Source organism: Cupriavidus sp. 86D6 (genome assembly GCF_057815095.1).
In genome coordinates, this window is sequence record NZ_JBYPSB010000021.1 from 1 (window position 1) to 56,001 (window position 56,001).

The 56,001-nt window shown below is 67.2% G+C and carries 54 protein-coding genes (1 of these 54 only partly in view); 34 read left to right on the forward strand and 20 right to left on the reverse strand.

What is annotated here, in order from left to right:
* Nucleotides 1–362: 362 nt before the first annotated feature.
* The 3 genes from AC3G88_RS27205 to AC3G88_RS27215 all read left to right on the forward strand — a co-directional run bounded on the left by AC3G88_RS27205 (nucleotide 363) and on the right by AC3G88_RS27215 (nucleotide 3,276).
* Entirely contained in the window at nucleotides 363–1,544 is a 1,182-nt protein-coding gene (locus AC3G88_RS27205; RefSeq protein WP_488773603.1) for an ABC transporter substrate-binding protein, read from the forward strand.
* Between the two features lie 152 nt (nucleotides 1,545–1,696).
* Complete coding sequence (locus tag AC3G88_RS27210; protein WP_488773604.1) at nucleotides 1,697–2,956, forward strand: PQQ-dependent sugar dehydrogenase; 1,260 nt, start codon at nucleotides 1,697–1,699, stop codon at nucleotides 2,954–2,956.
* Complete coding sequence (locus tag AC3G88_RS27215) at nucleotides 2,953–3,276, forward strand: c-type cytochrome (protein ID WP_488773606.1); 324 nt, start codon at nucleotides 2,953–2,955, stop codon at nucleotides 3,274–3,276. Before AC3G88_RS27210 ends, AC3G88_RS27215 begins: the two co-directional genes overlap by 4 nt.
* A 41-nt stretch (nucleotides 3,277–3,317) precedes the next feature.
* Here the strand turns inward: AC3G88_RS27215 and AC3G88_RS27220 are convergent, their stop codons facing one another.
* The 5 genes from AC3G88_RS27220 to AC3G88_RS27240 form a co-directional block, all read right to left on the reverse strand.
* Nucleotides 3,318–3,818, reverse strand: a complete 501-nt coding sequence (locus AC3G88_RS27220; RefSeq protein ID WP_488773607.1) for a GNAT family N-acetyltransferase — start codon at nucleotides 3,816–3,818, stop codon at nucleotides 3,318–3,320.
* Nucleotides 3,819–3,933: 115 nt separating this feature from the next.
* Nucleotides 3,934–4,653, reverse strand: coding sequence for an ABC transporter ATP-binding protein (locus tag AC3G88_RS27225; RefSeq protein WP_488773608.1), 720 nt, complete (start codon nucleotides 4,651–4,653; stop codon nucleotides 3,934–3,936).
* Nucleotides 4,646–5,398, reverse strand: coding sequence for an ABC transporter ATP-binding protein (locus AC3G88_RS27230; protein ID WP_488773609.1), 753 nt, complete (start codon nucleotides 5,396–5,398; stop codon nucleotides 4,646–4,648). The genes AC3G88_RS27225 and AC3G88_RS27230 overlap by 8 nt, the downstream gene beginning before the upstream one ends.
* Nucleotides 5,395–6,384: a branched-chain amino acid ABC transporter permease gene (locus tag AC3G88_RS27235; protein ID WP_488773610.1), complete on the reverse strand. Its 990-nt coding sequence runs from the start codon at nucleotides 6,382–6,384 to the stop codon at nucleotides 5,395–5,397. The genes AC3G88_RS27230 and AC3G88_RS27235 overlap by 4 nt, the downstream gene beginning before the upstream one ends.
* Nucleotides 6,381–7,247 (reverse strand): branched-chain amino acid ABC transporter permease, encoded by an 867-nt coding sequence (locus AC3G88_RS27240; protein WP_488773743.1) that lies wholly within the window; start codon nucleotides 7,245–7,247, stop codon nucleotides 6,381–6,383. The genes AC3G88_RS27235 and AC3G88_RS27240 overlap by 4 nt, the downstream gene beginning before the upstream one ends.
* A gap of 252 nt (nucleotides 7,248–7,499) precedes the next feature.
* Here AC3G88_RS27240 and AC3G88_RS27245 point away from each other — a divergent pair, with 252 nt between their 5' ends.
* From AC3G88_RS27245 to AC3G88_RS27265, 5 genes are all read left to right on the forward strand, one after another.
* The gene (locus AC3G88_RS27245) at nucleotides 7,500–8,423 is read left to right on the forward strand and encodes an aldo/keto reductase (protein ID WP_488894334.1); all 924 of its coding nucleotides are present in this window, start codon (nucleotides 7,500–7,502) and stop codon (nucleotides 8,421–8,423) included.
* Nucleotides 8,424–8,450: 27 nt separating this feature from the next.
* Nucleotides 8,451–9,830, forward strand: coding sequence for an NTP/NDP exchange transporter (locus AC3G88_RS27250; RefSeq protein ID WP_488773612.1), 1,380 nt, complete (start codon nucleotides 8,451–8,453; stop codon nucleotides 9,828–9,830).
* A 124-nt stretch (nucleotides 9,831–9,954) separates the two neighbouring features.
* A complete protein-coding gene (locus tag AC3G88_RS27255; protein ID WP_488773613.1) occupies nucleotides 9,955–11,061 on the forward strand; it encodes an S-(hydroxymethyl)glutathione dehydrogenase/class III alcohol dehydrogenase in 1,107 nt (368 codons plus the stop codon).
* 11 nt (nucleotides 11,062–11,072) lie between these two features.
* Entirely contained in the window at nucleotides 11,073–11,921 is an 849-nt protein-coding gene (gene fghA, locus AC3G88_RS27260) for an S-formylglutathione hydrolase (RefSeq protein ID WP_488773614.1), read from the forward strand.
* Nucleotides 11,922–12,086: 165 nt separating this feature from the next.
* Complete coding sequence (locus AC3G88_RS27265) at nucleotides 12,087–13,562, forward strand: amidase (protein ID WP_488773615.1); 1,476 nt, start codon at nucleotides 12,087–12,089, stop codon at nucleotides 13,560–13,562.
* A gap of 12 nt (nucleotides 13,563–13,574) precedes the next feature.
* Here AC3G88_RS27265 and msuE read toward each other — a convergent pair whose 3' ends face one another.
* From msuE to AC3G88_RS27300, 7 genes are all read right to left on the reverse strand, one after another.
* Nucleotides 13,575–14,138, reverse strand: a complete 564-nt coding sequence (gene msuE / locus AC3G88_RS27270) for an FMN reductase (protein WP_488773616.1) — start codon at nucleotides 14,136–14,138, stop codon at nucleotides 13,575–13,577.
* A 196-nt stretch (nucleotides 14,139–14,334) separates the two neighbouring features.
* Nucleotides 14,335–15,093: a MetQ/NlpA family ABC transporter substrate-binding protein gene (locus AC3G88_RS27275; RefSeq protein WP_228770933.1), complete on the reverse strand. Its 759-nt coding sequence runs from the start codon at nucleotides 15,091–15,093 to the stop codon at nucleotides 14,335–14,337.
* Between the two features lie 122 nt (nucleotides 15,094–15,215).
* Nucleotides 15,216–16,709 (reverse strand): efflux transporter outer membrane subunit, encoded by a 1,494-nt coding sequence (locus AC3G88_RS27280; protein ID WP_488773617.1) that lies wholly within the window; start codon nucleotides 16,707–16,709, stop codon nucleotides 15,216–15,218.
* On the reverse strand, nucleotides 16,706–17,680 hold the full coding sequence (locus AC3G88_RS27285; RefSeq protein WP_488773618.1) for an efflux RND transporter periplasmic adaptor subunit: 975 nt from the start codon (nucleotides 17,678–17,680) through the stop codon (nucleotides 16,706–16,708). The genes AC3G88_RS27280 and AC3G88_RS27285 overlap by 4 nt, the downstream gene beginning before the upstream one ends.
* The gene (locus tag AC3G88_RS27290; protein WP_066740578.1) at nucleotides 17,677–17,886 is read right to left on the reverse strand and encodes a DUF1656 domain-containing protein; all 210 of its coding nucleotides are present in this window, start codon (nucleotides 17,884–17,886) and stop codon (nucleotides 17,677–17,679) included. Before AC3G88_RS27290 ends, AC3G88_RS27285 begins: the two co-directional genes overlap by 4 nt.
* Complete coding sequence (locus AC3G88_RS27295) at nucleotides 17,886–19,862, reverse strand: FUSC family protein (protein ID WP_488773619.1); 1,977 nt, start codon at nucleotides 19,860–19,862, stop codon at nucleotides 17,886–17,888. Before AC3G88_RS27295 ends, AC3G88_RS27290 begins: the two co-directional genes overlap by 1 nt.
* Before the next feature lie 5 nt (nucleotides 19,863–19,867).
* Nucleotides 19,868–20,332, reverse strand: coding sequence for a MarR family winged helix-turn-helix transcriptional regulator (locus AC3G88_RS27300; protein WP_153948012.1), 465 nt, complete (start codon nucleotides 20,330–20,332; stop codon nucleotides 19,868–19,870).
* A gap of 267 nt (nucleotides 20,333–20,599) precedes the next feature.
* On the opposite strand from AC3G88_RS27300, the gene AC3G88_RS27305 reads away from it, so the two are divergent.
* The 12 genes from AC3G88_RS27305 to AC3G88_RS27360 all read left to right on the forward strand — a co-directional run bounded on the left by AC3G88_RS27305 (nucleotide 20,600) and on the right by AC3G88_RS27360 (nucleotide 32,319).
* A complete protein-coding gene (locus AC3G88_RS27305) occupies nucleotides 20,600–23,350 on the forward strand; it encodes a glycoside hydrolase family 18 protein (RefSeq protein ID WP_488773620.1) in 2,751 nt (916 codons plus the stop codon).
* Nucleotides 23,351–23,457: 107 nt separating this feature from the next.
* Nucleotides 23,458–23,898 (forward strand): type II secretion system major pseudopilin GspG, encoded by a 441-nt coding sequence (gene gspG / locus AC3G88_RS27310; RefSeq protein ID WP_488773621.1) that lies wholly within the window; start codon nucleotides 23,458–23,460, stop codon nucleotides 23,896–23,898.
* 9 nt (nucleotides 23,899–23,907) lie between these two features.
* Complete coding sequence (locus AC3G88_RS27315; protein ID WP_488773622.1) at nucleotides 23,908–25,086, forward strand: type II secretion system F family protein; 1,179 nt, start codon at nucleotides 23,908–23,910, stop codon at nucleotides 25,084–25,086.
* Nucleotides 25,083–26,780 (forward strand): GspE/PulE family protein, encoded by a 1,698-nt coding sequence (locus tag AC3G88_RS27320; protein WP_488773623.1) that lies wholly within the window; start codon nucleotides 25,083–25,085, stop codon nucleotides 26,778–26,780. Before AC3G88_RS27315 ends, AC3G88_RS27320 begins: the two co-directional genes overlap by 4 nt.
* Nucleotides 26,761–27,531: a hypothetical protein gene (locus AC3G88_RS27325; protein ID WP_488773624.1), complete on the forward strand. Its 771-nt coding sequence runs from the start codon at nucleotides 26,761–26,763 to the stop codon at nucleotides 27,529–27,531. Before AC3G88_RS27320 ends, AC3G88_RS27325 begins: the two co-directional genes overlap by 20 nt.
* Complete coding sequence (locus AC3G88_RS27330) at nucleotides 27,528–28,046, forward strand: hypothetical protein (RefSeq protein ID WP_488773625.1); 519 nt, start codon at nucleotides 27,528–27,530, stop codon at nucleotides 28,044–28,046. Before AC3G88_RS27325 ends, AC3G88_RS27330 begins: the two co-directional genes overlap by 4 nt.
* Complete coding sequence (locus AC3G88_RS27335; RefSeq protein ID WP_488773626.1) at nucleotides 28,043–28,564, forward strand: hypothetical protein; 522 nt, start codon at nucleotides 28,043–28,045, stop codon at nucleotides 28,562–28,564. The genes AC3G88_RS27330 and AC3G88_RS27335 overlap by 4 nt, the downstream gene beginning before the upstream one ends.
* Entirely contained in the window at nucleotides 28,561–29,088 is a 528-nt protein-coding gene (locus tag AC3G88_RS27340; RefSeq protein ID WP_488773627.1) for a hypothetical protein, read from the forward strand. Before AC3G88_RS27335 ends, AC3G88_RS27340 begins: the two co-directional genes overlap by 4 nt.
* 27 nt (nucleotides 29,089–29,115) lie before the next feature.
* On the forward strand, nucleotides 29,116–30,936 hold the full coding sequence (locus AC3G88_RS27345) for a secretin N-terminal domain-containing protein (protein ID WP_488773628.1): 1,821 nt from the start codon (nucleotides 29,116–29,118) through the stop codon (nucleotides 30,934–30,936).
* A complete protein-coding gene (locus AC3G88_RS27350) occupies nucleotides 30,933–31,439 on the forward strand; it encodes a type II secretion system protein (RefSeq protein WP_488773629.1) in 507 nt (168 codons plus the stop codon). The genes AC3G88_RS27345 and AC3G88_RS27350 overlap by 4 nt, the downstream gene beginning before the upstream one ends.
* Nucleotides 31,440–31,859 (forward strand): type II secretion system protein, encoded by a 420-nt coding sequence (locus AC3G88_RS27355; protein WP_488773630.1) that lies wholly within the window; start codon nucleotides 31,440–31,442, stop codon nucleotides 31,857–31,859.
* Complete coding sequence (locus tag AC3G88_RS27360) at nucleotides 31,834–32,319, forward strand: type II secretion system protein (protein WP_488773631.1); 486 nt, start codon at nucleotides 31,834–31,836, stop codon at nucleotides 32,317–32,319. The genes AC3G88_RS27355 and AC3G88_RS27360 overlap by 26 nt, the downstream gene beginning before the upstream one ends.
* A 13-nt stretch (nucleotides 32,320–32,332) precedes the next feature.
* Here AC3G88_RS27360 and AC3G88_RS27365 read toward each other — a convergent pair whose 3' ends face one another.
* Nucleotides 32,333–33,334: an L-threonine 3-dehydrogenase gene (locus AC3G88_RS27365; protein WP_488773632.1), complete on the reverse strand. Its 1,002-nt coding sequence runs from the start codon at nucleotides 33,332–33,334 to the stop codon at nucleotides 32,333–32,335.
* Nucleotides 33,331–34,533 carry a glycine C-acetyltransferase gene (kbl, locus tag AC3G88_RS27370; protein ID WP_488773633.1) on the reverse strand — a complete coding sequence of 401 codons (1,203 nt, stop codon included), beginning with the start codon at nucleotides 34,531–34,533 and terminating at the stop codon, nucleotides 33,331–33,333. Before kbl ends, AC3G88_RS27365 begins: the two co-directional genes overlap by 4 nt.
* Before the next feature lie 98 nt (nucleotides 34,534–34,631).
* Between kbl and AC3G88_RS27375 the strand changes: the two genes are divergently transcribed.
* Entirely contained in the window at nucleotides 34,632–35,234 is a 603-nt protein-coding gene (locus AC3G88_RS27375; RefSeq protein ID WP_488773634.1) for a helix-turn-helix domain-containing protein, read from the forward strand.
* Between the two features lie 43 nt (nucleotides 35,235–35,277).
* Here AC3G88_RS27375 and AC3G88_RS27380 read toward each other — a convergent pair whose 3' ends face one another.
* Genes AC3G88_RS27380 through AC3G88_RS27390 form a run of 3 tightly spaced genes read right to left on the reverse strand, consistent with a single transcriptional unit; the run spans nucleotide 35,278 to nucleotide 37,714 of the window.
* Nucleotides 35,278–35,913: a flavin reductase family protein gene (locus AC3G88_RS27380; protein WP_488773635.1), complete on the reverse strand. Its 636-nt coding sequence runs from the start codon at nucleotides 35,911–35,913 to the stop codon at nucleotides 35,278–35,280.
* A 21-nt stretch (nucleotides 35,914–35,934) separates the two neighbouring features.
* Nucleotides 35,935–36,699, reverse strand: a complete 765-nt coding sequence (locus AC3G88_RS27385) for a GntR family transcriptional regulator (RefSeq protein ID WP_488894335.1) — start codon at nucleotides 36,697–36,699, stop codon at nucleotides 35,935–35,937.
* 31 nt (nucleotides 36,700–36,730) lie between these two features.
* The gene (locus AC3G88_RS27390) at nucleotides 36,731–37,714 is read right to left on the reverse strand and encodes a polysaccharide deacetylase family protein (RefSeq protein ID WP_488894336.1); all 984 of its coding nucleotides are present in this window, start codon (nucleotides 37,712–37,714) and stop codon (nucleotides 36,731–36,733) included.
* 235 nt (nucleotides 37,715–37,949) lie between these two features.
* Here AC3G88_RS27390 and AC3G88_RS27395 point away from each other — a divergent pair, with 235 nt between their 5' ends.
* From AC3G88_RS27395 to AC3G88_RS27415, 5 genes are all read left to right on the forward strand, one after another.
* Entirely contained in the window at nucleotides 37,950–39,125 is a 1,176-nt protein-coding gene (locus AC3G88_RS27395; protein ID WP_488773639.1) for an ABC transporter substrate-binding protein, read from the forward strand.
* Between the two features lie 80 nt (nucleotides 39,126–39,205).
* Entirely contained in the window at nucleotides 39,206–40,084 is an 879-nt protein-coding gene (locus AC3G88_RS27400) for a branched-chain amino acid ABC transporter permease (RefSeq protein ID WP_153948031.1), read from the forward strand.
* Nucleotides 40,081–42,693 (forward strand): branched-chain amino acid ABC transporter ATP-binding protein/permease, encoded by a 2,613-nt coding sequence (locus tag AC3G88_RS27405; protein WP_488773640.1) that lies wholly within the window; start codon nucleotides 40,081–40,083, stop codon nucleotides 42,691–42,693. The genes AC3G88_RS27400 and AC3G88_RS27405 overlap by 4 nt, the downstream gene beginning before the upstream one ends.
* Nucleotides 42,690–44,279 carry a gamma-glutamyltransferase gene (ggt, locus tag AC3G88_RS27410; RefSeq protein WP_488894337.1) on the forward strand — a complete coding sequence of 530 codons (1,590 nt, stop codon included), beginning with the start codon at nucleotides 42,690–42,692 and terminating at the stop codon, nucleotides 44,277–44,279. The genes AC3G88_RS27405 and ggt overlap by 4 nt, the downstream gene beginning before the upstream one ends.
* A 292-nt stretch (nucleotides 44,280–44,571) precedes the next feature.
* Nucleotides 44,572–44,796, forward strand: coding sequence for a hypothetical protein (locus AC3G88_RS27415; RefSeq protein ID WP_249641007.1), 225 nt, complete (start codon nucleotides 44,572–44,574; stop codon nucleotides 44,794–44,796).
* A gap of 67 nt (nucleotides 44,797–44,863) precedes the next feature.
* Here AC3G88_RS27415 and AC3G88_RS27420 read toward each other — a convergent pair whose 3' ends face one another.
* Nucleotides 44,864–46,219 (reverse strand): cytochrome-c peroxidase, encoded by a 1,356-nt coding sequence (locus tag AC3G88_RS27420; RefSeq protein WP_488894338.1) that lies wholly within the window; start codon nucleotides 46,217–46,219, stop codon nucleotides 44,864–44,866.
* A gap of 252 nt (nucleotides 46,220–46,471) precedes the next feature.
* Here AC3G88_RS27420 and acpA point away from each other — a divergent pair, with 252 nt between their 5' ends.
* The 6 genes from acpA to AC3G88_RS27450 all read left to right on the forward strand — a co-directional run bounded on the left by acpA (nucleotide 46,472) and on the right by AC3G88_RS27450 (nucleotide 53,048).
* Nucleotides 46,472–48,595 carry an acid phosphatase gene (acpA, locus tag AC3G88_RS27425; RefSeq protein WP_488773643.1) on the forward strand — a complete coding sequence of 708 codons (2,124 nt, stop codon included), beginning with the start codon at nucleotides 46,472–46,474 and terminating at the stop codon, nucleotides 48,593–48,595.
* A gap of 160 nt (nucleotides 48,596–48,755) precedes the next feature.
* Complete coding sequence (locus AC3G88_RS27430; protein ID WP_488773744.1) at nucleotides 48,756–50,186, forward strand: MFS transporter; 1,431 nt, start codon at nucleotides 48,756–48,758, stop codon at nucleotides 50,184–50,186.
* A 311-nt stretch (nucleotides 50,187–50,497) separates the two neighbouring features.
* Nucleotides 50,498–50,791, forward strand: a complete 294-nt coding sequence (locus AC3G88_RS27435; RefSeq protein WP_488773644.1) for a helix-turn-helix domain-containing protein — start codon at nucleotides 50,498–50,500, stop codon at nucleotides 50,789–50,791.
* Nucleotides 50,788–52,095, forward strand: a complete 1,308-nt coding sequence (locus AC3G88_RS27440) for a type II toxin-antitoxin system HipA family toxin (protein WP_488773645.1) — start codon at nucleotides 50,788–50,790, stop codon at nucleotides 52,093–52,095. Before AC3G88_RS27435 ends, AC3G88_RS27440 begins: the two co-directional genes overlap by 4 nt.
* Nucleotides 52,096–52,221: 126 nt before the next feature.
* A complete protein-coding gene (locus AC3G88_RS27445; protein ID WP_488773646.1) occupies nucleotides 52,222–52,656 on the forward strand; it encodes a hypothetical protein in 435 nt (144 codons plus the stop codon).
* A complete protein-coding gene (locus AC3G88_RS27450) occupies nucleotides 52,653–53,048 on the forward strand; it encodes a type II toxin-antitoxin system VapC family toxin (protein WP_488773647.1) in 396 nt (131 codons plus the stop codon). Before AC3G88_RS27445 ends, AC3G88_RS27450 begins: the two co-directional genes overlap by 4 nt.
* Before the next feature lie 14 nt (nucleotides 53,049–53,062).
* On the opposite strand, the gene AC3G88_RS27455 is transcribed toward AC3G88_RS27450, so the two are convergent.
* A complete protein-coding gene (locus tag AC3G88_RS27455) occupies nucleotides 53,063–53,782 on the reverse strand; it encodes an SDR family NAD(P)-dependent oxidoreductase (protein ID WP_488894339.1) in 720 nt (239 codons plus the stop codon).
* A 205-nt stretch (nucleotides 53,783–53,987) separates the two neighbouring features.
* On the opposite strand from AC3G88_RS27455, the gene AC3G88_RS27460 reads away from it, so the two are divergent.
* Entirely contained in the window at nucleotides 53,988–54,854 is an 867-nt protein-coding gene (locus AC3G88_RS27460) for an EamA family transporter (RefSeq protein ID WP_488773649.1), read from the forward strand.
* A 35-nt stretch (nucleotides 54,855–54,889) separates the two neighbouring features.
* Here the strand turns inward: AC3G88_RS27460 and AC3G88_RS27465 are convergent, their stop codons facing one another.
* The gene (locus AC3G88_RS27465; RefSeq protein WP_488773650.1) at nucleotides 54,890–55,513 is read right to left on the reverse strand and encodes a GNAT family N-acetyltransferase; all 624 of its coding nucleotides are present in this window, start codon (nucleotides 55,511–55,513) and stop codon (nucleotides 54,890–54,892) included.
* A gap of 88 nt (nucleotides 55,514–55,601) precedes the next feature.
* Between AC3G88_RS27465 and AC3G88_RS27470 the strand changes: the two genes are divergently transcribed.
* Nucleotides 55,602–56,001, forward strand: partial view of a winged helix-turn-helix transcriptional regulator gene (locus AC3G88_RS27470; RefSeq protein WP_488773651.1) — the 5' portion only. 86 nt of this gene lie beyond the right edge of the window; 400 of the gene's 486 nt are visible here — the first part of the coding sequence; it begins with the start codon at nucleotides 55,602–55,604; its stop codon lies beyond the right edge, outside the window.

Here is a 56,001-nt window from a genome sequence, read left to right on the forward strand (position 1 = left end):
GCGACAGCGCAATCGGGGTCGTGATGGGATTCCGACTCATGCTGGCGGCTCCTTGTCGGTGAGAGGCTGGGACGCGAGGCACCCTACACCGACTACGCCTCGGGAAGTTGCTGACAAAGCCAGGAATTAACTCGACGCAATGGCCGACGCTTTTCGTCGAAATACGATTGATGAAACTGAGGCGATCGACCCCGGACAAGACTACTTGCCACGGCTCTCGGACAAATCGGAAGGGGAGATCACGTTGAATGCGCGGAAGCGGAGGGAGGGGGGAGAAAAAACCCGGGTAGCACAATCCCCGCGCCCCTCCTACACTCCCTGATCGATGCAGCCGTCCGATGCTGCACTTTCGGGAGACCTCCATGACGTTCAGTCTGCTGCGCCGCGCCATGATGGCGTGCGGCGCCGTTGCCGTCCTTATGCATTCCCCGCTGTCCCACGCCGCCGAGCCGGTAAAGATCGGGCTGATTGCGCCGTTCTCGGGCAGCTTTGCCGACTATGGCAAGCAGATGGAAGGCGGCATCAAGGCCTGGCAGAAGCTGAACGGCGACACCGTGGCGGGCCGCAAGGTCCAGATCATCGTGAAGGACACCTCCGGCCCGGTCCCCGAGGTGGCCAAGCGGCTGGCTCAGGAACTGGTGGTACGCGACAAGGTGGACATCCTGGCCGGCTTCGGCCTGACGCCGGAGGCGCTGGCCGTGGCGCCGATCGCCGAGCAGGCCAAAAAGCCGATGGTGATCTTCAACGCGGCCTCGTCAGTCATCACCACCAAGTCGAACTACATCGCGCGCGTGTCGATGACGCTGCCGCAGATTTCCGCCCCCATGGCCACCTGGGCGGTGCGCAACAACGTCAGGAAGGTGGTGACGCTGGTGGCCGACTACGCGCCCGGCATCGACGCCGAGACCGCGTTCAAGACCAATTTCCTGGGCGGTGGCGGCCAGATCGTCGAATCGATCCGCGTGCCGCTGCGCAACCCCGAGTTCGCGCCATTCATCCAGCGCATCAAAGACGCCCGCCCAGAAGCGGTGTTTCTGTTTCTGCCGGCCGGCGAACAGGGCGTGGCGTTCATGAAGGGCTTCCGCGAGCGGGGGCTGGCCGATGCCGGCATCCGCGTGATCGCCACCGGCGACCTGACCGACGACCACGTGCTGCCGGCCATGGGCGACGCCACGCTGGGCGTGATCACGTCGTTCCATTACTCGGCGGCGCACGATTCGAAGGAAAACAAGGCCTTCCTGAAGGCCTTCGCCGATGCCAACCCAGGCGCCGGCCGTCCGAATTTCATGGCCGTGGCCGCGTACGACGGCATGGCCGCCATCTACGACGCACTCAGGAAGACCGGCGGCGCCACCCACGGCGACAAGTTCCTGGCGGCCCTGAAGGGCATGAAGATCCAGAGCCCGCGCGGCGCGATCATGATCGACCCGGCCACGCGCGATGTGATCCAGACCGTCTATATCCGCAAGGTGGAAAAAGTCGGCGGCGAGCTTTACAACGTCGAATTCGACAAGTTCGAGGGCGTCAAGGACTCGGGCAAATAGGCAGGCAGCGCAGGCCGGGGACGCCCGCCCCTGTCGAAATCTTTCATCGCGAAGACAGGATTGTGCAATTCCCTTGCGGGAAAAGCTGACCTAACCTTGTCTGGCGGCGCCTGCCCATGCCGTCACATAACAAGGACTCTGGAGACATCCCGATGAAGAGCTCAGCCGTTGCCCTGGCCGCGTCGCTGGTCGTGGCCGCTTCACCCTTGCTCGCAGCGCCCGCCGACAACCTGCAGAAGCTTCAGGATTTCAAGCAGACCGGGGCCGCGCCCGCCGAGAAAATCGCCCAGGACGGCAAGCATGCCGACGCGCTGCGCGAGAACCTGAAGGCCATCAAGCTGCCGCCGGGCTTCAAGATCGAGTTATATGCCGTCGTGCCCGAGGCGCGCCACATGGCCATCGAGCCGTCCACGGGCGTGGTGTTCGTCGGCACGCGCAAGAACCGCGTCTGGCAGGTGACCGACCGCACCAAGCGCCGCGTGGCCGACGACGTGGTCCAGTTCGCCAGCGCCATCAGCTTCAAGGTGCCCAATGGCGTGTGCTTCTCGCCGGACGGCGTACTCTATGTGGCCGAGCAGAACCGCGTGCTGGCCTTCCCGGCCGCCCAGTTCTTTGGCGAAGGCGGGCCCGACGTGGCCGCTGCCGTGGTGGTGCCCCAGGGCAAGCTGATCCCGACCGAATTCGAGAGCTTCAACCACGGCGCGCGGGCGTGCCGGGTGGGCCCCGACGGCAAGGTCTATATTGCGCTGGGCCAGCCGTGGAACGTACCGCCCAAGGACAAGCTGGCCGCGATGGACAAGAACGGCCTGGCCGGCATCATCCGCATCGGCCAGGACGGCAAGAACCGCGAGGTCTATGCCCACGGCGTGCGCAACTCGGTCGGGCTCGACTTCAATCCGGCCGACAAGACGCTCTGGTTCACCGACAACCAGGTGGACGGCATGGGCGACGACCAGCCGCCCGGCGAGCTGAACCGCGCCACCAAGGCGGGCCAGAACTTTGGCTTTCCGTGGTATGGCGGCGGCAAGGTGCGCACCGTGGAGTACAAGGACCAGCAGCCACCCAAGGACGTGGTCTTCCCGGTGGTGGAATACGCGCCCCATGCGGCCGACCTGGGCATGTCGTTCTACACCGGCAAGATGTTCCCGGCCAAGTACCACGGCGGCGTCTTCGCGGCCGAGCATGGCTCCTGGAATCGCACCAAGCCCATCGGCGCGCGGATCGTCTACACCTCGGTGAAGTCGGACGGCACCGTTGGCGAGACCGAGATCTTTGCCGAAGGCTGGCTCACGCCGAATGGCGAGTACATGGGCCGCCCGGTAGACGTGCAGCAACTGCAGGACGGCTCGCTGCTGGTCTCGGACGACTTCGCCGGCGCGATCTACCGGATCTCGTACTCGGGCACGAAATGACCGGCAGACTCCGTATTGGCACGCTGGTGCTGCTGTCGGGCTGGCTTCTGGTGTCGGCCAGCATCCCCGCGCTGGCCGCCGACGCCCAGGCCGGCCGGACCAAGGCCATGCAGTGCCAGGCCTGCCACGGGCTCGACGGCAAGTCGAAACTGCCCGAGGCACCCCACCTGGCCGGCCAGGTCGAGCAGTACCTGGTCAAGGCGCTCAAGGACTACAAGACCGGCGCCCGCAAGGACGAGATGATGACAATGATGGCCAAGCCGCTCAGCGACGCGGACATCGCCAACCTGGCAGCCTTCTACAGCGGTCTCAAGCCGTAGCGGCCTTCGCCCTGTCGTATTCCGGCGGCCTTCGGGCACGATCAGGTGCCGGAAGGCGCGCGCCCGCCCGCTGGCGGCGGCACGGTGCCGGCGATGACCTTCGACATTTCGGACGTCTGGCGCCAGCCCTCCTGCTGGTACAGCGGCCGGCCCGCCTCCGTGGCATGCAGGATCGTGAAGGTGGCACCGCGCCGCGCCAGTTCGTCCTCGCCCAGCGACATCAGTTGCCGGGCCAGTCCGCGCTTGCGGTGGGTCGGCTCCACATAGACATTCAAGACATAGCCGCGCTTGTCCTGATCCGGATGCGCGGGATGGGGTGGCCAGTCGATCAGCATCAGCCCGACGCCGGCCACCGGCCTGCCGCCGTCCAGCGCCAGCAGGCCAAAATACGTGTCATTGGCCAACCGGGGACGCAGCCAGTCGCGAAAATGCCGCGTCATCGTGCGCAGGGTGTCTGGGGCAAAGCCCGCCTCCAGGAACATGGACTCGCGATGGTGGCAAATCAGTTCCAGGTCGTCGGGCTCGATCGCGCGTATTTCCATGTCAGTGATCTGTTGATGGTTCGGGGGGAAGTTCGGATATCACGCCGGGGCAGACATTGTGCCTGGCACCACCTTCCATCGAAATAAGACGAATCTGAAAGAAATTGGGCGATTTCTAGCGTGATCCATCGCCGTGGCGCACTGTCACCAGACGGTCGAGCAGCGCCCCGTTGGCCAGCAGGCTGGCACTGTCCGATCGATGCACGACCCTGCCGCGATCCAGCACCATCGCCTGGCCGGTCATCGCCAGCGCCATCCTGGCATGCTGCTCCACCACGATCACGGCCATCCCGCTATCGGCAATCAGCCGCGCGATCACGCGCTGCAACTCCTGCACGATGATGGGCGCCAGGCCTTCCATCGGCTCGTCCAGCAACAGCAGGGCCGGATTCACCATCAGCGCGCGGGCCATCGCCAGCATCTGCTGCTCGCCGCCCGAGAGCTGGTTGCCCAGGTTGCGCCGCCGCTCTTCCAGCCTCGGAAATTCCCGATAGATACCGGCGATATCCCAAGGCCCGGGCCGCGCCACCGCGGTCAGGTGCTCTTCCACGGTCAGCGACGGAAAGATCCAGCGTTCTTGCGGCACCCAGCCGATGCCCGCCTGCGCGCGCCGATGCGATGGCATTTTCGCCAGATCGCCGCCCCGCCAGCTTAGCTGGCCGCCGCGCACGCGCGTCATGCCCATCAGTGTGGCCAGCAGCGTGGTCTTGCCCACGCCGTTGCGGCCCAGCAGCGCCAGGCTGTCGCCGGCGGCCAGCGTCAGGTCGATCTGTTCGAGCACGATGGCATCGCCGTAACCGGCGCTCAGTCCCGCAACCCGCAGCAGTTCACGCATGGGCGGCCTCTCCCAGATACACCTCCTTCACGCGTGCGTCGGCGGCAATCTCGGCCGGCGTGCCCTCCGTCAGCACCCGCCCGCCCACCAGCACCGAAATGCGTTCGGCAAAGCGGAACACCAGGTCCATGTCGTGCTCGATAAAGACAATCGTGATGTCGCGCGGCAGGGCCGCAATCACCGCAAACAGTTCGGCGCTCTCGCCTGCGGGGATGCCCGCCGCCGGTTCGTCCAGCAGCAGGATCGACGGCCGCGTGGCCAGCGCCAGTGCCATTTCCAGCAGCCGCTGCTTGCCGTACGGCAGCTGGCGCGTCTCGGTATCGGCGTCGCGCTCCAGCCGCAGCAGCGCCAGCACCGACATGGCCTCGTCCGCCAGCGCCGCCTGCGACGCCACCGTGCGGGCCCACATCCGCGATGCGCCGGTGCGCTCCGCCACCGCCAGCACCACCGACTCCAGCACCGTCAGCCCCGGAAACAGCGTATTGATCTGGAACGTGCGCGTCATGCCCAGCTTCACGCGAGCGTGCTGCGGCAGCGACGTGATATCGCGCTCGCCCAGCCAGATGCGTCCGGCCGACGGCGGCAAGGCCCCCGTCAGCAGGTTGATGAACGTGGTCTTGCCCGCGCCATTGGGCCCGATCAAGGCATGCCGCGCGCCGGGCGCGAAGGTCAGCGAGATATCGGTATTGGCGGCAAACGCGCCCCAGGACTTGCAGAGCCCGTCCGTGCGCAGCGTGGCGGTCATGCGTCGGCTCCCCGTTCGTGCGCGGCAGTTGCCCGGCGACGCGCCGTCCAGGCGCCTATGGCCCCCATCACTCCGCCCCGCGCATACAGCACCATCAGCACCAGCAGCAGGCCGATCCAGAACTGCCAGTACACGGGGTTGATCCCGGCCAGCACGTCCTGCGCGATCATGAACAGCGCCGCGCCGATCAGCGCACCGTAGAGACGCCCCGCGCCGCCCAGCACCAGCATGACCAGCAACTCCGCCGAGCGCGGAAAGCCCAGCACGTCCATGCCCACGAACTGCGTGGTCTGGGCCAGCAGGCCGCCGGCCACGCCGGCAATGGCCGCCGACACGGTGAAGGCCGCACGCAGGCGCCGGGGCACATTGGTGCCCAGCGCGGGCATGCGCCGCGCGCCTTCGCGCACGCCGCGCAGCGACAAGCCGAACGGCGACGCCACGATGCGCCGCACCAGCACAAATACCCCGAACAGCACCGCCAGGCTATAGACGTAGGCCGTCTTGCCGTACAGATCGAACGCGAACATCCCCAGCAGCGGACGCATGCTCACGCCAGACAGCCCATCGACACCGCCGGTCAGGAAGGCCGCCTTGTTGGCCGCCTCGAACAGCATCAGACCGATGCCGAGCGTGACCATCAGCCGCGTCAGATCACCGCCGCGCACCACCAGGAAGCTGCAGAGCCAGCCGGCGAACGCCGCCACCGTCGCGGCAGCCAGCAGGCCGGAGACCGGCTCGCCCCAGCCATGTGCACCCAGCAGCCCGGCCGTGTAGGCGCCCAGCCCAAAGAACGCGGCATGGCCCAGCGACACGATGCCCGCATAGCCCAGGATCAAGTCGAGCGACAGCGCGAAAAGCCCGGTAATCAGAATCTGACTACCCAGAATCAGGTAGTCGGGCAGCAGGAAGAACACGGCCACCGGCATCAGCCAGAAGACGATTTCGGCCGGGTGCCAGCGGCCGTCTGCCAGGCGATGACGGATCATGCGGCGCGCCTCCCGTACAGGCCGGCCGGAAACGCCACCAGCAGCAGCACCATCATCGCGTAGATCACGAAGGCGCCCACCGCGGGCACGTAGTACTTGCCGGCCACGTCGGCCACGCCCAGCACCATCGCCGCCACCAGCGACCCGCGAATGCTGCCCGCGCCGCCCACGGCAACCACCAGCAGGAAGTAGACCATGTACTTGAGCGGAAACGACGGGTCGAGCCCCAGCACATCGATGCCCAGGCCGCCACCCAGGCCCGCCAGACCGGAACCCAACGCAAAGGTCAGGCTGAACACGCGCCCCACGTCGATGCCCAGGCCGCTGGCGGCCTGCTGGTTATCCACCGCCGCGCGCACCTGCGCGCCAAAACGGGTGCGGGCCACCAGCCAGCCCAGCGCCAGCGTGATCACGATCACCACCGCCAGCAGGAACAGGCGATAGGCGCCCAGGTCCAGGCCGGCCACCCTGACCTGCCCGATCAGGAAGGCCGGCAGCGCCACCGGCTGCTGGCCGGGGCCGAAGCCCCAGGTGGCGCCAGCCATCACCATGAAGGTCAGGCCGATCGAGAACAGCACCTGGTCGAGATGACTGGCCCGATACAGCCGCCGATAGAGCGTGCGCTCCAGCACCCAGCCGGCCATCGCGGCGCCCAGGAACGCTGCGGGCAGCGCCGCCAGGAACGGCACGCCGAGCCGGTTCATCAGCACGACTGCCACGTAGCCGCCCAGCATGGCAAACGCGCCGTGCGCCAGGTTGACGAAGTTCATCAGCCCCATCGTCACGGACAGGCCGATGCTGATCAGGAACAGCAGGCTGCCATATGTCACGCCGTCGAACAGCACGCCGGGCAAACTCGAAATCACGATCCGGTCCTCGGTAAGGGTGGATGGGGTTGGATGGCCGCTGCTGTGGCTGGTGGAAATACCGCGCCGATTGTTCAGTGGGCGCCGCTTTTTTGCAATCGGGCCGGACCCGGGCGGCGCCAGCCCCGCACCGGGCGCAACAAGGGTTGGGCCGACGGTTGCGCCCCCGGTGCCCGGAGCGTTGTCGGGTTTACATCGACTGCCGCACGCGCTAAGGTCATTCGGACCGCCGCCAAGGGACGAACCGTCATGCCAATCGACCGCCGCACCTTTCTGGGGATGTCCGCCGGGCTGGCCGCGCTGCCGGCCGGGCCCGCGCTGGCCGCCGCCGCGCGAGCCGCCACCGTGGAAGCGCCGATGCGCCGCAAGGTGCCGGCCTCGGGCGAGGCGCTGCCGGTAATCGGCATGGGCACGGCCGACACGTTCAACGTAGGTCGGGACAGCGACGACCGCGCGGCGCTGACCGAAGTCCTGGCCGAGCTGCTGCAGCGCATTCCCAAGCCCGTGATCGACACCGCGCCCAGCTACGGCAGCGCGGAGGCCGTGACCGGCGACCTGCTGCAGGACGCCGGCGCGCGCGGCAAGGTGTTCGTCGCCACCAAGATATCCACCAGTGCCGCCAACGCCATGGCGCAGTTCACGCGATCCCGCGCAGAACTGCATTCGGACAGCGTCGATCTGCTGCAGGTGCACAACCTGATCGACTGGCGCGACAACCTGAAGCTGCTGCGGCAGTGGAAGGAACAGGGCAAGACGCGCTATATCGGCATCACCCACTACCGCGACGATGCGCACGCCGAACTGGCGCAGATTCTGCGCAGCGAAAAGCTCGACTTCCTGCAGGTGAACTATTCGCTGGGCGAGCGCAACGCCGAAAAGACGCTGCTGCCGCTGTGCGAGGAACGCGGCGTGGCCGTGCTGGTCAATCGCCCGTTTCAGGACGGCCGGTTGTTTTCGGCAGTGCGCGGCAAGCCGGTGCCCAAGTGGGCCGGCGAGGTGGACTGCACGTCCTGGGCCCAGCTGTTCCTGAAATTCATTGTCAGCCATCCCGCCGTGACGGCCGCCATTCCTGCCACATCCAAGCCGAAGAACATGGCCGACAACCTGGGCGCGGCGTTCGGGCGCATGCCCGACACCCGCGAACGCGCGCGCATCGCCGCGGCGCTGGCCTGACTGCGGACGCCCGGCCCCGATCGGCGCATGCATACACCGGCCCCGTCCCCCGACACCGGACCCGGCGAACCGCCAGAGGGCACCGTGCTGGGGCTGCGCGCCGGCGAACGCGCCGCCGTCGTGGCCGGCTTCGTATTCTTCTTCTGCCTGTTCGCCAGCTACTTCATGCTGCGGCCCGTGCGCGAGACGATGGGCATCGCAGGCGGCGTGCAAAACCTGCAATGGCTGTTCACGGCCACGTTCGTGGTGATGCTGGTAGCCATCCCGTTCTACGGCGCCTGCTGCAAGTGGCTGCCACGCCGGCGCTTTGTGCCGTGGGTCTACGCGTTCTTCATCGCCAACCTGCTGGCGTTTGCTGCGGTCACGCGCGCACTGCCGGACAGCGTCTGGCTGGCGCGCGTGTTCTACGTGTGGCTGTCGGTGTTCAACCTGTTCGTGGTGTCGGTGGCCTGGAGCCTGATGGCCGACGTGTTCCGTCCCGAGCAGGCGCGGCGGCTGTTCGCGCTGATCGCGGCAGGCGCCAGTGCCGGCGGACTGGCCGGGCCGGTCATGGGCGGCTGGCTGGTGGGCCGCATCGGCCTGACCGGCCTGATGCTGCTGTCGGCGGCGCTGCTGGCCGCGACGCTGCCCATGGTGGGCTATCTGTTCGCATGGCGGCGCAGGCTGGGGGCGGGTGTGGCCGACGGCATGGCGCACGGTGGACCGGCCGCGCAGGACCCCGCACAGCCGGTCGGCGGGGGACTATGGGCCGGGTTGTCGATGGTGCTGGGCTCGCGCTATCTGCTCGGCATCAGCCTGTTCGTGATCCTGCTGGCCACGTCGAGCACGTTCCTGTATTTCGAGCAGGCCCGCCTGGTGGCGGCGGCCTTTCCCACCCGGGCGCAGCAGACGCAGGTGTTCAGCGCGCTCGATGCCACGGTGCAGGCGCTGACCATCCTCGTGCAGATCTTCTTCTCGGGCCGTCTGGCGCGGCGCTACGGCGTGACGGCGCTGCTGACGGCCGTGCCGCTGGCCGTGACCGGCGGCTTTCTGCTGCTGGCGTTGTGGCCCACATTCGGCGTGCTGGCCGCGGCGATGATCGTGCGGCGCGTGGGCGAATACGCGATGCTGCGGCCGGGCCGCGAAATGCTGTTTACGGTGGTCGACCCCGAGACCAAGTACAAGGCCAAAAACGTGATCGACACCGCGATCTATCGCGCCGGCGACGCGGTCAGCGCGTGGGTGCGCACCGCCATCGATGCCTTGTCCGGCCATCCGGCCACTGTGGCGCTGGCCGGCGCCGCACTGGCCATCGGCTGGGCATGGCTCGGGCTGTGGCTGGGGCGGCGGCATGAAGGCCAGTTGACCGCGGCGCAAGCCGGCACCGCGCCAACGGTACTGGCCCGGCCGGCAAAGGAAGGTCAATGACCGCCACCCCACAAGGCCAGCCGATAATCGCGCGCCGGTCTGGCCGCATTGCACCGATGCCCGTATAGTGCTTGCCGTGCTGGCGGCACATGCCGCCCTACCCCATTCGTACAGGAGTTGCCTCATGAAGACCAAAGCCGCCATCGCCTGGAAAGCCGGCGCCCCGCTCACCGTCGAAGAGGTGGATCTCGACGGTCCGCGCGCCGGTGAGGTCCTTGTCGAAATCAAGGCCACGGGCATCTGCCATACCGACTACTACACGCTGTCCGGCGCCGACCCCGAGGGCATCTTCCCGGCCATCCTGGGCCACGAAGGCGCGGGCATCGTCACCGACGTGGGCCCGGGCGTGACGTCGCTGAAGCCCGGCGACCATGTGATCCCCCTGTACACGCCGGAATGCCGCCAGTGCAAGTTCTGCCTGTCGCGCAAGACCAACCTGTGCCAGGCCATCCGCTCGACCCAGGGCAAGGGCCTGATGCCCGACGGCACCTCGCGCTTCTCGATCGACGGCAAGCCGATCTTCCACTACATGGGCACGTCGACGTTCGCCAACCACATCGTGGTGCCGGAAATCGCGCTGGCCAGGATCCGTCCGGATTCACCGTTCGACAAGGTCTGCTACATCGGCTGCGGCGTGACCACGGGTGTGGGCGCGGTGCTGTTCACGGCCAAGGTCGAAGCGGGCGCCAACGTGGTGGTGTTCGGGCTCGGCGGCATCGGCCTCAACGTGATCCAGGCGGCAAGGATGGTGGGCGCCGACAAGATCATCGGCGTCGACCTGAACCCGGGCCGCGAAGCCATGGCCCGCAAGTTCGGCATGACCCATTTCATCAATCCGAAGGACGTCGAAAACGTGGTGGACCACATCGTGCAACTGACCGATGGCGGCGCCGACTACTCGTTCGAGTGCATCGGCAATACGCAGGTCATGCGCCAGGCGCTGGAGTGCTGCCACAAGGGCTGGGGCAAGTCGATCATCATCGGCGTGGCCGAGGCCGGCGCGGAGATCTCGACGCGCCCGTTCCAGCTGGTGACGGGCCGCGAGTGGAAGGGTTCGGCCTTCGGCGGCGCGCGCGGCCGCACCGACGTGCCGAAAATCGTCGACTGGTACATGGAAGGCAAGCTCAACATCGACGACCTGATCACGCACACGCTGCCGCTCGACCGCATCAACGAGGGTTTCGACCTGATGAAGCGCGGCGAGTCGATCCGCTCGGTCGTCCTTTACTGAGGCAACGGCCCATGGAACTGCTGTCTGAACACGGCTGCCACGGCGGCGTCCAGCGTTTCTACCAGCACCAGTCGGCGGCCATCGGGCTGCCGATGCGGTTCTCGGTCTTCCTGCCGCCGCAGGCGCTTGCCGCCAACGCGAAGCCGCTGCCGACCCTGTTCTACCTCGCTGGCCTGACCAGCACCGAGGAAACGTTCATGATCAAGGCTGGCGCGCAGCAGTACGCGGCGCAGCACGGCCTGATCCTGGTGGCGCCCGATACCAGCCCGCGCGGGGCACACGTGCCCGGCGAGGCCGATGCCTGGGACTTCGGGGTTGGCGCCGGCTTCTATGTCGATGCCATCGAGGCGCCGTGGCGCATGCACTGGCGCATGGAAAGCTACGTGGCGGACGAACTGTTCCACCTGGTCACCAGCGAACTGCCCGCCGACGCTGCACGCGTCGGCATCTTCGGCCATTCGATGGGCGGGCATGGCGCGCTGGTGCTGGCGCAACGCTACCCGCAGCGGTTCCGTTCGGTCTCGGCGTTCGCGCCAATCGCCGCGCCTTCGCAGTGTCCGTGGGGCATCAAGGCATTCACGGGCTACCTGGGTGAGGACCGCAGCCGCTGGGCGCAGCACGACGCCAGCGCACTGATGGCCGGACAGGCATCGGCGCCGTTCCCGGCCGGCATCCTCGTGGACCAGGGCCTGGCCGACAAATTCATGGCCGAACAGCTCCACCCCGAAGCGTTCGAGGCGGCCTGCGAGAAAGCCGGCCAGCCGCTGACGCTACGCCGGCACGCGGGCTACGACCACGGCTACTACTTCATCTCGACGTTTATCGCCGACCATATCCGGCATCACGCGGAGCGGCTTTGAGCACGGACACGGCTCCAATCGGCTCCACTCTCCCATGAAATGGGAGAGGGGTCGGGGGAGAGGGCGCCGAGGTTCAAATTGCGGCCTGTCGCAAACAGAACCATCCGACCCTCTCCCCTGCCCCTCTCCCGCATGCGGGAGAGGGGAAAACACAATCCCTTCGCCATGACCAACTACCGCCCCCACCCCATCGTCATGCTGACCGCCCGGCAGCTTTCCGAGGCGATCCACGCGAAGCAGGTATCGAGCCGTGAAGTCATGGCGGCTTATCTGGCGCATATCGCTACCGTGAATCCGGCATGCAACGCCATCGTGGCGCAGCAGGACGAGGCCGCGCTGATGCAGGCCGCGCAGGCAGCCGACGATGCGCTGGCACGTGGGGAATCAAAGGGCTGGATGCACGGCATGCCGCAGGCGCCGAAGGATCTAGCGATGACGCGCGGCATCCGCACGACGTACGGTTCGCCGATCTTCAAGGACAACGTGCCGGCCAGCGATTCGGTGATCGTGGAACGCATGCGCCAGGCCGGGGCGATCCTGATCGGCAAGACCAACACGCCGGAGTTCGGGCTCGGGTCGCACACGTTCAACCCGGTCTACGGTGCCACGCGCAACCCGTACGATCCCGCACGGTCGGCGGGCGGCAGCAGTGGCGGCGCAGCAGCCGCGCTGGCGCTGCGCATGCTGCCCGTTGCCGATGGCAGCGACTTTGGTGGCTCGCTGCGCAATCCGGCCGCGTACTGCAACGTCTTCGGATTCCGGCCCTCGGCGGGCCGCGTGCCCTATGGCCCGGCGCCGGAGCTGTTCCTGCCGCAACTGGGCTGCGAGGGGCCGATGGCCCGCAATGTGGCAGACCTGGCGCTGCTGCTGGCCACCCAGTCCGGCCCGGACGCCCGCACGCCGCAGGCGCTGCCCCAAGACCCCACGCTGGCCACGCTGACGCCGCAAAACGTGGTCAACGTGCTCGATGCAGACATGTCGGGCAAGCGCGTGGCGTGGCTCGGCGATTGGGGCGGATACCTGCCGATGGAAGACGGCATCCTGTCGCTGTGCGAACAGGCGCTGCGCTTCTTCCCCGATTTCGGCGTGACGGTAGACGCGATCCAACCGCCCTACCCGCCCGAGAAAATCTGGCAGACCTGGCTTGTGCATCGTCACTTCCTGACGGGCAACGCGCGGCTGGCGCTCTACAACAACCCGTCAACGCGCGCGCAGCTGAAGCCCGAGGCGATCTGGGAAATCGAGGGTTCGCTCGACCTCAAGGCCAGCGACCTCTACGCAGCCAGCACGCAGCGCAGTGCCTGGTATCAGGCGCTGCTGCGCACCTTCGAGACGTTCGACTACATCGCCGTACCGACCGCGCAGGTGTTTCCGTTCGATGTCGACCAGCATTGGCCGAAGGCCATCGCCGGGCGCCAGATGGACACCTATCACCGCTGGATGGAAGTGGTGGTGGCGTGGACGCTGTCGGGCTGTCCGGTGATCAGCGTGCCTGTGGGATTCAGCGCGGAAGGCCTGCCGATGGGCATGCAACTGATCGGCCGTCCGCGCGATGACCTGAGCGTGCTGCGCCTGGCAGCGGCCTACGAGCGCACGCGCGACTGGGTCAACGACCGGCTGCCGCCGGCCATCGACGGGTAAGACGGGAACGCGTCAGGCCACGCGCCGCAGTTGCCGTGCCGACGCGCCAAACAATGGCGCGGCACGATCGGCGGCCAGCTTGATGCGATCGGCCAGCGCGCCGCTGCCCACCTGGTAGCCGTCGAAATCGCCTGTCGACGCGTACACGCCGATCGGCAGCGTCAGCGCCTGCAGGAAGCTGAACAGCGGCCGGAGCTGGTGCTCCAGCACCAGCGCGTGACGGTCACTGCCGCCGGTGGCCGCCAGCAGGACCGGCTTGTCGACCAGGGCATCCATACCCACCAGGTCGAACAGATGCTTGAAATGGCCCGGGAACGAGCCGCGATACACGGGCGCCGCGGCAATTACCAGATCGGCCGACTCGATGGCCGCGACCTGCGCCTCGATGTCCGCCGGCAGCTCCTGGCGCGTCAGCGCGGCACCGAGCGGGCGGGCGATCTCGCTCAGGTCAACGATCCGGGAATCGAGCACGAGCCGCTGCTCCAGTTCGGCCAGCAGCGCCTGGATCAGCACCAGCGTGCGTGACGGTTGATGGGCGCTGCCATTGACGGCGACAACTTTCAGCGGCGTGGACACAATCTATCTCCGGGGGCGAAAAGGCATTCCTCGTACCTTAGCGCCGTCGTCCGACGATGCGAACGAACCAATTCAAATATGCATAGATGCGAAAACGGCAGCCCGGGCGTGAAGCCGGGCTGCCGTTTCGCTTGCCGCAGCCATGCCGTTCGCTGTTGCGCAAACTGCGCAAACGGGGCAAATGGCACGAACCGGCTTAGAACGACGGCACCATGGCGCCCTTGAACTGGGCCTTCATGAACTGGCGCACTTCATCGGACTGATAGGCGGCTACCAGCTTCTTCACCCACGGCTTGTCCTTGTCCTGCGTACGCACCACGATGATGTTCGCATACGGGCTGTGGATGTCTTCCAGCGCGATGGCGTTCGTGGTCGGCTGCAGGCCGGCGGCCAGCGCGTAGTTGGTGTTGATCACGGCGGCCGCCACGTCAGGCAGCGCGCGGGCCAGCTGGGCGGCGTCCAGTTCTACGATCTTGAGCTTCTTCGGGTTCTCGGCGATATCCAGCGGCGTGGCGTTCACGCCATTCGTGCCGACGCCCGGCTTCAGCTTGATCGCACCCTGGGCGGCCAGCAGCAGCAGCGCACGGTTCTCGTTCGACGGATCGTTGGGCACGGCCACCTTGGCGCCTTGCGGCAGGTCCTTCGGCGACTTCAGGTTCTTCGAATAGATGCCCAGCGGCGAAATGTACGTGTAGCCGACGCTGACCATCTTGTAGCCGCGCTGCTTGATCTGGCTGTCCAGATACGGCTGGTGCTGGAAGCTGTTGGCGTCCAGGTCGCCGGCATCGAGTGCGGCATTCGGCTGCACGTAGTCGTTGAATTCCACGACCTTCACGTTCAGGCCATTCTTCTTGGCCACCTTCTGCACGACTTGCCAGACTTCGGCGTCCGGGCCGCTGACGGTGCCCACGCGGACCGTCTGTTCCTGCGCCGCCGCGCTGCCGGCAGCTGCCATGCCCAGTGCCACGGTAGCGGCAGCCAGGGTCTTCGTGATCGAGAGCATCTTCATAGGTATGGTTATCCTGGGAATCGAGGAACGGCCGCACCGGGTAGGCGCGGCCGAGGCGCAAGCTTACCTCAATGCGCTTCCGGTTGATGCCCGGCCGCAGCGCCCGCTTCCTTGCCCACCGGATGGCTGGCGATGGCCGGCGCATTCTGCCAGCCGCCGCCGAGCGCCAGGAACAGGTTCACCTGATCCATGGCAACCTGCGCGTCCGACGCGGCCAGGGCGGCGTCGGTATTGGCCAGCGTGCGGTCGGCATCCAGGCTCTGCAGATAGGGCGACCGGCCGGCCTGCCACAGCAGGCGGTTCTGGCGCGCGGCCTCGTCGGCCTTGTCGCGCGCCGCGCGCAGCGACTGGTTGCGCTCCAGTTCATGCGTATACGCCGACAACGCCGTCTGCGTCTCGCGCAGCGCCTTCAGCACCACGCCATCGAAATGCGCCAGCGCGCCTTCGGCACCGTATTCGGTGTTGTGGATACGCGCCCGCGTGCCGCTGGTCGGAATCGTCCACGACAGCGCGGGACCCCAGCCCCAGTGCGCGGTCGGCGCCTGGCCCAGGTGGTCGAGAATACCGGTGAAGCCGGCTGATGCGCCAATGCGGATCTGCGGAAACAGGTCGGCCGTGGCCACGCCGATCTTGGCCGTGGCGGACGCCAGTTCGCGCTCGGCCTGCCGCACGTCCGGGCGACGCTTGAGCAGCGCCGTGCCGTCGCCCACGGGCAGCGGCTGCTTCAGCGCGGGCACGTGTTCGCAGGCCACGCTCTTCACATCGAGTGCCATCGGCGGCTTGCCCAGCATCACGGCCAGTCGGTATGCTGCGCCTTCCTGCTCGGCACGATACTTCGGCAGCACGGCCCGCAGCGTGTCGGCCTGAGCCTGGGCACGCAGCACATCGGTTGGCTGGCCACGGCCGGCATCGACCAGCTTCTGCGCCAGCTGCGCCCCGCGTTCCTGCAGCTCCAGCTGATGCTGGGCCACATGCAGTTCGTGCGTGGCTGTGCAGCCTTGCACATAGGCACGCACGGTCTCGGCCACCACGCCCACGCGGGCCTGGTCCAGTGCGGCGTGGCTGGCCTGGGCGGCCGCCAGCGCGGCCTCGTCGGCGCGCTTGAGCTTGCCCCAGAAATCAATCAGGTACGACACCTGGAAACCGATGTCGCCAAAGTTCATCGCCGGGATCTTTTCTTCGTGCAGCAGCGGCTCGCCGGCAATCTGGCCGCGCTCGGCGCTGGCCTTGAACTTGGCCTCGGGCAGGTTCTCGGCTTCCACCTCGTGGTAGACCGCGATCGACCGCTTGAGATTGGCCGCCGCCACGCGCAGATCGGTGTTGGCAACCAGCGCCTGCTGCACGAGGTCGTCGATATGCGGATCGTCGTACAGGCGCCACCAGTCGTTCGGCACGTCGGCAATGGACACGGCGTCGCTGTCGCTGTGAGCGAACGGGCCGTTGGCCGCCGCAGACTTCACGGCCGCGTCGTCGGGCACCTTGTGGTCGGGGCCGACCGTCATGCAGGCGGCCAGCGCCAGCGGCAACATCGCCGCCAGCGTGGCACGGGCAAAGCGTTTCACTGCAGCACTCCGGTTGTGGACGCGCCCTTGCCGGCCAGCGCGACCTTGTCATGCGAGGCACTCTTGTCAGCCGCCGCCGGCGTGGCAGGCTTGTCGTTCGACTGGCCATCCGCCTTCACGGACACCGTGGCGGTACGGCCCGCCACCAGGCGCACGTCCTCGGGCATCTGGTCGAACTGGATGCGCACCGGCACGCGCTGGGCCAGGCGCACCCAGTTGAACGTCGGGTTCACGTTCGGCAGCAGGTTCGATCCGTTGGTACGGTCGCGATCCTCGATACCGGCCGCGATGCTTTGCACATGACCCTGCAGCACGCGCTTCTCGCCCATGATGCGGATGTCGACCGTGCTGCCGATATGGATGCCCTGCAGCTTGGTTTCCTCGAAATAGCCTTCCACGTGGAACGAGTTCGCGTCCACCATCGACAGCACCGGCTTGCCGGTCACCACGTAATCGCCCAGACGCGGCAGGCGGTCGTTGACGTAGCCCTCCACCGGGCTCAGGACCTTCGTGCGCTCAAGGTTCAGCCTGGCCACGCCGATGGCCGCGTCAGCCTGGGCCAATTGAGCTTCGCCCTGCTGCACCTTGGCCAGGCCCTCTTCGATGATTTCCTTCGACACCACGTCCGACAGCTTCTGGCTGCGCGACGCCTCGCGGCGCGCCTGGGACAGGGTGGCGCGCACCGCCGCGGCGGTGGCTTCGGCCTGGCGCAGCGCCAGCGCATAGCGTTCGTGGTCGATTTCGAACAGGACGTCGCCGGCCTTCACGTGCTGGTTGTCCTTGACGGCAATGCGCGTGACCAGCCCCGAAACGTCAGGCGCCACCTGCACCACGTCGGCACGGATGTGCCCGTCGCGGGTCCACGGGGCCACCGTGTAGTAGTCCCACAGGTGTTTGACAACGACCGCGCCAGCGGCAGTGACGGCCAGCGTCAACACGACCGGCCCGAGCGAAGAGAGTCTGAGTTTCATGATTGCAGCCACGGCACCATGGCAACCACCCCACCGAGGATGATCGCGTACAGCGCCAGATTGAAGAGGGATCGGTGCCACACGAGCCGGTAGAAGCCCACGCGCGACAACACCGCGCGTGCGGCACTCGTGATGAGAAAGGCCGCGAGCATCCACACCAGCAGGCTGGGGATGAACACGCCATAGATACTGATTTCACCGGGCATCATGCTTTTCCGGAAACGGTTGCCGGCAGCGCCGGCGGAAACAGGGCCACCTGCATGTCGACCAGCGCGGCCAGCGCCACGCGCGAACGCACCTTGTCCTGCGCGTTGGCCAGGCGCGTGCGCAGCGCGGCGGGCGGCGCATCGGCCGAGCCATCGAGCCGCGCCTTGTAGTACGTGGAAATGCTACGAAGCACGCGGCGCACGGCATGCTGTTCGTCAGCCGGCATATCGGCCATCTCGCGCTGCAGGGCCAGCGCGGTCAGTTCCACGCGCACTTCGCTGAAGCCGTCGGTCGAGACTTCGCTGTCGCTGGCGGCCAGCCGCGGCACCAGCTGTGCCAGGCGGTCCAGCATGCGGGCGCGCAGCACGGTGTGCGAATCGGGGTGCTTGCCCAGCGCGTTCTCGGCGATATCGCTCCAGCCGGCCCGCACCAGACGGCGCGTGGCGGCCCGGGTACCGAACGGACGCATCACCAGCGTCCACACCAGCGCGAATGCGATACCCGCGATGCCGGCCACGTTGCTGTTGAAGAACGACTGGAAATTGGCGCTGTACGCGCCCTGGATGCCGATGTCGTTGGCCGTGACCACCGCCAGCGGCATGCCGATCATCGCCAGGCGCGGCTGCGCCACCAGCAGGCCGATGATCAGGTAGGGCACGGCGAACATCAGCACCAGCATCTCGAAGTCATGCGCGACGGGCAGCACCGCAAACAGCATCACCAGCGAGATCAGCAGGCAGACCACGTTCCAGTTGAAGAACGACCGGATCATCGGCGCAGGTTCGTCCAGCGCGGCGAAGAAGCAGCAGGAAATCGCACCCAGTGCCACCGCGCCCGCCCCATCGGCCCAGCCGGTGTGGATCCACACCATGCCCATCGCGTAGATCGCCATGGCGACGGTCACGACCGAAAACAGCAGCATGCCGTGGTCGTAGTGGCGCGCACGGCCCACTTCCCAGCGCAGGAATTCGGGCACCCATTGCCCTTCGATGTGCTTTTCGCCCAGGCGCCGGCACAGCGCCACACAGTCGTGCCACAGCGCCAGCATCTGCTGGAGCCGGTCTTCCGCCGCCGTCACCAGCGCGGCGTCCCAGCCCGCCTGCACGGGCGATGCCGAAAGCACCGGCCGCGCGTCGGCGGCGGCGCCCGCCTGGATCCAGCCCTTCACGGCCTGCATCTGGGCGGCCAGCGGCGCGGGCAGGCCGCCAGCGGCCTGCAGCGATTCGACGATGGTCGCGAACGACGCCATCACCGGCAGCAGCATGGTCATGCGGCCACGCAGTTCGCGCGCGGCACGCACCCGGGCGGCGCTTTCGGCGTCGTAGCTCAACTGGCTGATCAGCTGGTCCAGCGCCAGGATGTCGGCGGCCAGGCGATGGCGGCTGTGATGACGCGACACCGATGCACCGGGCGCCGGCGACAACATGTCCGTGGCCCACAGCGTGGCGTCGGCCATCCACTGGCGGGATTTGTCGCGCAGCACGTTGGCCACGCTGGCCGGCATGATGACGGCACCCACCACGGCCGCGCACAGGATGCCCAGGCAGATTTCCTCGGAACGGGCCACGGCCAGGTCGAAGATCCCCGTCGGATTATCGACCGACGGCAGTGCCACCAGCGGCAGCGTATAGGCGGCCAGCATGAACACGTAGCTGCGCGGCGTGCGGTGCATCAACGCCACGTAGAGCAGGCAGGCCACCCAGATGGCCACGGCGCCCATCAGCAACGGTGGCGAATTCACCAGCGGCGGCACCATGGCGATGGCGGCAGCGGCGCCAAGTAGCGTGCCAAGCACGCGGTACAGCGCCTTGGAGCGTGTGGCGCCCGTGAGCGGGTGCGCCACGATATAGACGGAGCCCATCGCCCAGTACGGCCGGGGCAGCCCCAGGTACATCGCAATGTAAAGCGCCAGCATCGCGGCGATGAACGCCTTGAAGGAGAACACCCAGTCCCTGGCGGACGGCCAACTCATCATGGCGCTCAGGACTCCTGCTTGCCCGATGCCGAAGCGGCCGCGGCGGCGCGCGACAGCGCGTCCAGCACCCGCAGCGCGGCGGCCATGTCGGCTTCGCTGACGTCTGCGAACACCTTGGCGCGCAGTTGCTTGAGTTCTGCCTCGATGCGCTCGGCCATGCGCTCGCCGGCATCGGTCAGCGACAGCACATTGGCGCGGCGGTCGCTGGGGTCCACCTCGCGGCGTACCAGATCGGCCGCGCAAAGCTGATCCACCAGCCGCACCAGCGTGGCACCTTCCACGCCCACGTAGTCGGCCAGCGTGACCTGGCGTACACCGCCGCCCAGGCGACGGATAAACAGCAAAGGCGCGGCGGCCGCGGCGGAAATGCCGTGGGCGGTCACAGCGGCCTGGCTGATCTGTCGCCATTGACGACCGGAGAGCATGACCTGGCCGGTGAAGGCGAATCGGAGCGCATCGATATGTGGCATGGGCCGAATGATAGCGTGAATTAATTAGGATGCAAATGATTTCTTTGCGAATTAGTTCGCCACACGTGCTGCGTCAGGCGCATAACGCGAAGTCGAGGTGGCCACCCCTTCCTGCATTGTTCCCAGAAACGTCTCATTGCAGCCTATTGCGCGCAATCGGCACTCAATTTCAGCAAACGACGATTTCCGGCCTCTCGTCCATGGCCCACAGTCTGGTCGCCGAACCGGTTCCGGCGACCCGAAAACAACTTTTCAAGGACCATGGACATGAAAAGCACATCCCTGCGGCGCGCAGCCATTCCGTCTGCCGCCTTCGCCTTGCTGCTAACCACCGCAGGCGGCGCCGACGCCGCCCGGCCAACGACCCCGGATGCCTGTCGCACGATTTCGGAATGGACCGGCTTCGATCGCTATCCGCCCGAAAGCTGCGTGACGTACGGAAAACGCGTCTGGGCGAACGACCGCTTCGCGCACCCCGGCCAACGCCCCGGCGTGGATCATGCGATCTACTTCGGCGCGCACCGCAGTCCCACCGCACAGCTGTGGTTCGATATCGGTGAATACGTGCCGCCGTCCGCCACGCCGGACCTGCTCGTGTCGATCCAGGGCGCCGAGCCGGGCAAGCCCGTGGTCTACGTCGTGCCGAACAAGGAAAAGACCAGCGTGCATTTCGTGACGCCGCTGCACGGCAATACGCGCCACAGCAACCGGCCGGCCCTCGAAGGCGAGTTTTCTATCATCGACGTCATGGCCGAAGACGTGTCGATGCCGGGCCGGCTGGCGCCCGTCCGGCTGCGCGCCCAGCGCAATATGACCGGCACGGGCTATGACGGAAAGCGCGTACAGATCGACGGCAACGGCGGCCCTGCCGGCCCCGGCACGCTGGTGGTCTGGTACGAACCCGCAGACAATCCGCGCCTGACACCGGGCACGCGCTACCGCACGCCGGCGATGCATCGCGTGAACGTGCAGGCCGTGGGCAACGACCTGCCGAATCGGCCGGTGCTGAAGACCTTCAGCCTCGGCATCGATATCGTGCATCGCGCGCCGAAGGCAACCACCGTGCAGTTCGACGGCAAGCAGGCACGTTTTGTCCTGCCTCTGCGGACCGACCAGGGCCGCAGCGCCTGGTATGCCACGACGCATGAGCAGACCACGGGGCGCGAGCACGGCACGGGCCATTGTCCCGAGAACGCCAGCGATATCTTCCGCGTGGCGGCGGTTGACGAGAACAACGTACCGTTCCCGGTGATGTTGCGCGCCCACAAGGCCGCCAACGCGGACGGCACCGGCACGGGCACGACGGTCGCCTGCCGCCTGCCCAGCACCACGGGCACCGAATCGCTGGTGTTCGAGCTTCGCCCCGAAGACAACCCGACGCTCTTCTCGACGTCGGTGGGCAACCGGATCCGCAACGCGTTCCCGTACCGGATTGCCGTGCGCAACGCCGCGGGACAGGACGCCGACCAGTCCTACCAGACGCTCGACATCAAGCTCGACATGACCGTCGAAAAGGTGGAGGCCGTCCCGCCCACTGTCGACCCGAAGGAACCGAAGGACCCGAAGGACCCGGTCGAACCGAAGACCCCGGTGGACCCGAAGGACCCGACCGATCCGACCGACCCCACCGACCCCACCGACCCCACCGACCCGATAGGCCCCACCGACCCTGCCGACCCTGATCCGACCGATCCCGCAGACCCCACCGATCCCGGCGAGCCAGGTGACCCCGCCAAGCCAGCCGATCCCGCGGACGGACCCGACGTCACGCCGCGCCCGGCAGTGCCGGCACCCAAGGTCGGCCAACTTGGCGGCACCTACACGCAAGCCAGCATCTACCAGCGCAACTACCTGATCCGCGATGTGGCGCGGTCCGGCGCGGCCCGCAAGCTGACGTACCTGAACTACGGCAGCGCCAACCTGCATCGCGGCGAGGATGGCCTCTACCGCTGCCAGAGCGGCGACACACGCGGCCCGAGCGACCCGTTTGCCGACTATGGCAAGCGATTCAGCGCCACGGAATCGGTGGACGGCAAGGCCGACCCGGCGGGCAAGCACGTGCTGCGCGGCAACTTCAACCAGATCCTCAAGCTGAAGCAGACCTATCCGGTCAAGACGCTGATCTCGATTGGCGGCCCAGGCCTGGGCGACCGCTTCGCCCAGGCTGCCCGGACCGAGGCAGGCCGCAACGCGCTCGCCGAAAGTTGCGTGGACGTCTATATCAAGGGCAACCTCGCCGCCAGCCGGTCCAGCGCGGGCGGCAAGGGGCTGGCCAAGGGCGTCTTCGACGGCATCAACCTGGAATGGCTGGCCCCGCGCGCGGCGCAAGTGCGTGACGGCCAGGCCAGTGCCATGGACTGGGGCAACTACCTGGCGCTGGTCAGGGCGTTCCGCGACGCGCTCGAACGCGAGGACAGCAGGCATTTGCTGACGTCCACCATGAACCTGGCCGAAGGCGCGCCGGACGCCAGGACGGCCGTCGCCATCGCTGCCGAGTTGAACTGGGTCAACATTCAGGCCTATGACTTCACCGGCGGATGGGATGCCAGCACAGGCCACGCCGCCGCGCTGCAGGTCGGTCGCGACTCGCCCTGGACCCGGGTCCAGGGCATGAAGCAGCGCAGCCTGATGGGCACCATCTGGGACGCATACGAGTTCGACATCCCGCAGGAAAAACAGGTCTTCGGCGTGCCATTCCATGGCCACGGCTGGACGTCGGTCAAGCCGGGACGCCGCAACGGCCTGTGGATGGCCGGTGCGCCGGTCCGCAACGGACAGGGCCAGCGCGACTATCGCGACATCAAGCGCATGCCGAACGGCAAGCTGTTCTCGGATGCCGCGTCCCAGGCCGCCTGGCGCTATGACGGCTGGACCTTCTGGTCCTACGACACGCCGGCCATCGTCAAGGCCAAGGTCGAAGCCGTTCGCAAGACCAGGGCTGCCGGCATGTATGCCAGCGACCTTGGCGCGGACGACAAGGCCGAGCTGATCAACGCCATGGAACCCATCAAACGCTGATCCGGCGTATTGCCCGAGGCGAATCGCCACAAGCGGTTCGCCTCACCCGCCGCCGTGGACGTCCCAATACATGGCCTCGGCGGCGCCCCGATTCTTCCGAGTTGTCCATGTCCTCGCTTTCGCATATCGCATCCCGCCGCCGCCCACAGGGTGGCTTCACGCTCCTGGAACTGCTGGTGGTCCTGCTGATCATCGCCATGCTGGCGGGCTTCGTCGGCCCCAGGCTGTTCCGCGAACTCGACAAGGCCAAGGTCAAGACCGCGTCCGGGCAACTGAAGGCGCTGGGCGACGCGCTCGATCGCTACCGGCTCGACACCGGACATTTCCCCTCGACGGAAGCCGGCCTGACCGCGCTCATCGAACCGCCGGCGGATGCCGGCAACCGCTGGCACGGGCCCTACCTGACCCGCGACATCCCCGCCGATCCGTGGGGACAGCCCTACCAATACCGGCAGCCCGGCACCGATGGCAAGGACTACGACCTGTTTTCCCATGGCGCCGATGGCAAGCCCGGCGGCACCGGCTACGCCAGCGACATTGTCTGGTGAGGGTGTCCGATGCAGTACCGTCTTACCGTCGCCCGTAGCGGCCAGATCCACGACCTCCGGATATTCGCGCCCTCCGCCGCCGATGCCCGGCGGCAAGCGCAGACGGATGGCGGCCACGTGCTGGCATGCCGCCGCATCGTGATGCTGCGCCGCCAAGCGCCCTTCGGCATCGCCCTGTTCACGCAGGAACTGATCGCCCTGCTGCGTGCTGGGCTGTCGCTGGTCGAGTCCGTGGAGGCCTTGCGGGACAAGACCGGCGGCGCGTCGGAGACCGCCACCCGCACCGTGCTCGATCAGATCGTCGCCGGCCTCTATCGGGGCTTGCCGCTTTCCGGCGTGCTGGCAGGCATGCCCGGCCACTTCCCGACGCTGTACGTGGCCACGGTCGCGTCGGCCGAGCGCACCGGCCATCTTGCCGACGCGCTGGCGCGCTATCACCACTACCAGGCACGCCTGGGCGCTGTCCGCCGGAAGGTCGCCAGCGCCTTGATCTACCCCGCCGTGGTCATAGCGATCGGTGCGGGCATCATGGCGTTTCTGCTGTTCTTCGTGATTCCGCGCTTCAGCCAGGTCTACGCATCGATGCGTGAACTGCCCGCGACCGCACGCTGGCTCCTGTGGTGGGGCCAGACCGTCGATGCGCACGGCGGCACGATGGCGCTGGGGATGGTGGTGTCGGCCCTGCTGCTGGTTGCCGGCGCCCGGCAAGTACGACTGGTGCGCCGCATTGCCGCACTGAGCTGGCACGTCCCCCGCCTCCACGCGTTCCAGCACCTGCTGGCGCTGACCCGGCTGTACCGGACCACCGGCCTGCTGCTGGGGGGCGGCATGGCGGCCATCCCCGCGCTGCGGCTGGCCGCCCCGCTTCTGCCGCGGCACTTGCACGGCGCCATGTCGCAGGCCATTGCCGAGATCGAGGCCGGCAAGCCGATGGCCGACACCCTGGCCCGGCACGGGTTGACCACACCCGTGGCCGAACGGCTGCTGCGCGTAGGCGAACGCAGCGGCGAACTGCCCGAGATGTGCGAACGCGCGGCGCAATTCTGCGACGAGGCCATCGACCGGGCCATCGACACCGCCACCAAACTGGTGGAACCGGTGCTGATGCTTGCGGTTGGCGCCCTGGTCGGCGGCATCGTCTTCCTGCTTTACATGCCGATCTTCGAGCTTGCCGGGAGCATGCAATGACAGCGCACGCGCCAGCCTCCCCACCCGTGCCAACGCTGCAGGCGCTACAGGCGCTGCGCGATGCCGAGCCCGGACGCGACCTGCAGGACGTGGTGGCTCAAGCCAGCGGCCTGCCGCCGGACGCCTGCGCCGCGCACGTCGCCGCCCTGCTCGGCTTGCCGCTGGTCGATGCCGTGGCCCTGGCCGCCGCCGTGCCACGCTTCGACCTGTTTCCCTATGCCGATGCCGTCGCGGGCGGCTGCGTGCTGGCACAACTCGAACCGGCGTCGCCCGCCCTGACATTGGTCCTGACCGACCCCACGCGCCTGGCCGTGCGTCAGCATGTCGCCCGGCGACTGGCGCTCGCCGGCCTGTCCTGCGCCGAATGCCTGGGCGCCACAGATCTCGTGCGCGCGATGCTCGACAGCCATGGCGAACGCCAGCGGGCGCTGGATCATGTCGCCACGGCGCCCGGGCCGCATGCGGACGCGTTGCCCGACGCCGGCATCTCGCTGACCAGCCTGGCGCAGGACACCAGCCCGGTGGTCCGGCTGGTCAACTCCACGCTTTACGATGCATTGCGCATGGCCGCGTCGGACATTCACCTCGAAACCCGGCAAGACGCGCTGGCCGTCAGATATCGCATCGACGGGGTGCTGCTCGATGCCGCCACCGCGGCCGGCATCGAAGTCGCAGAACAGGCCATATCCCGCCTCAAGGTCATGGCAGAGCTGGACATCGCCGAGCGCCGCGTTCCGCAGGATGGCCGCTTCAAGGCAACCGTGGACGGCCGCGAGATCGATTTCCGCGTGTCAATCATGCCGTCGATCCACGGCGAGGATGCCGTGCTGCGTGTGCTCGACAAGCGGGGCGGCAACACGGCAGGCGGCCGCCTGAGCCTGGACCGGCTCGGCCATGACGCCCAGGCCGTGGCTGCCATCCGTGCGCTGGCCGCCATGCCGCACGGCCTGCTGCTGGTGACGGGCCCCACGGGTTCGGGCAAGTCCACCACGCTCTACGCCACGCTGTCCGAATTGGACACGGGCGCGGAAAAGATCATCACGATCGAGGACCCCGTCGAGTATGAACTGCCGGGCGTGCTGCAGATTCCGGTCAACGACCGCAAGGGCCTGACCTTCGCGCGCGGGCTGCGCTCGATCCTGCGGCACGACCCCGACAAGATCCTCGTGGGCGAGATCCGCGATGGGGAAACCGCCAGCATCGCCGTCCAGGCCGCGCTGACCGGCCACCTGGTACTGACCAGCGTCCACGCCAATGGCGCGTTCTCGGTGGTCGACCGATTCCTGCACATGGGCATCCCGCCACACAGCCTGGTGGAATCGCTGATCGGCATCGTGGCCCAGCAACTAATCCGGACGATCTGCCCCGATTGCGGGGAATCCTTCCGCCCGGGCGCCGAACTGCTGGCGCGCTCGGGTCTGGTGGCTGCATCGGTGGCCAGTTGGCGCCTGCGCGCCGGCCGGGGCTGTGACGCCTGCCACGGCACCGGATATCGCGGGCGCCGCGCGGTGGCCGAAGTCTTGCGCATCGACGATGCCCTGCGCGACGCAATCCTCGGGCAGGCGCCCTCGGGCGAACAACGTGCCCTGGCGCGAGCGGGCGGCTTTGCCTCGCTGCGACAGTCCACGCTGGCCCTGGTGGCTCAGGGGGTCACCACCCTACAGGAGGCAAACCGTGTCACGTTCGTCGAATAAGCACGGGCTCTGGATTCTGCGTGACGCCGTCTTCCTGCGCGCCGAAGGTGGCAACGCCATGCATCAAGCACCGGCCCTCTACCGCGAAACGGCCGGCATCGAAGACGCTCTGCAGGCCACCGACGCGCTGCTTGCGCCGCTGTCGGGCCACCGTGTCACGGTACGGCTGGGCTTTCCGTGGACCCGGCATGTCGTCGTGCCCTGGCATCCGCGCCTGGTTTCCGAAGCCGAATGGATGGCATGGGCAGGCGCGGCCAGCGAAGAACCGGGTGGCGAGGCGGGCACGCATCCTGGCGACGGCCGCGACAAACCGGCGCATATCGCCTTGACGCCAGCCCGCCATGGCGCGCCGCGCCTGGCCATCATTGGCAGTACGCCACTAATGGACGCCCTGATGGCGCAGTGCCAATCGCATCGCGTGCACCTAGCCGCCGCAACGTCAACCTTCGCCTATGCGCTGCACCGTTATCGACGCGAGCTGCCGGGCACCGGCTGCGCGCTGGCGATGCATGAACGCGGCACGCTGACATGCGCGTTGCGAGACGGACCTTCGATCACGGCAATGACCACGGTGGCCGCGCAGGCCGATGTATCGCCACAGATCCATGCCGTGCTGCGCTGCCTGGCGCTGTCGGCGTCGGCGCCGGCGCCCGACACGGTCGCCCTGATTGGCGACGCAGCGGCGCCGGACGACCGCATCCACTGGCTGGGCGACCATCTGTGCGCCATCGGCGAAGGCGGCTCGGCATGATGGCGCGACCGCCGAATCTTCTGGCTGCAACGCGGTGCGGCGGGTTACACCGGGCGTCGCTCGGCGCCGGCCTGCTCGCAATCGGCATCGGCGTTGCTATCTGGGCGACGTACGAACACCGCGCCCTCGCGTCGCTGCGCGCCGAACGGGTTGCCATCGAGGCCGAAAGCGCCACGCTGCGCCGCAAGCTGGCTGGCCGGCCCCCTGCCAAAGCCGCCCAGCAGACTGACGTCGCCGCCAGACAGGCGGAAAAGCTGGTGCCGACGTTGGCCTGGCTGGAGCAGAGCTGGGCCGAAGACGTGGCGATCGCCCGCCTTGACGTGGACGGCGCGGCGCGCACGCAGCGGATCGAACTGGAAGCCGAGCATGCCGATGCACTGCTGACGCTGGTCGACCGCCTGTCGGCCACGCCTGCCGTCGGCCCCGTATCGCTGACCCGCCAGCGGCAAGGCGACCACGCCGTCGAGGCCGAGCTTCGGCTGCGTTGGCAGGATAGGCAGGAGACCGCGCGATGAACCGCATCATCTGGATGCTCCGCCGCTGGCGGCACACCTTGGGATGGCTGGGCGCGGCCGGCATCGCACTTGCCCTGGGGAGTGTCGTGGCTGTCGTCACGCATATCCGGCCGGAGCGCCTGGCGCAAACGGCTGCATTGCAGCAGCAGACCGGGCAAGTGGCCGCGTTGAAGCGCGAACTGGCGGTCAGGGCGATGCCGGCTCGCCAGCACACCCTGCCCGACGCCTCCACGTACACCGAATTCCTGCGCGCCCACGCGGCATTGGCCACGGCCCGCTCGATCGCCCTGACGGAGATCGACTACACCTCCCGCGCCGAAGCCGGCCAGCGGCTGCTGCGCCATACGATGCGCTACACCATCGAAGGCCGCTACCCCGAACTGCGCGACTACCTCGCAACGTTGGAGGAGATCGCTGGCGTGCGGATCGAATCGATATCGTTCCTGCGCCAGTCCGACGCCAGCCGGACGGTCAACGCGCTGGTGCAGATCAGCTACCTAGTGGAGACCGGACCATGAAGATTTCCCGATCCCTGCAGTACCTGCTGGTGGCCACGGTCTGCGCATCGCTCTACGCCGCCTGGATCGGCCGGTCCGACGACGCTGCGAGCACGACGGATGCCGGAATACGCCAGCCACTACCGGCAAGCGCCCCGGCAACGCCGTCCAAACACATAGCCGAAACGCCAGAACAGCGCCGCTCGGTGGACCTGTTCGCGCCGCCAGCGTGGCGACTTGGCGCGATGACCCCTTCGCTGGAGCCATATGCCGAAGCCGACCCGGCGCGGGCGGCGGAATCGGCGCGCGTCACGGCGCGTGCCGCCCTCGAAGCCAGCGCAATCTGGCGCGACACCAGGGGGGTGATGGTCGTGCTCACGCTTGGCCAGGACACCCGCATCGCCTGCGAGCAGTGCGCGACACCCGGCCGGCTACGTCCCGGCGAACGATGGAAGGGATACCGGCTCGACGCCATCGACGCGTCGGGTGCCACCGTGACCGATTTGTCGACAGGAAACCGCTTGCATCTGGGCGTACCCACCTGACGCCCCAGACACCAGGAGAGTCTTACCTTGAATGTCCCCATGCAGTTGAGCGCCATAGCCGTCAGCGCGCTCTTGCTCAGCGGCTGCGCGGCCTTGCCCGGCCGGGCGCCAGGTGCCGCACCGAACCCCGGCGCGTCGCTCGAAAAGGCCGCCGCCGACGCCGCCGCGGCGCCAGACGATGTCGCGAGCCAGCTTCGCTTTCGCGTGGAGCGCGAACAGCGCATCTGGACGCTCGTGCAGCAAGGCGCCGTGCAGCTCGATCTCGGGAACGTGGATGCCGCGGCCGCATCGTTTGCCGAAGCGCTGTCCATCGATCCTGCCAACGCGCGTGCGCTGGAGGGCGCCCGGCGTGCCGCCAGCGCACGGCCCATGGCTGCAGCGGTCGCAGCGGCACGGGCACAGGCAGACGCCAACCCGGCCGGCGCCATCGACACGCTGGACGACGCGCTGGCCACCGACGGCCGGCACGCCCAGGCACGCGCCTTGCGCGACGCACTGGTGGTGACGCAGGAACGCCAGCGGGGCCGCCCGGCGCGCACACTGGCCGCGTCGCTGCGCCAGCCCATTTCCGTACAGTTCCGCGACCAGCCACTGGCCACGGTGCTGACCACCATCTCCACGCTGTCGAAGCTCAACTTTGTGCTGGACAAGGACGTGCCGCAGGACCTGCGTGCCACGGTGTCCGCCAACGACACCTCGGTGGAGGCCATCGTTGACCTGGTGCTGTCCACCAACCACCTCGACAAAAAGATTCTCAACGACACAACGCTGCTGATCTACCCCAAGGTGGCCGACAAGCAGCAGCAATACCGCGATCTGACCACGCGCACGTTCTACCTGAGCAACGCCGATCCCAAGCAGGTAATGAGCATGATCAAGCAGATCGTGAAGACGAAAGACGTCTATGTGGACGAACGGCTAGGCATGCTGGTGGTCCGGGACACGCCTGAAGCCGTGGAAGTGGCCGAGCGGCTGGTGATCGCCCATGACCTGCCGCAATCCGAGGTGATGTTCGATGTGCAGATTCTGGAGGTCAACAACGCCGATGCCCTGAACCTTGGCATTCGCTATCCGTCGAGCATCTCCGCATCGGTTGCGGGCGCCGCCGGCAAGGCCGGCACGCTGACCTGGAACGAACTGCGGCATCTGAACGGCGACAAGGTCGGTGTCAATCTCGGCGATCCGGTGGTCACGGCCAACCTGGCGCGCGAGACAGGCCAGGGGCAATTGCTGGCCAATCCTCGCATTCGCGTCAAGAATCGGGAAAAAGCCAAGATCATGATTGGCGACCGGCTGCCCGTGGTAACGACGGTCAACGGCAATGGCGTGGTCACCGAATCGGTCAGCTACCAGGACGTGGGCCTGCAGCTCGATGTCACGCCGACGCTGTCGCAGGACGGCGAGATCAGTGTCAAGGTGGCGCTGGAAGTGTCGAATGTCGTCAGCACGATCAAGACCCAGACCGGGCTGATGGCCTACCAGATCGGCACGCGCAAGGCCGAGACCAACATGACCGCCCGGGACGGCGAAACCCAGGTGCTGGCCGGACTGCTCAACCGCAATGCGCAGTCGCGCGGTCACGCCATCCCGGGACTTGGCGATATTCCGATTCTCGATCGTGTCTTTGGCACCCGCGAGACCAAGACGACCACCACCGAACTGGTGCTGCTGATCACACCGCGCATCGTGCGCAATCTTCCCGTGCCGGCCGCGCACGTCACCGAGTTCAATAGCGGGCCCCAGGGCGCAATCACCACCGCCCCGCTGGTGCTGCAGCCTGCGCCCGCCGCCGCGCAGCCCGCGCGCGTGCCCGCCAAGCCGGGGCCATCCTTGGACTTCAGTCAATGAGATGCGCCACAACACGCCTGGGCGCAGCGGCGCGCGGGAGCGCAGGCTTCACGCTGATCGAAGTGCTGGTGACGCTGACCCTGCTGGCCACGCTGGCCATGATCGCGTGGCCGCTCGCCCGCATTGCCGCGCAGCAGAATCGGGAGGCCGAACTGCGCCGGGCGTTGTGGCAGATCCGTGAGGCAATCGACGCCCACAAGGCTGCCATGGACGGCGGCCGCCTGACGCGCATGGTCGGGGCCAGCGGTTATCCACCCACGCTGGCCGCGCTGGTCGAAGGCGTGACTGACATCCGCAACCCGGCCGGCGCCAAACTCTATTTCCTGCGCCGCATTCCGCGCGATCCGATGTGCGCCTGCCCCGGCACCCCCGACGCAGATACCTGGGGCCTGCGCGCCTACGCAAGCCCGCCCGATGCTCCCGAAGCCGGTGACGACGTCTTCGACGTCTATTCGACATCGATGGATGTCGGCACCAACGGCGTGCGTTACAAGGACTGGTAGATGGGACGTCGTATTTTCGCCAACCAACGCCGGGCCGGCTTTACGCTGATCGAACTGCTGGTAGTGCTGGCCATCATGGCCGCGTTGATGACGCTGGTCGTGCCGCGCTATGCCACCCAGACCGACCGCGCCGAAGAGGTGGTGCTGCGGCACAACCTGCTGGCGATGCGCGAGGCGATCGATCGGTTCCACGCCGATCACGGCGATTACCCGCCGTCGCTGGAGGCATTGGTGGCGCAGTCATATCTGCGCCAGATTCCGGTAGATCCCATCCTGCGCAGTACCACGGCCTGGCGGGTGGTTCCGCCGCCGATGTCGGACAGCACGGCCTACGGCCGCCCGGCACCCGAAGGCGTTTTCGATGTTCGCAGCACCGCGCCCGGCCAGACCCGCGATGGCACGCCGTTCGAGGAACTCTAGCATCGGCCGCCCGGCCGGTTTTGCATTGGTGTTGTGCCTGGCGGCCGTGGCAGTGACCGGCATCTACCTGATGAAAATCGGCGATGTCTGGCAGACCCGCGCCCAGCGCGAGCGGGAGTTCGAGCTGCGCCACGTTGGGCGGGAGATCCAGGTGGCCATCCGGCGATATGTCGAGAACGGCGACGGCAGCTATCCGCGTACGCTCGACGACCTCGTGGACGATCAGCGCGGCAGCGAGCCACGCCGATGGCTGCGTCGCGCCTGGCGCGACCCCATGACCGGCGGCGACTGGCAATATCTCCCCGCGCCCGGCGACGGCTTCCTGGGTGTCCACAGCACGTCGCCGCTTCGCCCGCTCAGGCAGTACAGCCATGTGGCCGAGGAAGCCGCCTTTGCCCAGGCCGGCAGCTATGCGGACTGGCGTTTCGCCTGGTGGCCGGGACAGTCGGGCAGCGACTGAACCCGCCCGCCCCTTATCCTGCAGCCGCCGCAGCCGCCGCCACGGCCCCCGCCCCGGCCGTTGCCCGCAGGTTCCGAAGCATGTCGTCGACCATCTCCTGCAGGCCGTAATGCGGCTGCCAGCCCCAATCCTGCCGGGCGGCGCTGTCATCGATCGAATCGGGCCAGCCCTGCGCGATGGCCTGCCGGTAATCGGCTTCGTAGCGGATCTCGAAGCCCGGTTCGCGCTTGCGGATGGCTTCGGCAATCTCGGCCGGCGTGAAGCTCATGCCGGCAAGGTTGTAGCTGCCGCGCTCGCGTACCGCTTCGCGCGGGGCTTCCATCAGCTCCAGCGTGGCGCGGATGGCGTCGGGCATGTACATCATCGGCAGGCGTTCGTCGGCATTGAGAAAGCACGTGTAGGGCTCGCCGCGCGCGGCGTAGTGGAAGATGTCCACCGCATAGTCGGTGGTGCCGCCGCCGGGCGGCGTCTTGTGCGAGATCAGGCCCGGATAGCGCACGCTGCGCACGTCCACGCCGTGATTTTCGAAGTACCAGCGGCACCAGCCCTCGCCGGCCTGCTTCGAGATCCCGTAGACCGTGGTGGGCTCCATCACGGTCTTCTGCGGGGTATTCACCCGCGGCGTGGTGGGCCCGAACGCGGCAATCGAACTGGGCCAGAACACGCGCTGGATACCATGATGGCGCGCGGCCTCCAGCACGTTCAGCAGGCCCGTCATGTTCAGGTTCCAGGCCCATTGCGGCGCCTTTTCGCCCGTGGCGGACAGCGCCGCCGCCAGCAGGTAGATCTGCGTGATGCCGTGTCGCTCGATCACCGTGGTCAGCTCGCCCCGGTCGGTGACATTGAGCATTTCGTGGGCGATGTGCACGTGGCGCCCCGTGGGCACCACATCGGACGTCACCACCTGCTCGCGGCCGTAACGCTCGGCCAGGGCCAGCGCCAGTTCCGAACCCAGTTGCCCGTTGGCGCCGATGATCAGGATCTTCGGCACCGCGTTGTTTGCGGCATCGGTCATGGAATCAGTCCCAGCTCGCGCCCGGCCTGGGCAAATGCGTCCAGTGCCGGACGCAAGGTGCTTTCATCGTGGATGGCGCTCATCTGCACGCGGATGCGCGCCTGCCCCTTCGGCACCACGGGGTAGAAGAAGCCCACCACGTAGACGCCCAGTTCCAGCAGGCGGTCGGCCAGCTTCTGGGCCTTTTCGGCGTCGTACACCATGATCGGCACGATCGGATGGTCGCCGGGCTTGATGTCGTAGCCAAGCTTGACGATGCCTTCGCGGAAGAACTTCGTGTTCTGCTCCAGCCTGTCGCGCAGTTCGGTGCTGGCTTCGAGCAGGTCCAGCACGGCGATGCTGCCGCCCACGATGGCTGGCGCGACGGTATTCGAGAACAGGTACGGCCGGGAACGCTGGCGCAGCAGCTCGATCACTTCCTTGCGGCCGGACGTAAAGCCGCCCGATGCCCCGCCCAGCGCCTTGCCCAGCGTGCCGGTGATGATGTCGATCTTGCCGAACACGCCGCGCGCCTCGTGCGTGCCGCGGCCGCGCTGGCCCATGAAGCCGGTGGCGTGGCATTCGTCGATGCCCAGCAGCGCGCCGTGCTCGTCGCAGATCTTGCGGATCTCGTCCAGGCGCGCCACCGTGCCGTCCATCGAAAAGACGCCGTCGCTGAACACGAGCTTGAAGCGCGCGCCCTCGGCGTCGGCCTGCTTCAGTTGCGCGCGCAGGTCGTCCAGGTCGTTGTGCCTGTAGCGGTAACGGCGCGCCTTCGACAGGCGGATGCCGTCGATGATCGACGCATGGTTCAGTTCGTCGCTGATCACGGCGTCTTCGGGGCCCAGCAGCGTTTCGAACAAGCCGCCGTTGGCATCGAAGGCCGAACCGTAGAGGATCGTGTCCTCGGTGCCCAGAAAACTGGCCAGGCGGCGTTCCAATTCCTTGTGCAGGTCCTGCGTGCCGCAGATGAAGCGCACCGACGACAGCCCGTAGCCATGCGTGCGCAACGCGGCGTGGGCGGCCTCCATCACCTTCGGGTGTGACGACAACCCAAGATAGTTGTTGGCGCACAGGTTGATGACTTCGCGCCCGTCCGCCGTGCGGATGGTGGCGCCCTGCGGCGTGGCAATGACGCGCTCGCGCTTGTACAGGCCCGCGGCGCGGATGGCATCGACTTCGGCGCGGATCGATGCATAAAAAGCCTCGGCACTCGACATGGCCAGACTCCCGGTGGTAGTGTCTCGGATCGTTCGATCGATAAATCGAACGTGTTCTATATATCGAACGTACTGTGTACTATAACGAACAGATGTCGATGACGCAACCCTCACCCGCCAAGCCGCCCGCCGCCGTCGATGGCCCGCCGGCGGTAGGCAGCGCCCTGCAGGCGCTGCGGCAAAGCCAGCAACTCTCGCTGGACGACCTGTCGCGCCGCGCCGGTGTCTCCAAGTCTATGCTGTCGCAGATCGAACGGAACCTGGCCAATCCCACGGTGGCGGTGCTGTGGCGGCTGGCCAATGCGCTTGGTGTGAGCCTGACGGAGTTTCTCGCCCAGGGGTCGGAATCGGCCCCGGCGCCCGCCGTGACGGTGGTTCAGGCGCACGCGGTGCCGGCGCTGAAGAGCCCCGACGGGCGTTGCGAACTGCGCATCCTGGGTCCGATCGACCTGGCCGGACGCTTTGAATGGTATGAACTGACGATCCAGCCCGGGGGCGTGCTGGCGTCCGAACCGCACGAGACAGGCACGCAAGAGCACTTGTCGGTGCTGGGCGGGGCCATGACCGTGCGGTCAGCCGGCGATGAAAAGAAACTGAAGCATGGCGAAACCGCGCGCTACGGCGCCGATGTGACCCATGCCATTGCCAACCCGGGCAAGAGCGTGGCGACGGCACTGCTGGTCGTCGTGCATCCGGGCTAAGCGGCGGGGGGTAGAAGTCGTCGATCAGGTGGTGCCGCCGGGATCACATCTCGTCGATCGCGGTTGACGCAGTCACCACGCCGGCGTCCTTCTCCAGCGAGAAGCGATCGCGCGTGGTCACATAGAAGCTGGCGCCGAAGCGGCCCACGGGGAAATATTCCTGCAGCCGCACGCGCCAGCGGTCGGTATCGATCAGCCCGTCGCGCGCATGCAGGCGCAGCACGCGGCCGATAAAGATCTGGCGGCTTTCCGTCTCCAGCGTTTCCCAGAGCCGGCATTCGAACGCCACCGGCGCCTCGGCGATGCGCGGGGGGGCCACGTCGGTGCAGGCAGCGGCCGTCAGCCCCACGTGGGCCAGTTCGCTCATGTCCGGCGGCAGGCGTTCGCCACAGCGATGCATTTTCTCGGCCATCGCCTCGTCGCTCAGGTGCACGACGAATTCCTGCGTCCGCACGATATTGGCCGCCGTATCCTTCAGCGAGCCGTCGCCCAGGCGGTTCACGCTGATCATCACGATCGGCGGCTCCTCGCCCAGCATGTTGAACATCGAGAACGGCGCCGCATTGGCCGTGCCGTCGGGGCCCAGCGTGGTGACCAGCGCGATCGGTCGCGGCACGATCAGGCTGGCCATGAGCTTGTAACGCTGATATTCGGTGATCGCGGTGAAGTCAATTTCCATCGTGTTCCTTGGTATTCCGGCCTAACGCCGGGCCAGGCCCAGCATTTGCGCCAGGCTCTTTTCGCCCTGCATGCGCGACGTTTCGATGCGCTGTTCCAGTTCGCGCAGGTGCGCCTCCATCAGCGTCACCGCACCCACGGCGTCACGCGCCTCGATGCAGGCGACGATGGCGGCGTGCTCGTCGTGCTCGCAGGGTGCGTGGCCCGGTGGCTCGTAAAGCCCCACGATCAGGGAGCAGCGCGAAACCAGTTCGGTCAGGTAGCGTTGCAGCACCGGGTTGCGTGCCAGCGCGGCAATCCGCAGATGGAAGCCACTGGCCAGCCGCGCCCACGAAGGCTGGTCAAAGCGGTGCATCGCGTCGTGCTCGTCGGCCAGCTGCCGGCGCAGTTCACGCAGATCGTCCGGCGTCACGCGCTCGACGGCCAGTTCCACCAGCACCCGCTCCATCGCCCGCCGCGCCTCGAAAATCTGGCTGGTTTCCTCGGGCGTCGGCTCGGCGATCACCGCGCCCTTGTTGGGCCGCAGCGCCACGATGCCGTCGTGCGCGAGCTTTTCCAGCACACGCCGCACCACGGCCCGGCCCACGCCAAACAGCGTGCATAGCTCTGGTTCGGGCAGCTTGGTGCCCGGGGTCAGCCGGTGGTTCAGCACGCCGTCGAAGATCGCCTGGTAGATGCGGGTGTCGGCGTCCTGCCGCTCGTCCGGTGCGTCCGGGGCGGCCGAAGTCGCCGGTGGACGCGGTTCCTCCGCCCTCGGGGCGGCTTTCCTTGCAGCTTTGGATGACATGGCGTCGGTCAGGGAAACAATGCCCATGATGTTAGCGCGCGGCGGCACTGGCGCTATCCAGCGCCAGGGGTACCTGGGCGTCCATGGCGTCGCAGATCGCGCCTGGTGTCGTCAGCCAGACCTCGCCGTGCGACCGCCGCGCGGCAATGTGTGCCAGCGCCCGGCGCAGGTGCCTGAGCCGGTACGGCTGCCCCACCAGATACGGATGCAGCGCGATGCCCATCACCAGCGGTTGCGGGTGCTGCGGATGGTTGGCCTGCAGCAGCATTTCATCGAACTGGTCGATGATCATGTCGGCGAATGCCGCGCCGTCAAGCTGGCGGGCGATGATCATCGGAATGTCGTTGAGCTCCTGCGGGTACGGGATCGACCAGAGCGCCCCGCCGTTGCGCGTCTGCATGCGCACCGGCCGGTCGTCGTGGGCCCAGTTCAGCGTGTACCGGTAGCCGGCTTCGGCGAGCAGGTCCGGCGTGACCAGCGTTTCGGAAATCCAGGGCGACAGCCAGCCACCCGGTGCACGACCGCTGTGTTCGCGGATGCGGTCGCGGCAGTGCACCAGCAGCGCACGCTCGCCAGCCTCGTCGAATTCGCTCTGGCGGTGGGCATTCGTATGGCCATGGCCGATCAGTTCGTCGCCACGCGCCAGGCACGCATCGAGCACCGCCGGGCAATGATCGTAGATGGCCGTGTTCAGGATCACGCCGGTGGGCATATCGAGCTGATCGAACAGTTCCAGGCAGCGCCATACCCCCACCCGGTTGCCGTACTCGCGCCAGCTGTAGTTCAGCACGTCGGGCTGCGGCGATACCGGGCCCAGGTTTGCGCCCAGCCCCTCGCCAAACGCGAAGTGCTCGATATTGAAGCCGAGATAGACGGCCAGGCGCGCGCCATTGGGCCAGCGGAACCCATCGGCGTCGGTGATCGGGCGGTACGGAAAACGGCCGTGATGGCGCAACGGACCGAACGACGGCGCCGCCGCCTGCGCCGCCGCCAGCGGACTCGGATTGAAGGTCATGAACGCGTGCCTTTCTTCTGGTTGGTGCATCCGCCCCCGGAACCGGCACCGCCTTCGTGCGCGATGCCCGATTCCGATCGTATGCATGGATGTCACGTAATCGTTCGCAAATTGCGGGCCAGATCGTCTACGTATGGAAATGCCGGTTGTCCGGGACTTTCCGGGTGATTCGTCAACGCGGTGGCACGGCTCTTGCGAGACAGCCCGCCGACACCCACCCATCCGGAGATCTGCCATGTTTCGTCCCCAACGCCGTGCACTGATCGCTGCCGCTGCGGCCGCCTGCGCCATGACCGCCCTGCCCGCGCATGCCGCCGACACCATCAAGATCGGCCTGATCACGGCGCTGTCGGGCCAGTCTGCCCGGGCCGGCGAATCGCTGACGCGCGGCATGACCATCGCCATCGACGAAATCAATGCCAGGGGCGGCCTGCTGGGCGGCCGCAAGCTCGAGCTGGTGCGCCGCGACGACGAAGGCAACCCGGCCAAGGGCGTGCTGGCCGCGCGCGAACTGATCTACAAGGAGAAGGTGGCCGTGCTGTTCGGCGGGCTGGACACGCCGGTCTCGATGGCCATCGTGCCGATCGCCAATCAGGAGAAGGTGCCGTTCATGGGCCCGTGGGCCGCCGGTACGCCGATCACCCACAACGGCGCGAATCCGAACTTTGCGTTCCGCGTCTCGGCCGTGGACGAGGTGGTGGACAAGGCGATGCTGCAGTACGCACAGAAGGCGTTCAACGCCAGCAAGCCGGGCCTGATCCTGGTGAATAACCCGTGGGGCGAATCGAACGAGAAAGGCATCGTGGCCGCGATGGCCGCCAAGGGCGGCAAGCCGGTGGGCGTCGAGAAATTCGAGGCCAACGACGTGGATGTGGTGCCCCAGCTCGGCCGCCTGAAGGCTGCCGGCGCCGACGTGCTGCTGATGGTGGGCAACGTCGGCCCGTCGGCACAGGTGGTCAAGTCGCTCGACCGCATGGGCTGGAAGGTGCCGGTGGTGTCGCATTGGGGCCCGGCCGGCGGCCGCTTCACGGAACTGGCGGGACCGAACGCGAAGAACGTCCACTTCGTGCAGACCTACAGCTTCTTCGGCACGCCGTCGCCGGTCAGCACGCGCGTGGTCAACGACCTGAAGGCCAGGTACAGCGACGTGAAGGGCCCGGACGACATCACGCCGGCCGTGGGCGTGGCCAACGCCTACGACGCCACGCAGCTGGCCGCGCTGGCCATTGCCAAGGCCGGCAGCACCAAGGGCGACGCGGTGCGCGAGGGCTTCTACAAGATCGACCGCTACGAGGGCCTGATCAAGACCTACGTGAAGCCGTTCTCGCCCCAGCAGCATGACGCGCTGACCGAGAACGACTACGTCTGGGCCCAGTTCATCGACAACCGGATCGTGCCCGTGAAGCCGTAAACGCGCGTTGCCGGGCGATGGTTGCGCCCCGCTTCCGCCATGCGGCAGCGGGGCCAGAACGTAAATAGAAGGACATCACCATGTTATGGATATCCGCCCTCATCAGCGGGCTGGGCCTGGGCAGCATGTACGGGCTGATGGCGCTGGGGTTTCACATCACCTACGCAGTCTCTGCCACGGTCAACTTCGCGCAGGGCAGCTCGATGATGCTGGGCGCCGTGCTCACGTACACGTTTGCGCAGACGCTGGGCTGGCCGATGCCGCTGGCCATCGTGCTGGCACTGGCGCTGTGCGCGCTGTACGGCCTGGCCGTGGAATTCCTGGCCGTGCGGCCGTTTGCCAGCCGGGGCTCGAACGCCTGGCTGATGGCCACCGTGGCACTGGGCATCGTGCTCGATAACGTGGTGATGCTGTGGTTCGGCACCGAGCCGCGCAGCCTGCCGTCGCCACTGGCCGCGCAGTCGGTACAGCTGGGCAGCTCGGGCGTTGGCGTATATCCGCTGCAGCTGGTGATTCCGGTGGTCGGGCTGGTGCTGGCCGCCGTGCTGCACGTGGTCCTGCGCAAGTCGCGCTGGGGCGTGGCCATGCTCGCCGTGGTACAGAACCGCGATGCGGCACGCCTGATGGGCATTCCGATCCGTCGCACCATAGCCGGCGCGTTCGCGCTGTCGACGCTGCTGGCCGGTATCGCCGGCGTGCTGATTGCCCCGCTGTTCAATGTGCAGGCCGACATGGGCACCGTCTTCGGTCTCAAGGCGTTCGCCGTGGCCATTCTTGGCGGGCTGTCCAGCGCCTGGGGCGTGATGGTGGCCGGCCTGATCTTCGGCGTGGCCGAGGCACTGGTGACCGCATCGCTCGGTTCCAGCTACACGCAGATCATCACCTTTGCCCTGGTCATCGCGCTGCTGGCGCTGCGCCCCGATGGGCTGTTCGGACGCGCGGAGGTACGCAAGGTATGAGCGAAGGAACAAGCCAGGGCATGAGCAAGACCATGCCATCCACGGTATCCACCGCACCGCCGGCCAACCCGGCACGCCCCGCCGCGCCATGGCTGGGCCTGGGTACGCCGCTGCAGATTGCCGCCATGTGCGCGGTGCTGGCCGCGGCCGCAGGCCTGACCCTGACGCTGAACGGCTATTTCGTATTCGTGATCGCCGGCGTGGCAATGCTGGCCATCTGCGGCGTAGGCCTGAACCTGCTGCTCGGGCTGACCGGCCAGGTGTCGTTCGGCCACGTTGGCTTCTATGCGATCGGGGCCTACGCGGTAGCCATCCTGACCGGCCAGGCGGGCTGGAGCTTCTGGTCCGCATGGCCGGTGGGCGCTCTGGTGGCCGCCGCGCTGGGCGGCCTGCTGGCGCTGCCCGCGCTACGCGTCAAGGGCCCCGGGCTGGCGATGGTAACGATCGCCTTCGGCTTCATCGTCGAGCACGGCGCCGTGGAGTGGCGTGGCCTGACGGGCGGCCAGAACGGCCTGATGGGCATCGCGCAACCGTCGCTGCCCGGTGTGGACGGCGGCGAGCGTGCGCTGGCGCTGATCGCCATCGCGGTACTCGGGCTCGCGCTGGCCGCCTATGCGCGCATTGCGCGCGGCAGCTGGGGCGCCGCCATGCGCGCGGTGCGCGACAGCGAGACCGCGGCCGCGTCGATCGGCGTCAACCCGCTGGTCGTGAAGACGGTCGGCTTTGCGTTCTCGGCGGCGCTGGCCGGCCTGGCGGGCGGCCTGTTCGCGCCGCTGCAGGGCATGGTCACGCCGGGCATGTTCTCGTTCCTGCAGTCGATCCTGTTCGTGCTCGTGGTGATGATCGGCGGTGCCGGCACGGTGGCCGGGCCCGTCGCGGGCGCGGTCGTGGTGGGCCTGCTGCCTGAAATCCTGTCCAGCCTGGAAAACCTGCGCCTGCTCTGTTTTGGCGTGCTGCTGCTGGTGGTGCTCTGGGTCGCGCCAAGCGGCATGGTGGGGGTGGTGACGTCGGCGTTCCGCCGCCTGCATCCTGCCAGGCCGGCCGGCCACGACGCCGTGGCTGGCGCCATGCTGCCGCAGCGCGAGGCCGCGCAGCGCCGGGGGCTGTCGGCGCTGGGCCTGTCGATGGTGTTCGGCGGCGTGCGCGCCGTTGACGATCTGTCGTTCGACTTGCCGCCGGGCCAGGTGACCAGCCTGATCGGGCCGAACGGCGCCGGCAAATCGACCGTGCTCAACATGCTGTCCGGCTACTACCGCCCGCGCTCCGGCGGCCGCCGACTGGGCGCGGACGCGCTGCCCGCGCGCGGCGCGTGCCACAGCGCGCGCCATGGCATCTCGCGCACCTACCAGACCACGCAGCTGTTCACCGGCATGAGCGCGGCCGACAACGTGGCCATCGCGCTCACGCGCGGCAGGCTCGGCACGCTGCTCGGCATCGCGGGCTTCACGGCCCCGGCCGTGCGCAACGAAGCGCGCGCCTTGCTGGCCGCCTGCGGCTATACCGGCGACCCCGATGCCAGCGCGGCCGACCTGGCCCACGTGGATCGCCGCCTGGTGGAAATTGCCCGGGCGCTGGCCACGCGGCCGGCCGTGCTGCTGCTGGACGAACCCGCAGCGGGACTGTCCCGCGAGGACAAGGCCACGCTGGGCCGGCTGTTGCGGCGGATTGCCGACAGTGGCATCGCGGTCGGCCTGGTCGAGCATGACATGTCGCTGGTGATGGATGTGTCCGACAGCATCGTCGTGATCGACGCGGGTCAGCACCTGTGCGCCGGTACGCCCGACGCAGTGCGTGCCGATCCGGCCGTGCGCCGCGCCTATCTGGGCGAGGCGTCGGGCGCCCCGGTACGGCGGCGCGGCCGGTCGGTGGACAACGCCGTGCCAGCGGAAGTGCTGGGCGTCAGCGCCCTGCGTGCCGGCTACGGCGCGGCGCCGGTGCTGCACGATGTGGACCTGCAAGTCCGCGAAGGCGAGATGGTGGCGCTGCTGGGCGCCAATGGCGCGGGCAAATCCACCCTGATGCGTGCGCTGTCGGGGCTGCATCGTCCCGTACAGGGCGGCATGACGTTCGACGGCACCGATCTGGCCCGGCTCGACGCGGCGAAAATTGCCGAAATGGGCGTGGTACTGGTGCCGGAAGGCCGGCAGGTATTCCCCGAGCTGTCGGTGCTCGACAACCTGCGGCTGGGCGCCTTCCCTTCGGGCCGCATCTCGCGTGCCGAAACCATGCGCCGCATCGAGACCATGTTCGCGCGCTGGCCCCGCCTGCGCGAGCGCCAGCACCAGCGTGCGGGCCTGCTGTCCGGCGGCGAGCAGCAGATGCTGGCCGTGGCGCGCGGACTGATGTCGAATCCGTCGGTGCTGCTGCTCGACGAGCCGTCGCTGGGCCTGGCGCCGAAGGTGATCGAGGAACTGTTCGCATCGCTGGACGCGCTGCGCGAGGCATCGATCACCATCCTGCTGGTGGACCAGATGGCGGCGCTGGCCCTGTCGCTGGCCGACCGCGCCTACGTGCTCGAAGAAGGCCGCGTGGTGGCCAGCGGCGATGCCGAGGCGCTGGCCCAGGACCCGGCGCTGGTACAGGCCTACCTGGGCGGGCAGCACGCATGAAGCATCTGGCCACTTCCAGCGCGGGCATGGTCACCAGCCCGCATGCATTGGCAAGCGAAGCCGGCCTGGAGATCCTGCGCGCCGGCGGCAATGCCATCGAGGCCGCCATCGCCATCGGCGCCACGCTGTCCGTCACCTATCCGCACTTCACGGGCCTGGGCGGCGACGCCTTCTGGATCGTCAGCGATCAGGCTGGCAACGTGCGCGCGCTCTCCGGCATCGGACAGGCCGCGGCCACACTGCCCGACTACGGCGACGCGATCCCCACGCGCGGCGCCGCGTCGGCCATCACGTCGGCGGCCACGGTCGACACCTGGGACCGTGCGTTCGCCATCAGCCGCGACCAGTGGGGCGGCCAGCAATCGTGGAAGCAGCTGTTCCAGCGCGCCATCGCGCTGGCGCAGGAAGGCTTCGACGTCACGCCGTCGCAGCGATTCTGGCAGGCCTTCCGGCGCGCGGAACTATCGGACTGGCCCGGCTTTGCCGACATCTTCATGCCCGACGGACGCCTGCCCCGGCAGGGCAACCGCCTGCGGCAGCCCGCCCTGGCCCGCAGCCTTGATCGCATCGCGAACTTCGGTTCGCGCGAATTCTACGAAGGCGAACTGGCCGAGCGCATCGTCGCCGGGCTGCGTGCCGCCGGGTCGCCACTCAGGCTGCAGGACCTGGCCCGCACCGCGGCGCGCGACGAAGCGCCACTGCGCGTGCCATATCGCGGCGGCGAACTGCTGAGCCTGGCACCACCGACGCAGGGCGTGACCACGCTGCAGATCATGGGCATCCTGGAACGCTTCGACGTGGCCGGCATCCCCGAAGGCAGCGCGGACTACTACCACCTGCTGGTGGAAGCCGTGAAACAGGCGTTTATCGAGCGCAACCGGCACGTGGCGGACCCCGAGTTCGCCGCCGTGCTCGCCGATGCGATGCTGTCGCCGGCGCGGCTGTCGGCGTTGGCCGCGCATATCGATATGCGTCACGCGATGCCCTGGCCGCATGTCTATCAGCATGGCGATACGGTCTTTCTTTCGGCTGTCGATCGTCAGGGCCGCTGCGTGAGCGTGCTGCAGACCGTGTATTTCGATTGGGGCAGCGGCGTGGTGGCGGGCGACACCGGCATCCTGTGGCACAACCGGGGCGCCGCATTCAGCACCGATCCCACCCATCACAACGCGATTCAACCGGGCAAGCGCCCTTTCCATACGCTGAATCCGGGCATGTATCTGCGCGACGGCAAGCCGCGGCTGACGTATGGCACACAAGGTGCCGACGGCCAGCCCCAGACGCTGGCGGCCGTGCTGACACGGCTGATCGACTATGGGATGGATCCGATGCAGGCGCTGTCCCGGCCCCGGTTTCTGCTCGGACGCACGTTCTCCGACACGCGTGACAGCCTCAAAATCGAGGCCGATGCGGGCGACGATGTGATCGCCACGCTGTCAACCCGCGGTCACGAAGTCAGCGTGATCGACGCGCAGAGCCCGTTGGCGGGCCATCCGGGCGCCATCGCGTTGTACGACGACGGAAGTTGCGCAGGCGCGCACGATCCGCGCAGCGACGGCATCGCCATGGGGCTGCAAGGGGCATAGACACGGGATCGGAAACGTCAGGCATCATCTGGGCATCCGGGAGAAAACGGCAACGCCCCGCGTGACGCGCACATGAAGGCCCTGCGTTCTGTAGCGGTTTTGTATCGGGCAGGAACCCCTGCCGCGCATGCCCGTCCAATGCCTTAACTGTCGACTGGCCGTCACGATGCGATGCAGCGTGCAAGCGCCGGCGCGATGGTCCACAATCCCGTCGGAGGAACGCACCGGTCCCAGCGGCCCCGCGTTCCCCATGTCCCCCAGCAACCGCTCCCCTCTCGCCAAGGAGAACACCGTGCTGAGCCCACATGAACTTGCCACGCTGATGTTGATCGGCAATGGTCCACATACCCGCGACGATACGTCAAGCATCGCCGCACGCGAAATCGACCCCGTCGATCTCGATGCACTGATCACCCGGCAACTGGTGATCCTGGAATCCGAACAGGGCAAACGTCCCTGCCCGCAAATCACCGCGCATGGCCGCTCGATGCTGGCCGCGGTGGGCCGCCTGAACTAGCGGCCCCCTCCCTTCCATTGCTGCCCGCCGCCGATGCGGTGTGATGTATCGCGTGAGGCCGCCATCTTCAGGGTTGCGCCGGGGGCTGATAGCCATCGGTCAGCGTCTTCAGGAACGCGATCACGTCGCGCATTTCCCCCTCGGTCATCAGCGGCTTGTCGCCCGGCTTGCCGCCAAACGGCGCTTCCATGTTGATGTTCGCGTGATACTGCGCCGGCAGGTCGTCGAACTTCCGCACCCTGCCGTCCGCGCCGCGCGGATACCACTTCTGGGGCTTTACATCACGCTCGGCGTAGAAGTGCAGCACCTCGTCCAGCGAGTGGAAGATGCCGTTGTGGAAAAAGGCGTGGCGCAATGCCACGTTGCGCAATGACGGGGTACGGAACAGGCCGCAGTAGTCGGCACGGTCCTTGAGGTCGGTCCGGTCCGGGCCGCACAGCCCCATGTCGAAGAATGCCGGGTCGGCATTGCCCGCCAGCTTGCGATTGCGCGGCACGCCCACGGCGATAAAGCCGAAATCCGAGAACGCGGGGAATGCGCCTTCCCGGACATCGCCCGGGTGGCAGGCGGCGCAGTTGCCCTTGTTCGGATCGTTGAACACGCGCAGGCCGCGCAGTTCCGCCGCATCGAGCTTTGCCTGGCCGCGCAGCACCGCATCGTACTTGCTGGTATAGGGATAGAACTCCGAGGGCGTCTGCTGGAAGGCCTCCAGCGCCATCAGCACCGCGCTGAACGCGGTGTCCTCGTCGTCCAGCACGTCCTGGCCCAGCACCTTGCGGAAGGTTTCGGCGTGCGGTCCGTTGCGGATGCGCTCGACCACCACCCGTGGCTCGCCGTTGGCCATCTCGTGCGCGGACAGCAGCGGGATGCGGGCCTGATCGTGCGTCGATCCGGCGCGGCCGTCCCAGTTGTGGCCGCCGGTCGGGCCCTGGTCCTCGGCGTCGTTGCCGTCGTTCTCGTGATAGTGGTCGGTATAGGCCGGGACGTTCTGCACATAGCGCAGCGACGGCGCCGCCCGCACGCCGGTGCGCGCCATGTCCGCACCGCCCAGCTGCACCGACAGGTTGTTCGGCGGCCCATAGGCATGCGCGGGGCTGTGGCAAGTGGCACACGACTGCTTGCCCGATGCCGACAGCGCCGGATCGAAGAACAACGCCTTGCCCAGCGCATTGAGCCGCGCGATGTCGGGATGCCGCTCGGCCATCATCGCGTAGAACGGCTTCGGGCCTGCGGCCCCAGGCACGCTGGCCATTGCCGGCGGCGGGGGCGGGGTCTTTCCGATGGCCGTTGCCGGCGCGGCATCCTGTTGCCCACACCCCGTCATCAGGCCGGCCAGCAGCACGATCAGCAGGCTGCCCGCCACGCGCAACCAGGTGAAGAGCGACGGGAACGCGGCGTTCCACAACAGCGGCGGCAAGCTCATGACGGAATGATGGCGGCGGGATGACGATGGATGGCGCAAGAGGCTATGCCGGATGCATGACATCCACGTGACACTTCACGAAAACGACACGCCGGCCCCTGACAACGCGGCGCGGTACAGGTGTATCGGATTTCCCTACGCCTCATCATCAATCTGACACATGGCAGGCCCACACTCGCGGCGCACCCAGGCAGTACCCACAAGCTTCATCGCAGCACCGCAGTCATCCCACATATAAGAAAGAGGAAAGCCATGAGCTGTAATACCCGTCTGTGGCCGCTGGCCGCATTGGCCGCCGCATGCCTGTCCGCCTGTGGCGGCAACGATTCCGGCAGCAGCACCGCCACCCCCGCCGCCACCACGTCGGGCGTCGTCACTGGCAGCTACTTCGAGCACGCCAAGGTCTGTATCGACGCCAACAACAACGGCGCGTGCGACAGCAGCGAGGCCTCGGCCTTCACCGACGCCAAGGGCGCCTTTACCGTGAATGGCCAGGGCCCCGTTGTGGCCGAAATCGGCACGGATGCGTTCCGTAACGACGACGCCGGTGGCCATGCCGCCGTGACGCGCAAGCTGGTGTTCCGCGCGCCGGCCAGCGCCAATGGCGTGGTCAGCGCCATCTCCACCGAACTGGCCGCGCTGATGGACGGCAACGGCGGCAACCTCGACGCCGCGCGCAGCCAGCTGGCGGATCGCCTTGGTGTGGCCGCGGACAAGCTGCTGGAAGACCACAACAAGGAAACGGACGGCAAGATCAAGGCCGCGCTGCAGGGCGAGATCGAGCAGGCCATCGACCTGATCGCCAACGCGGTGGCCGCCGGCGGCAACATCGCCACAGCCGTCAAGAACGGCGTGGCCCAGCGCGTGGCCATGAACAACATCAAGACCGTGGTGGTGATCTACGCCGAAAACCGCGGCTTCGACAACCTCTACGGCCTGTTTCCCGGCGCCAATGGCATTCCGGGTGTGAACCCGAGCGCCGTCGGCACTGTGACCCCGCAGAAGGATTTCGACAATTCGACGCTGGCGTCGCTGCCGCCGACCTGGGGTGGTTTCACTGCTGCGGGCCAGTCCGTGACGCTGCCTGAAGTCAATACGGTGGGCTGGGCCAACAAGCCGTTCCGCATCGACGATCCGCTGGGCGTCAATGCTACGGGCGTGGTGGTGAACCAGAACGTGGTCACCCGCGACCTGGTCCACAAGTTCTACCAGAACCAGATGCAGATCAATGGCGGCAAGAACGACAAGTTCGCGGCCTTCTCCGACGCCGGCGGCCTCACCATGGGCTACTACGACGGCAGCAGCATGGCGATGTGGAAGGTAGCCAAGGATTTCGTGCTGGCCGACAACTTCTTCATGGGCGCGTTCGGTGGTTCGTTCCTGAACCACCAGTACCTGGTCTGCGCCTGCGTGCCGACCTACCCGAACGCCGATACGTCAGTGGCAGCGAAATCGATCGCGGCCGTGGCCGCTGACGGCAAGAGCCTGCAGCTGACCGGTACCAGCTCCCCGAGCATCCTGTCCGCCCGTGCTTCGTACGTGAACGACGGCGCCATTACGCCGAAGGACCCGGCCACCGGCCTGTTCTACGCCGTGAACACGATGCAGCCGGCCTTCCAGCCAAGCGGCAACGCGCCGGCCTCGACCGATGCCACCAAGCTCCTGGCCGACCCGAACGCCGCCAGCACCCTGCCGCCGCAAACCCAGGACACCATCGCCACCTACCTCGACAAGCGCGGCGTGGACTGGGCCTGGTACGCGGGCGCATGGAAGACCGTATCGGCCGATCGCACCAAGATCTACAACAACACGACGCCGAACTTCCAGGCCCACCACCAGCCGTTCAACTTCTTTGCTGCGTTCAGCCCGGTTGACCATGCCGACTACCGCACGGCCCACCTGAAGGATTTCGACAGCCAGTTCCTGGCCGATGCCGCCGCAGGCAAGCTGCCGGCCGTGACGTTCTACAAGCCGCAGGGCAACCTGAACCAGCACGCCGGTTACGCCAACGTGGCCGACGGCGACGCCCACATCGTCGACGTGATCCAGCAGCTGCAGAAGAGCCCGCAGTACAAGAACATGCTGATCGTGGTGACCTACGACGAAAACGGCGGCTTTTACGACCACGCACCGGTGCCGAGCGCCGACCGCTGGGGTCCGGGCACGCGTATCCCGGCGATTATCGTGTCGCCGTTCGCCAGGAAAGGCTTCGTGGACCATACGCAGTACGACACGGCATCGATCCTGCGCTTTATCACGCGCCGCTTCGCCCTGCCGACGCTGCCGGGCCTGAAGCTGCGTGACGACGCGCTGGTGGCCAACGGCAAGCCGGCCATGGGCGACCTGACCAACGCGCTGTCGTTCCCGGCGCAGTAAGACAGGCATCCGCCGACGGCTTGGGGGCGGCCCGCGCAAGGGGTCGCCCCTTTTTTCGTGGCGGACGCTGGCGGGGCGGCGTCGGCGGATCGCTGACAGGCAGCCGATTCCGGAGTGGCTATAGTCTTGTGAGTGCCATCCCAGCGCCAAGGAGCCCGTCATCGCCGCCTGGCATTCCGATATCCCCGCCCGCCTGGACCGCCTGCCGTGGTCCGCCTGGCACTGGCGCGTCGCCATCGCCCTGGGCATCGCCTGGGTGCTCGACGGCCTGGAGGTGACCCTGGTGGGCGCCGTCGGCGCTGTCCTGTCGCGGCCCGACACCCTCGGGCTCGATGCGACGCAGGTAGGCTGGTCCGGCTCCATCTATATATCCGGGGCGGTCATCGGCGCGCTGCTGTTTGGCCGCCTGGCCGACCGGCTGGGCCGCAAGAAACTGTTCCTGGCCACACTGGCGGTCTATATGGCGGCCACCCTGGCCACGGCCTTCTCTCCCAATTTCGCGTTCTTCGCCGTCTGCCGGTTCCTGACCGGACTGGGCATCGGCGGCGAATACGCGGCCATCAACTCGGCCATCGACGAACTGATACCGGCCCGCGTGCGCGGGCGTGTGAACCTGGCCATCAACGGCAGCTTCTGGATTGGCGCGGCACTGGGCGCCGGCCTGAGCCTGGTGCTGCTGGACCCGCGCGTATTCGGCCCGGTATGGGGCTGGCGCGTCTGCTTTGCGCTGGGCGCGGTACTGGCCGTGGCGATCGTCCTGATCCGGCGGCATGTGCCGGAAAGCCCGCGCTGGCTGACGACGCATGGCCGTCACGACGAAGCCGCGCGCGTGATTGACAGCATCGAATCGGAAGTGGCGCGGCGGCATGGCGGGTTGCCGGCCGTGGACACAGCCGCCACGGTGGCCTACGCCGGCAAACCCATTCCGACGCTGGGCGAGATCATGCGCCTGCTGCTGCGCCGCTACCGCACGCGAAGCGTCGTCACGTTCGCGCTGATGGTGGCGCAGGCGTTCTTCTACAACGCGATTTTTTTCACCTACTCGCTGGTACTGACCCGGTTCCAGGGCGTGCCCGAGGAACGCGTGGCGCTCTATATCTTCCCGTTCGCGCTGGGCAACGCGCTGGGCCCGCTGGTGCTCGGCCCCCTGTTCGACCGGATCGGACGGCGCAGGATGATCGCCGTCACCTATGTGCTGTCGGGCGTCGGCCTGGCCGCCACCGGCTGGGCGTTCATGCAGGGCTGGCTCGATGCACGCGCCCAGGCCCTGTGCTGGTCCGCCGTGTTCTTCCTGGCGTCGGCCGCGGCAAGCTCCGCCTATCTGACCGCCAGCGAAGTCTTCCCGCTGGAAATGCGCGCCCTGGCGATTTCGGTGTTCTACGCCGTGGGCACGGGCACGGGCGGCTTCGTCGCACCCGTGCTGTTCGGCATGCTGATCGAAACCGGCAGCCGGGGCGCGGTGGCCATTGGCTACGGCATCGGCGCCGCGCTCGTGATCGTGGCCGGCCTGCTGGCGCTGCGCTTCGGCGTCGATGCCGAGAGGCGTGCGCTGGAGGATATCGCGCCGCCGTTGGGGGCGGAACGCGATTGACGACGCCCCGGAATTTTTGAGAACCGTCCCATTTCCATGACGGTATCCGGACTGCAGACTGTCCCTTGACCGCGCAATCCCGTGCGGCCAGACACAGGAGATCGCCATGCAGACCCCGCATCCGGGCCAGGCCGCCCTCAGTACCGAGTCCACCGAGCCGACCCAGCCGGCCAAGGAAAGGATCGGCCAGTGCCGGCTTCCGCCTGCTGCGTCCTTATCTTAATACATAAGATCGTGTAAATATTTATGTTTACACATAAATCTCTCTCGTATGCTATGTTAATAAATAGAACAGGCCTGCGACTCGCCTCATGTCCGATTTCGACCACCAACTGCGCGCGCTTCGGAAGCTCCGGAAACTCTCTCTAATGGAGGTGGGCCGATTGATCGGCATGGCCAGTTCCAACCTCTCCGTCGCCCTGAGCGGCAAGCAGGATGTGCGCGCTTCGACACTCGATGCGATTGCCTCTGCGCTGGACGCCGAGTGGGTGCTGGTGCCCAAGGAGCATCTGGCGGAGGTTCGGCAGACGCTGGCCGGCAAGGCTGCCGGACCTGACAGGGGCGCCCCGACTTCCGTCGATTTGCTGCTCGGGGATGAGGCATGAGCGACGAACTCCGGCCGCGCTATCTGTCCGTGCACTTGCACGGCGTACTCTGCGGCTACCTCTGCGAAGCCGGGCGAACCACGCGCTTCGTGCCTGGCGAGCAATTTCGCGGCGATCCCGGCCGGCCGACGCTTAGCCTCTCGCTGACCATCCCCGGCAACGAACCGTTGACTGGCACCATCCTGTCGAATCCGTTCCACCCTGCGGTCTACAACGTCGGCGGCGAACTTCCCCCCTACTTTGCCGGGCTGCTGCCCGAGGGCGAACTGCGCAAGCGGCTGGAGGCCACGCGTCACCATCCCGATGATCGCGACGACTTCGGCGTGCTGGCGGCGGCCGGCGAAGATCTGCCCGGTGCCTTGACCGTGCGCCCGGCCAATCTGGACACCCTGCCCGATCATGTCCGCACCATCGGCGTGACGGGCGGCGCGGACAACCTCGAGATCGCCGTCGTGGAAGGCGCGACCGAAGGTGCCGCCTCGGTGTCCGGCGTGCAGAACAAGCTGGCGCTGTCTACCGCGCACGCAGGCCGGCGCTACACCATGCCCACCCACGGGCGGCTGTCCGACCTGATCGCCAAGCTGCCGGCACGCAACGACGACAGCCAGATCTATAACGAATACGTGTCGATGCAACTGGCCCAGGCAGCCGGCGTGGCGGTGGCCGTGTGCCGGCCGCAGCCGCTGGCGGCCATCGATGTGCCGGGCCTGGCCGATGCGTTGGGCGCGGACCTGCACTTCCTGGCAGTGGACCGCTTCGATCGCGAGCCCGGCGGCCGGGTCCATGCCGAGGACGGCTGCCAGATCCTGACGCGCATGCCGGCACGCAAGTACGCCGGCAACGACGCCTACGTGGCCATCGTCCGGCTGCTGGACCGGCTGAGCGTACGCGGCATCGAGGACGTCCGGCAATTTTTCATGCGGCAAGCCGTCCATACGCTGCTGGGCAACAGCGACGCTCACCTGAAGAACTTCTCGTTCCTCTATCGCAATGGCACGATGCCCGAGCTGTCGCCGGCCTATGACATCGTCAGCGTGGCCGCCCTGCCGGGCTTCGCGGCTTTCGGACAGAACGTCGCCATCGATCTTCTGCAACGCAGCCAGACACTCGAAACCTACCGGGACTTCGCGCGCGAAGCCCGGATTGCCGAGCGCATCGCCGTCGCAGCCGTGAAGGACGCCGTGACCATGGCCCAGGAACGGTGGCCCGCGCTGCTCGATTCGCTGCCGGCGCCAGTGGCGATGAAATCCGTGGTGCTCGAACGACTGCGCACCCTGCCGCTGGCATTGCTGCGCCGGCGATAACCGGGTACCACAATGCGGGACGCATTTTGAGACACGTCCCATTTTTTTCTGCTTGACGGCGGCCCAGAATGGTTTCGTCGGGCGCGAATCGCGCCGGCTTAACCAGACAATAGAGGGGTCAATCTCATGCAATATCAAGCAGAGCAGCATGTTGCGTTGAAGGACGTGGGGGCTGTGACGACGGACTACCCGCACGACGCGCAGTCGCGTGAAATAGAGAAGGACGCCGATCCGGCAACCACATTGGGACTACGGAAACTGGCACCCGGCGAAACCTGCTCGATCATGGATTTGAAGGGGTGCCTTGCTGGCCGCAGGCCCCCGCCAAGCCGGCAAGACATCGCGCAAGCCGTGGACGACGCCGAGTCACCTGACATGCACGATGCCGACCCAACAACGACACTTGGCCTGCCCCCTCTCGCTCCGGGGCAAACCTGCTCCATCATGGACTTGAAAGGATGCCTGGCGGGCCGCAGGCAGGGCTCGCCCCTGACGGACGACGAAATCGAAGCGGCCATTGATGCCGAAGTCTGTGCAAGGTATCTCCGGAGCTTTGCATGATCGGGCTGGATACCAACATTCTCGTCCGGTTCTTTACCCGGGACGATCCCATCCTGACTGCCAAAGCAGACATGTTGATGGCGTCGCTTTCACGAAACGCTCCGGGTTACGTTGCCATTGCTGTACTGGTGGAACTGATCCGTGTCATGAGGAGAATCCGTGGAGCAACGCGATCAGAAGTGGCCCGCGTTCTCGAATGGCTGTTGAAAAGCCGGGAGTTGGTCATCGAGTCCCATGCCATCGTGGAGTCGGCGTTTCTCCTATTCAGGGAGACGTCCGCAGATTTCCCCGACTGCCTGATCCAGCGGACCTGCCAGAGCGCCGGCTGCCATCACACGGCCACCTTCGACCGCAAGGCCGCCCGTGTCATCGGCATGAGGCTGGCGCTATGAGGCATCGCGGACGCTCAACTCAGGCCGTCCAGCACCAGATGCTGTCCGTGTATGGCCTCCGCCCCGTCCGATGCCAGGAATGCCACCGCCCGCGCGGCGGCGCCGGTGGATACCCACTGCGCCGGATCGGCCGACGGCATGGCGTGGCGGTTGGCGGGCGTATCGAGAATGCTGGGGGCAATGCTGTTGACGTTGATGCCCGAGCTTCTGACCTCGTGCGACAGGCTTTCCACGAGCCGCTGCAGCGCGCTCTTGGAAGCGGTATAGGCGCCCATCGCGGCCGCGCCACTGGCGGCGCCGCGCGCGGAAACGGCCACGACCTTGCCGCTGCGCTGAAACATCATGGCCGGAATGAAGTGGCCCGTGACGGCGACGAACGACCAGGCGTTCAGGTCCATCATGCGCTGCCAGGATTCGCGGCTCAAGGCGTGGGTGGGCTCGCCCATCTCGAAGCCGCCGGCCACGTGCACTAGCACGTCGACCGTGCCGAACGCGTCGAGGATGGCGGCAGCCACGGGGGCCATCGCCGTGTCGGACGTCACGTCGGCCGCATGCAGCAGCGTGCCGCCGTGGTCGGGCTCGGGGTGCGCAAACACGCTCTGCAGGTGCTGCAGGTTGTGGTCGATCAGCGCCAGCCGTGCGCCCTCTCCGGCGAACCGGCTGGCTACGGCGCGACCCAGCGCGCCGGCGGCGCCGGTAATGACGACATGACGACGGGGTGCCTTGGCTTCCATGGTGAACTCCGGCAAAAACGGTCCTTCCACCATAGTGCCTTGACCGGGACTCCGCCAGCGCCGGTCCGGGCGCTGGCTCGCATCCCGGCCCGGCGCGCCCAACTGTACAGCAAGCGGCACCGGCATCTGTGTATGGCCGCCCCGCTGATGTTCGGGCAAGATGCCGCACCGCCCCTAGCCGGGCCTACCGTACCAGGACAAGGAAGTGCCCCTCACCCGCATCAAGCAGAGCGAAACCCTGCTGGCCGTGCTGGCCCTGATCGCCTCCATGGCGTCGCTATGCGTCGGGACATCGTTTGCCAAGAGCCTGTTCGGCGCCATTGGCGCCCAGGGCACGGTTGCGCTGCGCGTCGGCTTTGCGGCGTTGATCCTGATCGCGGTCTGGCGGCCGTGGCGCTTCCCGTTGTCGGGCAAGCATGCCCGCGCCATTGCGCTATATGGGGCGGCGCTGGGAGCCACGAACCTGCTGTTCTATATGTCGCTGCGCACCATCCCGCTGGGGTTGGCGATCGCCATCGAATTCACCGGTCCACTGGCCGTTGCGGTGTTGTCGTCCCGCAAGGCCATCGATTTTCTCTGGATTGCCTGCGCTGTGGCTGGCCTTGTCCTGCTGCTGCCGCTGGGCGAGACCTCCACCCATCTCGATCCGGTGGGTATTGGCTATGCGTTGGCGGCCGGCGTGGGCTGGGCGCTCTATATTGTGTTCGGCCAGATGGCAGGCAACGCGCATGGCGGGCAGGCGACTTCGCTGGGCATGACCATGGCGGCGCTGGTGGCGCTGCCTTTCGGCCTTGGCCATGCCGGTACGCAGATCTTCAGCCCCGGGCTGCTGCTTTCCGGTCTGGCGGTCGGCCTGATGTCGAGCGCGATTCCCTATTCGCTGGAGATGGTCGCACTGAAGCGGCTGCCGCGCAGGACGTTTGGCATTCTGCTGAGTCTGGAACCGGCCATGGGTGCCCTGGCGGGCCTGGCATTCCTGCACGAACAGCTCACGGCCATCCAGTGGGTGGCCATTGCCGCCATCATCACCGCGTCGATTGGCTGTACGGCGACATCGCGCGGCAAGCACTGACCTGTCAAACCGCCCATCGTGGGCGCGAACGCGGGTTAGTTGTCCGCGAACCAGTCGCGCGGCAGCCAATGCGCGCGTTGTGGCCGGGGCGCGCGGTCCTGCGCCTCGACCAGCGACAGGCTGACCTCATGCAGAAAGGTGTCCTCCGGATTGCGACGTGCGGCAAATCCGCAATCGCGCATGATGGCAAGCATGCGCCGGTTCTCGCTCAGCACGTCGCCACGCATACCCTGCAGCCGGCTGGTCCTCGCCATCTGTTGCAGCCGTTGGATCAACCGCCGGCCCAACCCCTGCCCTTGCCAGTCGTCCGCCACCACCACGGCCAGTTCCGCCACGTTGTCGGCGTTCACCACGTATTCGGCGTTGGCGACGATCGATTCGCCACCATCCTCGCCGCGCACGGTCACCACCATGGCGGCGTCCCGCTGGGGATGGTGGGCGACAAAGCCCTGGATGATGTCATCCGTCACCCGGCCTCCGGTCAGAAACCGGTAGTAACGGCTCTCACGCGACAGGCCATCGACAAACGCGCGCAGCCCCGCCTGATCCGCCGCCCGAACCGCACGCACCGTCACCTGTTGGCCACCGCGTGCTGTCCACCGTTCTTCCGCAATCCGCGAACCCGTACTGCCGTCGCCTGCGTCGTCGCCATCGTTCATGGCCCACCCCTGACTTCATCTTCTGTAGGCAGGACTATAGTCGAAACCCTGACTTTTTCAAATGAAGTTAGAGTGCTATCCTCAAATCATGAATACGTCACTGCCGCCTCCTGTGTCGCCCGAAGCCTTCGCGCAATGCTCGATCGCGGCCACGCTATCGCTGATTGGCGAAAAGTGGACAATTCTTATCTTGCGCGACGTGTTTTCGGGCGTCCAACGTTTCGATGACTTTCTGGAGCGGCTCCAGTGCTCGCCCGCCGTGCTGTCGGCGCGGCTGAAGACGCTCACGGAAGCGGGGCTGCTGCGCAAGGTCAGCTACAAGGCGCCAGGCGAGCGCGAACGCTTTGCCTACCGCCCTACCCGTGCCGCCGTGGAGCTGCTGCCGGTGATCGTCGGCCTGATGCAGTGGGGCGATGCCCATATGAAGGCCGATGGCCAGGGGCCGGCGGAGATCCGCTCACGGGTCAACGGGCTCAAGGTGCGCGCGG

Bases quoted from the DNA above. Each gene is read 5' to 3' on its own strand.
- AC3G88_RS27215 (WP_488773606.1), top strand. From the start codon at position 2,953: ATGACCGGCAGACTCCGTATTGGCACGCTGGTGCTGCTGTCGGGCTGG.
- AC3G88_RS27230 (WP_488773609.1), bottom strand. From the start codon at position 5,398: ATGACCGCCACGCTGCGCACGGACGGGCTCTGCAAGTCCTGGGGCGCG.
- acpA (WP_488773643.1), top strand. From the start codon at position 46,472: ATGAGCTGTAATACCCGTCTGTGGCCGCTGGCCGCATTGGCCGCCGCA.
- AC3G88_RS27225 (WP_488773608.1), bottom strand. From the start codon at position 4,653: ATGCGTGAACTGCTGCGGGTTGCGGGACTGAGCGCCGGTTACGGCGAT.
- AC3G88_RS27350 (WP_488773629.1), top strand. From the start codon at position 30,933: ATGAGATGCGCCACAACACGCCTGGGCGCAGCGGCGCGCGGGAGCGCA.
- AC3G88_RS27420 (WP_488894338.1), bottom strand. From the start codon at position 46,219: ATGAGCTTGCCGCCGCTGTTGTGGAACGCCGCGTTCCCGTCGCTCTTC.
- AC3G88_RS27220 (WP_488773607.1), bottom strand. From the start codon at position 3,818: ATGGAAATACGCGCGATCGAGCCCGACGACCTGGAACTGATTTGCCAC.
- AC3G88_RS27250 (WP_488773612.1), top strand. From the start codon at position 8,451: ATGCATACACCGGCCCCGTCCCCCGACACCGGACCCGGCGAACCGCCA.
- AC3G88_RS27405 (WP_488773640.1), top strand. From the start codon at position 40,081: ATGAGCGAAGGAACAAGCCAGGGCATGAGCAAGACCATGCCATCCACG.
- AC3G88_RS27445 (WP_488773646.1), top strand. From the start codon at position 52,222: ATGCAATATCAAGCAGAGCAGCATGTTGCGTTGAAGGACGTGGGGGCT.
- AC3G88_RS27275 (WP_228770933.1), bottom strand. From the start codon at position 15,093: ATGGCAGCTGCCGGCAGCGCGGCGGCGCAGGAACAGACGGTCCGCGTG.
- AC3G88_RS27300 (WP_153948012.1), bottom strand. From the start codon at position 20,332: ATGCCACATATCGATGCGCTCCGATTCGCCTTCACCGGCCAGGTCATG.
- gspG (WP_488773621.1), top strand. From the start codon at position 23,458: ATGTCCTCGCTTTCGCATATCGCATCCCGCCGCCGCCCACAGGGTGGC.
- AC3G88_RS27395 (WP_488773639.1), top strand. From the start codon at position 37,950: ATGTTTCGTCCCCAACGCCGTGCACTGATCGCTGCCGCTGCGGCCGCC.
- AC3G88_RS27340 (WP_488773627.1), top strand. From the start codon at position 28,561: ATGAAGATTTCCCGATCCCTGCAGTACCTGCTGGTGGCCACGGTCTGC.
- AC3G88_RS27435 (WP_488773644.1), top strand. From the start codon at position 50,498: ATGTCCGATTTCGACCACCAACTGCGCGCGCTTCGGAAGCTCCGGAAA.
- AC3G88_RS27205 (WP_488773603.1), top strand. From the start codon at position 363: ATGACGTTCAGTCTGCTGCGCCGCGCCATGATGGCGTGCGGCGCCGTT.
- AC3G88_RS27210 (WP_488773604.1), top strand. From the start codon at position 1,697: ATGAAGAGCTCAGCCGTTGCCCTGGCCGCGTCGCTGGTCGTGGCCGCT.
- AC3G88_RS27385 (WP_488894335.1), bottom strand. From the start codon at position 36,699: ATGTCATCCAAAGCTGCAAGGAAAGCCGCCCCGAGGGCGGAGGAACCG.
- AC3G88_RS27290 (WP_066740578.1), bottom strand. From the start codon at position 17,886: ATGCCCGGTGAAATCAGTATCTATGGCGTGTTCATCCCCAGCCTGCTG.
- AC3G88_RS27320 (WP_488773623.1), top strand. From the start codon at position 25,083: ATGACAGCGCACGCGCCAGCCTCCCCACCCGTGCCAACGCTGCAGGCG.
- AC3G88_RS27295 (WP_488773619.1), bottom strand. From the start codon at position 19,862: ATGATGAGTTGGCCGTCCGCCAGGGACTGGGTGTTCTCCTTCAAGGCG.
- AC3G88_RS27265 (WP_488773615.1), top strand. From the start codon at position 12,087: ATGACCAACTACCGCCCCCACCCCATCGTCATGCTGACCGCCCGGCAG.
- AC3G88_RS27255 (WP_488773613.1), top strand. From the start codon at position 9,955: ATGAAGACCAAAGCCGCCATCGCCTGGAAAGCCGGCGCCCCGCTCACC.
- AC3G88_RS27390 (WP_488894336.1), bottom strand. From the start codon at position 37,714: ATGACCTTCAATCCGAGTCCGCTGGCGGCGGCGCAGGCGGCGGCGCCG.
- AC3G88_RS27400 (WP_153948031.1), top strand. From the start codon at position 39,206: ATGTTATGGATATCCGCCCTCATCAGCGGGCTGGGCCTGGGCAGCATG.
- AC3G88_RS27355 (WP_488773630.1), top strand. From the start codon at position 31,440: ATGGGACGTCGTATTTTCGCCAACCAACGCCGGGCCGGCTTTACGCTG.
- AC3G88_RS27360 (WP_488773631.1), top strand. From the start codon at position 31,834: ATGGCACGCCGTTCGAGGAACTCTAGCATCGGCCGCCCGGCCGGTTTT.
- AC3G88_RS27375 (WP_488773634.1), top strand. From the start codon at position 34,632: ATGACGCAACCCTCACCCGCCAAGCCGCCCGCCGCCGTCGATGGCCCG.
- AC3G88_RS27440 (WP_488773645.1), top strand. From the start codon at position 50,788: ATGAGCGACGAACTCCGGCCGCGCTATCTGTCCGTGCACTTGCACGGC.
- AC3G88_RS27455 (WP_488894339.1), bottom strand. From the start codon at position 53,782: ATGGAAGCCAAGGCACCCCGTCGTCATGTCGTCATTACCGGCGCCGCC.
- AC3G88_RS27380 (WP_488773635.1), bottom strand. From the start codon at position 35,913: ATGGAAATTGACTTCACCGCGATCACCGAATATCAGCGTTACAAGCTC.
- AC3G88_RS27235 (WP_488773610.1), bottom strand. From the start codon at position 6,384: ATGATCCGTCATCGCCTGGCAGACGGCCGCTGGCACCCGGCCGAAATC.
- AC3G88_RS27305 (WP_488773620.1), top strand. From the start codon at position 20,600: ATGAAAAGCACATCCCTGCGGCGCGCAGCCATTCCGTCTGCCGCCTTC.
- AC3G88_RS27365 (WP_488773632.1), bottom strand. From the start codon at position 33,334: ATGACCGATGCCGCAAACAACGCGGTGCCGAAGATCCTGATCATCGGC.
- AC3G88_RS27450 (WP_488773647.1), top strand. From the start codon at position 52,653: ATGATCGGGCTGGATACCAACATTCTCGTCCGGTTCTTTACCCGGGAC.
- AC3G88_RS27465 (WP_488773650.1), bottom strand. From the start codon at position 55,513: ATGAACGATGGCGACGACGCAGGCGACGGCAGTACGGGTTCGCGGATT.
- fghA (WP_488773614.1), top strand. From the start codon at position 11,073: ATGGAACTGCTGTCTGAACACGGCTGCCACGGCGGCGTCCAGCGTTTC.
- AC3G88_RS27315 (WP_488773622.1), top strand. From the start codon at position 23,908: ATGCAGTACCGTCTTACCGTCGCCCGTAGCGGCCAGATCCACGACCTC.
- ggt (WP_488894337.1), top strand. From the start codon at position 42,690: ATGAAGCATCTGGCCACTTCCAGCGCGGGCATGGTCACCAGCCCGCAT.
- AC3G88_RS27245 (WP_488894334.1), top strand. From the start codon at position 7,500: ATGCCAATCGACCGCCGCACCTTTCTGGGGATGTCCGCCGGGCTGGCC.
- AC3G88_RS27285 (WP_488773618.1), bottom strand. From the start codon at position 17,680: ATGAAACTCAGACTCTCTTCGCTCGGGCCGGTCGTGTTGACGCTGGCC.
- AC3G88_RS27335 (WP_488773626.1), top strand. From the start codon at position 28,043: ATGAACCGCATCATCTGGATGCTCCGCCGCTGGCGGCACACCTTGGGA.
- kbl (WP_488773633.1), bottom strand. From the start codon at position 34,533: ATGTCGAGTGCCGAGGCTTTTTATGCATCGATCCGCGCCGAAGTCGAT.
- AC3G88_RS27330 (WP_488773625.1), top strand. From the start codon at position 27,528: ATGATGGCGCGACCGCCGAATCTTCTGGCTGCAACGCGGTGCGGCGGG.